The 41,347-nt window shown below is 64.4% G+C and carries 22 protein-coding genes and 9 pseudogenes; 18 read left to right on the top strand and 13 right to left on the bottom strand.

Annotation, left to right across the window (positions count from 1 at the left end):
* Positions 1–229 (top strand): annotated as a pseudogene (locus tag WJW29_RS06375) (transposase); the annotation flags it as partial.
* Positions 230–234: 5 nt separating this feature from the next.
* On the opposite strand, the pseudogene WJW29_RS06370 reads toward WJW29_RS06375, so the two are convergent.
* From WJW29_RS06370 to WJW29_RS06360, 3 pseudogenes are all read right to left on the bottom strand, one after another.
* Positions 235–624, bottom strand: a pseudogene (locus WJW29_RS06370) (serine/threonine protein phosphatase); the annotation flags it as partial.
* A pseudogene (locus WJW29_RS06365) lies at positions 621–2,309 on the bottom strand (bifunctional alpha/beta hydrolase/class I SAM-dependent methyltransferase). The pseudogenes WJW29_RS06365 and WJW29_RS06370, both read right to left, overlap by 4 nt.
* Before the next feature lie 157 nt (positions 2,310–2,466).
* Positions 2,467–3,085, bottom strand: a pseudogene (locus WJW29_RS06360) (CDP-alcohol phosphatidyltransferase family protein).
* Positions 3,086–3,158: 73 nt separating this feature from the next.
* On the opposite strand from WJW29_RS06360, the gene purH reads away from it, so the two are divergent.
* The 5 genes from purH (at position 3,159) to WJW29_RS06335 (ending at position 9,123) form a co-directional block, all read left to right on the top strand.
* Entirely contained in the window at positions 3,159–4,742 is a 1,584-nt protein-coding gene (gene purH, locus WJW29_RS06355; RefSeq protein WP_011257456.1) for a bifunctional phosphoribosylaminoimidazolecarboxamide formyltransferase/IMP cyclohydrolase, read from the top strand.
* Between the two features lie 49 nt (positions 4,743–4,791).
* Positions 4,792–6,027 (top strand): AAA family ATPase, encoded by a 1,236-nt coding sequence (locus tag WJW29_RS06350; RefSeq protein ID WP_011257455.1) that lies wholly within the window; start codon positions 4,792–4,794, stop codon positions 6,025–6,027.
* Positions 6,027–6,641, top strand: coding sequence for a DUF4276 family protein (locus WJW29_RS06345; protein ID WP_011407473.1), 615 nt, complete (start codon positions 6,027–6,029; stop codon positions 6,639–6,641). The genes WJW29_RS06350 and WJW29_RS06345 overlap by 1 nt, the downstream gene beginning before the upstream one ends.
* Positions 6,642–6,661: 20 nt before the next feature.
* Positions 6,662–7,951 (top strand): phosphoribosylamine--glycine ligase, encoded by a 1,290-nt coding sequence (gene purD, locus WJW29_RS06340; protein ID WP_011257454.1) that lies wholly within the window; start codon positions 6,662–6,664, stop codon positions 7,949–7,951.
* Positions 7,952–8,103: 152 nt separating this feature from the next.
* On the top strand, positions 8,104–9,123 hold the full coding sequence (locus tag WJW29_RS06335) for an AAA family ATPase (RefSeq protein ID WP_341898611.1): 1,020 nt from the start codon (positions 8,104–8,106) through the stop codon (positions 9,121–9,123).
* Here WJW29_RS06335 and avrBs3 (WJW29_RS06330) read toward each other — a convergent pair.
* Positions 9,093–12,809 carry a type III secretion system effector avirulence protein AvrBs3 gene (gene avrBs3 / locus WJW29_RS06330; protein WP_011407860.1) on the bottom strand — a complete coding sequence of 1,239 codons (3,717 nt, stop codon included), beginning with the start codon at positions 12,807–12,809 and terminating at the stop codon, positions 9,093–9,095. The genes WJW29_RS06335 and avrBs3 (WJW29_RS06330) overlap by 31 nt on opposite strands.
* On the opposite strand from avrBs3 (WJW29_RS06330), the gene WJW29_RS06325 reads away from it, so the two are divergent.
* From WJW29_RS06325 to WJW29_RS06315, 3 genes and pseudogenes are all read left to right on the top strand, one after another.
* Positions 12,787–13,014, top strand: a complete 228-nt coding sequence (locus tag WJW29_RS06325) for a hypothetical protein (RefSeq protein ID WP_341898609.1) — start codon at positions 12,787–12,789, stop codon at positions 13,012–13,014. The genes avrBs3 (WJW29_RS06330) and WJW29_RS06325 overlap by 23 nt on opposite strands.
* Entirely contained in the window at positions 13,011–13,592 is a 582-nt protein-coding gene (locus WJW29_RS06320; RefSeq protein WP_011407472.1) for a DUF4276 family protein, read from the top strand. Before WJW29_RS06325 ends, WJW29_RS06320 begins: the two co-directional genes overlap by 4 nt.
* Positions 13,593–13,817: 225 nt before the next feature.
* Positions 13,818–14,894: pseudogene (locus tag WJW29_RS06315) on the top strand (YccS/YhfK family membrane protein); the annotation flags it as partial.
* Position 14,895: 1 nt separating this feature from the next.
* Here WJW29_RS06315 and avrBs3 (WJW29_RS06310) read toward each other — a convergent pair.
* Positions 14,896–18,612: a type III secretion system effector avirulence protein AvrBs3 gene (gene avrBs3 / locus WJW29_RS06310; protein ID WP_011407860.1), complete on the bottom strand. Its 3,717-nt coding sequence runs from the start codon at positions 18,610–18,612 to the stop codon at positions 14,896–14,898.
* Here avrBs3 (WJW29_RS06310) and WJW29_RS06305 point away from each other — a divergent pair.
* A pseudogene (locus tag WJW29_RS06305) lies at positions 18,525–19,748 on the top strand (FUSC family protein); the annotation flags it as partial. The gene avrBs3 (WJW29_RS06310) and the pseudogene WJW29_RS06305 overlap by 88 nt on opposite strands.
* Positions 19,749–19,878: 130 nt before the next feature.
* On the opposite strand, the pseudogene WJW29_RS06300 reads toward WJW29_RS06305, so the two are convergent.
* A pseudogene (locus WJW29_RS06300) lies at positions 19,879–21,068 on the bottom strand (MFS transporter).
* A gap of 97 nt (positions 21,069–21,165) precedes the next feature.
* On the opposite strand from WJW29_RS06300, the pseudogene WJW29_RS06295 reads away from it, so the two are divergent.
* The 4 genes and pseudogenes from WJW29_RS06295 to WJW29_RS06280 all read left to right on the top strand — a co-directional run.
* Positions 21,166–22,039 (top strand): annotated as a pseudogene (locus tag WJW29_RS06295) (LysR family transcriptional regulator); the annotation flags it as partial.
* Between the two features lie 100 nt (positions 22,040–22,139).
* Positions 22,140–24,062: an MFS transporter gene (locus WJW29_RS06290; protein WP_011257451.1), complete on the top strand. Its 1,923-nt coding sequence runs from the start codon at positions 22,140–22,142 to the stop codon at positions 24,060–24,062.
* Positions 24,063–24,522: 460 nt separating this feature from the next.
* Positions 24,523–24,903 carry a CD225/dispanin family protein gene (locus WJW29_RS06285; protein ID WP_011257450.1) on the top strand — a complete coding sequence of 127 codons (381 nt, stop codon included), beginning with the start codon at positions 24,523–24,525 and terminating at the stop codon, positions 24,901–24,903.
* 2 nt (positions 24,904–24,905) lie between these two features.
* Positions 24,906–25,313, top strand: coding sequence for a DUF2752 domain-containing protein (locus WJW29_RS06280; protein ID WP_011407466.1), 408 nt, complete (start codon positions 24,906–24,908; stop codon positions 25,311–25,313).
* A 321-nt stretch (positions 25,314–25,634) separates the two neighbouring features.
* Here WJW29_RS06280 and WJW29_RS06275 read toward each other — a convergent pair whose 3' ends face one another.
* The 7 genes and pseudogenes from WJW29_RS06275 to WJW29_RS06245 form a co-directional block, all read right to left on the bottom strand.
* Positions 25,635–26,525: a cobalamin biosynthesis protein gene (locus WJW29_RS06275; protein WP_011257449.1), complete on the bottom strand. Its 891-nt coding sequence runs from the start codon at positions 26,523–26,525 to the stop codon at positions 25,635–25,637.
* A gap of 73 nt (positions 26,526–26,598) precedes the next feature.
* A complete protein-coding gene (gene nudC / locus WJW29_RS06270) occupies positions 26,599–27,489 on the bottom strand; it encodes an NAD(+) diphosphatase (RefSeq protein ID WP_011257448.1) in 891 nt (296 codons plus the stop codon).
* Between the two features lie 306 nt (positions 27,490–27,795).
* Positions 27,796–29,076, bottom strand: a complete 1,281-nt coding sequence (locus WJW29_RS06265; RefSeq protein WP_011407465.1) for a lipase family protein — start codon at positions 29,074–29,076, stop codon at positions 27,796–27,798.
* A 926-nt stretch (positions 29,077–30,002) separates the two neighbouring features.
* Complete coding sequence (gene erpA / locus WJW29_RS06260) at positions 30,003–30,389, bottom strand: iron-sulfur cluster insertion protein ErpA (RefSeq protein WP_011407463.1); 387 nt, start codon at positions 30,387–30,389, stop codon at positions 30,003–30,005.
* 72 nt (positions 30,390–30,461) lie between these two features.
* Positions 30,462–30,683: pseudogene (locus WJW29_RS06255) on the bottom strand (polymer-forming cytoskeletal protein); the annotation flags it as partial.
* A 3-nt stretch (positions 30,684–30,686) separates the two neighbouring features.
* Positions 30,687–34,841 carry a type III secretion system effector avirulence protein AvrBs3 gene (gene avrBs3 / locus WJW29_RS06250; RefSeq protein WP_341898593.1) on the bottom strand — a complete coding sequence of 1,385 codons (4,155 nt, stop codon included), beginning with the start codon at positions 34,839–34,841 and terminating at the stop codon, positions 30,687–30,689.
* Positions 34,842–34,844: 3 nt separating this feature from the next.
* The gene (locus WJW29_RS06245; RefSeq protein WP_011257443.1) at positions 34,845–35,582 is read right to left on the bottom strand and encodes a DUF6776 family protein; all 738 of its coding nucleotides are present in this window, start codon (positions 35,580–35,582) and stop codon (positions 34,845–34,847) included.
* 140 nt (positions 35,583–35,722) lie between these two features.
* On the opposite strand from WJW29_RS06245, the gene WJW29_RS06240 reads away from it, so the two are divergent.
* The 4 genes from WJW29_RS06240 to WJW29_RS06225 all read left to right on the top strand — a co-directional run.
* Positions 35,723–36,349 (top strand): DUF4126 domain-containing protein, encoded by a 627-nt coding sequence (locus tag WJW29_RS06240; protein WP_011407461.1) that lies wholly within the window; start codon positions 35,723–35,725, stop codon positions 36,347–36,349.
* 38 nt (positions 36,350–36,387) lie between these two features.
* Complete coding sequence (locus tag WJW29_RS06235) at positions 36,388–38,358, top strand: EAL domain-containing response regulator (RefSeq protein WP_012446246.1); 1,971 nt, start codon at positions 36,388–36,390, stop codon at positions 38,356–38,358.
* Complete coding sequence (locus WJW29_RS06230) at positions 38,359–40,668, top strand: ATP-binding protein (protein WP_011257440.1); 2,310 nt, start codon at positions 38,359–38,361, stop codon at positions 40,666–40,668. It abuts the gene before it with no gap.
* A gap of 554 nt (positions 40,669–41,222) precedes the next feature.
* On the top strand, positions 41,223–41,347 hold a 125-nt coding region (locus tag WJW29_RS06225; protein ID WP_154583419.1), incomplete at its 3' end, for a transposase.

Raw genomic sequence — 41,347 nt, 5'->3', positions numbered from 1 at the left:
CAACGTGGTGTTGTCCAACCTAAAGCGTTCGCTGGACGGTGCCTAGCACGCCTTCAAATTCGCCAAATACGCCCAGCGCTACCTGGCAGAGACGATGTGGCGGTTCAACCGCCGTTTCGATCTGACCCGGCTGGTGCCMAGCTTGCTGGCCGCCGCAGCCGCCAGCAAGCCGTGGTCCGAGCGGGCCCTGCGTGATGTCACCATGTTCACCGCTGAAAGTGCGTGCTAATCAGGAAAGGGTTTGTGGAAGCCCAATAACACCGCGAACAACCAGCCGAACACGCCATCGGTCTGTGGCCGCACGAAGCTGTAGCGCAAGGGCAATACCACAAAACACCCCACGCAGATCAGCTGCGCGCTGAGCAGGCGCAGCGCATGCGTGTCCAGCTCGCGGCGAGTGCGGCAAACGAAAAGCGACGCTGCGTAAAACAGATCGATCGACCAGTACGGCACGATGGTCCACGGCCAGAACGGCATGCCGTGCGCCCAGCCGAACACCACCGATGGCACCTGCGTTGCCCGCCCGTCCAGCGTATTGGCCAGTCCATAGCTGAGGAAGAAAAACGGCCCCAGCAACGCCAGCCACAGCGCGGCACGGCCGAACGGGCGCGCAGCTGGGCTCATGCGTCGATCCGCTGCGCCATCGACACGGTGAAAATGCCGAACGCATCGATGCGCTGCGCCACCTTGCGAAAGCCCGCTGCCTCAACCAACGCATCCATTTCCTGCTGGCGACGCCGACGCATCACCCAGGCCACACCATCGCGATGGCTGGTCAGCGCACGCGCAATGAATTCCAGCTGCGGATGCCAGGGCTGCCCGGTGTAGAGCAGGTAGCCACCCGGCTGCACTGCTGCTGCAAGACCGGCCAGCGAACGTGCGATCTGGTCGTTGTCGGCAAACAGTTCGTACAGGCCCGATACCACCGCCAACGTCGGTGCCGGCTGTACTGCTGCCAATGCATCGGGGTCGAATGCATCGCCTTGTTCGAAGCGGGCGCTATCGCCTGCGCCCAACGTCTGGATCAGCGCGGTGCCCTGGGTCACGTTGAGCAGGCTGAAATCGCGCAGCATGATCGCATCGGCACGCTGCGCACCGCTGCCCAGCGCTTTGAGCACATAGCGCCCGTGCCCGGCGGCGGCATCCAGCACGCGCACCGGCTTGCCAGCGCCACGCAAGCGTGCCGCCGCATCACGCAGCAACTCGCCCAGATGGCTGCCGCGGATGCGGATGCAGCGCCAACCGATCGCGTTGAGATAATTGCGGTCGATCATGCGGCCCAGCGGCCCGCGACCACGGGCCTGGTTGCGGTAGATGTAATCCAGCGCGCTGCCGGAATCGAAACCGGTCTGCAAACCCAGTGCGATGCCCTCGGAGAGCCTGCCGCCCAGGCGCAGACCGGCGCGTACACCACGCCAGCGCAGATCCTGCAGGCTGTTGCGCTGCGGCGGCCAGGCCAGCCGCTCGGCCTCTTCGAAACTTGGGCCGGCACGGTGCGCATCGCGTAACGCGGCACGCACCGGCGGCTGCGCAAAACGCGCTTGCACAAACTGGCGGATCTGCGTAATCGCAATCGCACGATCGCGCTCGCCCAGGGTGTCGTGGAAAAACCCCGGCAACCAAAGCCGCTGCGTGATCGGCGAGCGCAGGTTTTCGTAGAAGCGGTCCTGCGGGCCGGATGCACCACAGAATCGGCGCCGGAGACCCGCAATTGGGTCGGCACGGTGATGGCCTGCGCATCCTCCACTACACGATCGGCCGCTGCATACCGGCCCAGCAACACACGGACCGAAATCGGGGCGGTGATCAGCGGATCGCGGCGATCGCTTTCCACGCGCGCCGGATCGTGCGTCAACCACTGCGGCTTGACGTAACTATTGACGAAAAAGTTGCCGCGCAGCGCATGCAGTAGCGCCAGCCCGGCGCGTGCGAACGGCACCTACAATGTCACCTTGAACGCGGGCGATGCCAGCACCAAGGCGCGCAGCGGTGGGGCGTAATAGTGCACCCAGGTGGCGGCCACCACCGCGCCCACACTCTGCGCAATGACCACCATGTCCTGCACCGCAATGCCGTGGGTGGCGCCGAGGTGTGCGATAAAGCCGTCCAGATCGCGCACCAGTGCTTCGAAGCCCGGCGCATCGCCGCGCACGCCGGGCGAGCGGCCGTTGCCGCGTGCGTCCCAGGCGAAGAACTGCGCGTCGGGCATGTCGAGTTCTTCGGCCGATGCATCCCCGGCCGAAGTGCTCATGGCCGCGATGCAGCACCACCACCGCCTTGGGCGTGCCGGTAGTCGCGGCATCGTGCAGCGGCCAATGCCGTTAAAACAGCGGCGCACCATCGAAACTGACGAACTCGCGCTCTAGTACTGTGCGCATTGAAGCATCCTGAAAACGTCGAAAGAGGTTGAATCGCAAAGGTCACCCGAGAGCGGCGCGCCCAGCGGCGGCGCTGCGGGATGTACCGCTAGGCGCCTGCGGGCGCCTCGGCCAGGCCGGCCCGCACGCGCCGCCCCACCGTGGCCATGCAGGCCAGACTCAGCACGATGGCCACCCAGGTGACCCCGCGAGCGCCCAGCAGCCCGCTGGCCAGGCCTACGCCCAGCACGCCGATGACGAAGGCGCGGTCGCGCTTGCCCATCGGCCCGTCGTAACGGCGGCTGGCGCCAACCATCAGGCCGAGCACGCCGGCGTATTCGGTGAGCGCGGCCAGCAGCGCGAAGACCCACAGCCAGTGCGCGCTCACACCGGGCACGCCCAGCAGGCTCAAGTACAGCGCCGCATCGGCCACCACATCGCAAAGTTTCGTTGAGGTAGGCGCCCAGCCGCGATTGCTGACCGAACTCGCGCGCCAACATGCCGTCTACCGCATTGAGCGCCATACGCACCAGCATCCACACCGGCAGCAACAGATACAGCAGCGGCCAGCTGGGGCCGCCGCGCAATACCACGGTCGCCACCATCAACGACACCGCCGCCGCAATGAGCCTGACCTGGTTGGCGGTGATGCCGCCACGAGACAGCGCGCCCACCATCGGCCGCAGCAGCGCCTGAAAGCGTCCTGTCAGAGCATGGATCGAGACCATACGGGGTGTTGAGTCCATTCGAGCGCTGGCGCAGCCTACAATATCGGCTGATCCGCAACGACATCCCCCACCGATGGCTTCTGATTTCCTGCCCGTGCGCCGGGCCCTGCTCTCCGTTTCCGACAAGACCGGCCTGATCGATCTGGCCCGCGCGCTGGTGGCGCGCAACGTCGAGCTGCTGTCCACCGGCGGCACCGCCAAGGCGATCCGCGAGGCTGGCCTGCCGGTGAAAGACGTCGCCGAGCTCACCGGCTTCCCGGAAATGATGGACGGCCGCGTCAAGACCCTGCACCCGCTGGTGCACGGCGGCCTGCTGGGACGTGCAGGCATCGATGAAGCAGTGATGGCCGAACACGGCATCGCGCCGATCGACCTGCTGGTGCTGAACCTGTATCCATTCGAATCGGTCACGGTCAAAACCGATTGCACGCTGGCCGACGCGGTGGAAAACATCGACATCGGCGGCCCGGCAATGTTGCGCAGCGCCGCCAAGAATTTCGCGCGCGTGGCTGTGGCCACCGACCCGGCGCAGTACGCCGACCTGCTGGCCGAACTGGAGGCCAACAACGGCCAGCTGTCGGCGGCCAAGCGCTTTGCGCTGTCGGTGGCGGCGTTCAATCGCGTGGCGCAGTACGACGCGGCGATCAGCAACTATCTCTCGGCGGTGGCCGACAGCGCCGAAACCGTGCCCACGCGCAACCCATTCCCGGCCCAGATCAATTCCAACTTCGTCAAGGTGATGGACCTGCGCTACGGCGAAAACCCGCACCAGTCCGGCGCGTTCTACCGCGACCTGTATCCGGTACCAGGCACGCTGGCCACCTTCCAGCAGTTGCAGGGCAAGGAGCTCAGCTACAACAACCTGGCCGATGCCGATGCGGCGTGGGAATGCGTGCGCCAGTTCGATGCGCCGGCCTGCGTGATCGTCAAGCACGCCAACCCCTGCGGCGTGGCGGTAGGCGCGGGCTGCGGCGATGCCTATGAACTGGCCTATGCCACCGACCCCACCAGCGCCTTCGGCGGCATCCTGGCCTTCAACAAAACGCTCGATGCAGCCACTGCCAAAGCCATTCTGGATCGTCAGTTCGTCGAAGTGCTGATCGCGCCCGACTACGACGCCGGCGCGCTGGACTACGCCACCAAGAAGGCCAACGTGCGCGTGCTCAAGATTCCGCACGGTAATGGCCTCAACAACTACGACACCAAGCGGATCGGCTCGGGCCTGCTGATGCAGTCGGCCGACAACCGCGGCATGTCGCTGGGCGAATTGAGCGTGGTCACCCAGCGTGCGCCCAGCGAGGCGGAACTGGGCGATCTGCTGTTCGCCTGGCGCGTGGCCAAGTACGTCAAATCCAACGCCATTGTCTATGCCAAGGACAGCCGCACCATTGGTGTCGGCGCCGGGCAGATGAGCCGCGTGGTCAGCGCCAAGATCGCCGCGCTCAAGGCCGAAGAAGCCAAGCTCACGGTGGTCGGCTCGGTGATGGCGTCCGATGCGTTCTTCCCGTTCCGCGATGGTATCGACGCGGCGGCTTCCGCCGGTATCCAGGCAGTGATTCAACCGGGTGGTTCGATGCGCGATGGCGAAGTGATCGCCGCTGCCGACGAACACGGTATCGCGATGGTGTTCACCGGCGTGCGCCATTTCCGGCATTGATACAGGCATACACGCGCAGGTACTTCATGTTGGAGCGGGAGACGGACTGATGGCAAACGAATTGATCGCGCGGAAAGTGGCGAGAATTGAGTATTTAAAGATACAAAATTTTCGAGCGATTCGTGATCTTGAACTCAGGGATATCACTCCGCTAACGGTCCTTTTGGGGCCTAATGGTAGCGGCAAGTCAACAGTTTTCGATGTGTTTGCATTCTTGGCCGAGTGCTTTGAGCTTGGCTTGCGGCGAGCATGGGACAAACGTGGCAGAGCTAGGGAGCTAAAAACGCGCGGCAGCGAAGGCCCGATTACAATTGAGATTAAGTACCGCGAACCTGGCTATCCATTAATCACTTACCACCTATCGGTGGATGAACGAAACAGTTCCCCAGTAGTCATTGAGGAGTGGCTACAGTGGCGGCGCAGTGAGCGAGGCAGACCATTTCGCTTTCTGGAGTATCGAGAAGGAATTGGCAAAGCCGCTAGTGGCGAGCGTCCTGATGATCAGGACAAACGTATTGACACACCGCTAAAATCCGCAGATCTTTTAGCCGTCAATGCGCTAGGCCAGTTCGCAGAGCACCCGCGAGTTGCAGCGTTACGAGACTTCATTACCGGTTGGTATGTTTCTTACCTGTCAGCAGACAGTTCGCGTGGCCAGCCTGAAGCCGGCCCACAGGACAGACTCAGTAGAACTGGTGACAATCTAGCCAATGTCATCCAATTTCTGGCTGAACAACATCCGAATCGCCTTGAAGACGTATTCTCGGCGCTGAGAGAGCGCATACCAAGAGTTGAACGCGTTCTTGCTGAAACGATGCCTGACGGACGCCTTCTCCTTCAAATCAAGGACGCCCCCTTCAGCCATCCTGTACTTGCTAGATTTGCGTCGGATGGCACGCTGAAAATGCTAGCGTATCTCGTCCTTCTTTATGATCCCGCACCTCCGCCTTTCATTGGCATCGAAGAGCCAGAAAACTTTCTCCATCCAAGACTACTGCCAGAGCTAGCGGAAGAGTGCAGAAAATCTAGTGCCCAGACTCAGTTGCTCGTCACGAGTCACTCCCCATTTTTTCTAAACTCTCTTCGCCCCGAGGAAGTCCGCGTCCTTTGGAGGGATGATCAGGGCTACACGCAGACTCGTCGAGCAGCGGACCTTCTAGGAATACGCGAATTCATAAAACATGGAGCATTACTTGGCCATCTATGGATGGAGGGCCAGCTTGGCGTTGGAGATCCCCTAACCAATCAAGGTGCGCCGGCGAGCCCGCTTCCGGAGAAGACTTGATGGGCGCAAATCATTTAGAAATTCTCGTGGAAGAGCCTTCCATGGAGAATTTTCTACACGCGCTTCTCCCGCGCATGATTCCAGCTGACAAGACGTATGCAATTAAGACCTTCCAAGGAAAATCTGACTTATTAGCTAAGGCCGAAGCGCGCCTAAGGGGATACGCAAACTACATCCCGGAAGACTGGCGGATTATTATCGTAGTTGATAGAGACGAGGATGACTGCAAAGAGCTGCGAAGCAATTTAGAAAAAATTGCAAAAGAATCTGGCCTGATCTCCAAGTCAACTGGAAGCGCCCAATGGAATTTCGTGACACGCATCGTCGTTGAAGAATTAGAAGCTTGGTACTTCGGCGATTGGCAAGCAGTCAAAGCAGTTTTCCCACGCGTAGCCTCGACTGTTGATAAGCAGAAGGCTTATCGGAAACCAGACAGCATCAGGGGCGGCACCTGGGAAGCATTCGAGCGAATCATGAAACGATATGGCTACTTTGCAGAAGGACTACCCAAGATCAATGCAGCGCGACTGATTGGTGCAAAGATCGACCCTGGCCGCAATATATCCGAGAGCTTCAACGCGTTTATAGGCGCTGTGCGCAGTGCGATTGACTGAACAATATTGAGTTATAAATTATGAAAATTCTCGTCATCGGCTCCGGCGGCCGCGAACACGCCCTGGCCTGGAAGATCGCGCAATCGGCGCACGTGAGCGAAGTGTTGGTCGCACCGGGCAATGCCGGCACCGCCACCGAAGCCAAGTGCCACAATGTGGCGGTCAAGGTCAATGATCTGGAAGGCCTGCTCGCGCTGGCGCAGCGCGAAGCCGTTGCGCTCACCGTGGTCGGCCCGGAAGTACCGCTGGTGCTGGGCGTGGTCGACCGCTTCCATGCGGCCGGCCTGCGCATCTTCGGGCCCACCGCCAAGGCCGCGCAGCTGGAAGGCAGCAAGGCCTTCGCCAAGGATTTCCTTGCCCGCCATGGCATTCCCACCGCGTATTACGCGGTGCATACGGACGTGGACGCCGCGCTTGCCTATGTGCGCGAGAAAGGCGCACCGATCGTGGTCAAGGCCGATGGCCTGGCCGCCGGCAAGGGCGTGATCGTGGCAACGACCTTGGCCGAAGCCGAAGACGCGGTGCGCGACATGCTGTCGGGCAATGCGTTCGGCGACGCCGGCGCACGCGTGGTCATCGAAGAATTTCTCGACGGCGAAGAAGCCAGCTTCATCTCGATGGTCGATGGCACCCACGCCTTGCCGATGGCCACCAGCCAGGACCACAAGCGTGTCGGCGACGGCGACACCGGCCCAAACACCGGCGGCATGGGCGCCTATTCGCCGGCCCCGGTCGTCACACCCGAGGTGCATGCGCGGGTAATGCGCGAGGTGGTCGAGCCGACCGTGCAGGGCATGATTGCCGACGGCGTGCCGTTCACCGGGTTTCTCTATGCCGGGCTGATGATCGATGCGCATGGCGCGCCCAAGGTGATCGAATTCAACGTGCGCTTCGGCGACCCGGAAACCCAGCCTGTGATGCTGCGGCTGCAGTCGGACCTGGTCGATCTGCTCAACGCAGCCATCGACGGCAAGCTCGACAGCGCGCAGGCGCAGTGGGATCCGCGCCCGTCGCTGGGGGTGGTCATCGCCGCCAAGCCCTACCCGGAAACCCCGGTCACCGGCGAAGTCATCACCGGCCTGGATGCGGTGCCGGCCAGCGCCAAGGTGTTCCACGCCGGCACGGCGTTGAACGCCGCCGGCGAAGTGGTCAGCGCCGGTGGTCGCGTGCTGTGCGTGGCGGCCTTGGGCGACAGCGTGCACGACGCCCAGCGCACCGCCTACGCCGGCCTGCAGCCGATCCACTGGCCCAGCGCGTTCCAGCGCAGCGATATCGGCTGGCGTGCGATTGCCCGCGAGCGCGACCAGTAAGTGGGAAACCTCTTCACTGAAACAAATTCAACCCTGGCTGATCGACCCTCACCTGGTACCGGCTGGCAGGAGACTACAAGTGGTCCGGATGCGTCGAATAGACCACCATGCATCTGTTTTCATAACAACCAATTACGCGCGGAGCCCGCAGCATGAAGATTGAATCAATCCGGCTAAGGAACTTCAAGGCATTCCGCGATGTGCACTTGAAGGACATGCCTTCGTTTCTCGTCGTCGTTGGCGCCAATGGATCGGGCAAGAGCACGTTGTTCGATGTATTTGGCTTTCTCCATGACTGCCTCAAGGGAAACGTCCGGCAAGCACTGGACAAGCGGGGACGATTCCGGGAGGTTCTCAGCCGCGGGTGTGATCCTACAGTTGATTCCATTCTGATCGAACTCCAATACCGAATGGAAATAACTGGCGTAGAGCGGCTGGTGACCTACTCAATCGAGATTGGCGAAGAGAATGGCGCTCCCATCGTGCAAAGCGAGCTATTACGCTACAAACGTGGGCGCTATGGCAGCCCCTATCATTTCTTGAATTTTTCCAAAGGTGTAGGTTATGCAATCACCAACGAAGAGGACTTCAAGAAACCCGACGAGGAACTGGACAGAGAGAGTCAAAAAGTCGCTCCTGATACGCTAGCGATCAAAGGACTGGGACAATTCGAGCGTTTCAAGGCTGCCAACGCCTTCCGACAATTAATCGAGAACTGGCACGTCTCTGATTTTCACATCAATGCGGCGAGAGGGCGCAAGGAAGCCACCGGTGATTCTGAACACTTGTCGGAAAGCGGCGACAACTTACCGCTAGTTGCTCAATACATGAATGAACGCCATCAGCAAGTATTTCGGCGCATCCTCGACATCATGGCGCGACGCGTTCCCGGAGTGGCCTCAGTTGAACCTAAACTAATGGACGATGGTTATCTGACCCTACGGTTCCAGGACGGTTCGTTCAAGACACCTTTCCTTGACCGATATGTTTCTGACGGCACGATCAAGATGTTCGCCTACTTGGTACTTCTTTACGACCCCTCTCCTCATCCGCTACTTTGCGTCGAAGAACCGGAAAACCAACTTTACCCGCAACTCATGACCGAACTTGCGGAAGAATTCCGCATGTATGCTGCACGTGGTCAGATCGTCCCTCCGACTGAGCCTGACTGAGGCAATAGCTCCATCAACCATGCGAGCTCCTCTTCGTTGAATGCCGGGAAATCATCCGCTGCCCCTGCGAAGGGGGCCGCATCTTGTTCCCACATCACGGTGCTGGACGCTGCCAGGTCGGCAGCGATGGGCGTACCAGGATCCGGGAGGCCGCCCCCGATCCTGGTACGCTGGCGTTTTACCCTCCAGCTGAGGGGCAAATGCAGCGCATCGCGCTGTTCGGGAACGCGCACCTCGAAAGATTGCTGTGCGGAGGGGCCGGTGACAGCACGATCCGATCGGGACCGTTTACGGCTGCTTGCCCGCGTCTGATCTCCCTCGTGCATTGGGCTGGGCGCATCAAGGTCACGCTCCAGCGAATCGGCGAATGCATGCAAAGACGCCTGATCCGGCGTTTGAGCTGAAGTAGGGGACGGTTTGGCCCTTTTCATCCCTGATGCCTGGAGGATACGGTCCCAACGCTGCGAGGCTGGGGGGAGCGTTCCGCAGCGGGCTTCGAGTTCGGTGACGCCCACTCTGCGAAAGAGCTGTACCAACCCGTTCCTGCTCATCCCGAACTGCGTCATGGCGTCATCGAATGCTTGCGCTGGGTGGGAGTGGCTCTGGAAAAAACCAAGCACGCGCACCACGTGCGCGAGGTCGGCAACGCGATGGGACGTGCGTTCGGGAATACGGCGATTGATTCTTCTGATCAATTCCGGCGCGTGCGGCAATCCCTTTTTCACTGCATCCAGGGCAGGACGTCCGCCGAGGCAGGCCAAGGCGACGAGGTGATCGTTGGTCAACGCGGCCAACGCCGGATCAGGGCGAGATAACTGGGCAACAATGCTCTCCAGCGCCTGCTTGCCGCCGCCATTGCTGGCGATGGCCACGACCTGGTCCGGGGTCAGGCCATGGTCCTGGCACAGCACCGGCAACAGCCGTTGCACCGTCTCCAGCGCCTGCTTGCCGCCGCCATGGCTGGCGATGGCCACGACCTGGTCCGGGGTCAGGCCATGGTCCTGGCACAGCACCGGCAACAGCCGCTGCACCGTCTCCAGCGCCTGCTTGCCGCCATCGTGGCTGGCGATGGCCACGACCTGGGCCGGGGTCAGGCCATGGTCCTGGCACAGCACCAGCAACAGCCGCTGCACCGTCTCCAGCGCCTGCTTGCCGCCAATATTGCTGGCGATGGCCACCACTTGGTTCGGGGTCAGGCCATGGTCCTGGCACAGCACCGGCAACAGCCGCTGCACCGTCTCCAGCGCCTGCTTGCCGCCATCGTGGCTGGCGATGGCCACGACCTGGTCCGGGGTCAGGCCATGGTCCTGGCACAGCACCGGCAACAGCCGCTGCACCGTCTCCAGCGCCTGCTTGCTGCCGTCATTGCTGGCAATGGCCACCACCTGGTCCAGGGTCAGGCCATGGTCCTGGCACAGCACCGGCAACAGCCGCTGCAGCGTCTCCAGCGCCTGCTTGCCGCCGTTATTGCTGGCGATGGCCACGACCTGGTCCGGGGTCAGGCCATGGTCCTGGCACAGCACCGGCAACAGCCGCTGCACCGTCTCCAGCGCCTGCTTGCCGCCATCGTGGCTGGCGATGGCCACGACCTGGTCCGGGGTCAGGCCATGGTCCTGGCACAGCACCGGCAACAGCCGCTGCAGCGTCTCCAGCGCCTGCTTGCCGCCGTTATTGCTGGCGATGGCCACGACCTGGTCCGGGGTCAGGCCATGGTCCTGGCACAGCACCGGCAACAGCCGCTGCACCGTCTCCAGCGCCTGCTTGCCGCCAATATTACTGGCGATGGCCATCACCTGCGCCGGGGTCAGGCCATGGGCCTGGCACAGCACCGGCAACAGCCGCTGCACCGTCTCCAGCGCCTGCTTGCCGCCAATATTGCTGGCGATGGCCACCACCTGCGCCAGGGTCAGGCCATGGGCCTGGCACAGCACCGGCAACAGCCGCTGCACCGTCTCCAGCGCCTGCTTGCTGCCGCCATGGCTGGCGATGGCCACCACCTGGTCCGGGGTCAGGCCATGGTCCTGGCACAGCACCGGCAACAGCCGCTGCACCGTCTCCAGCGCCTGCTTGCCGCCACTGCTGGCGATGGCCACCACCTGCGCCGGGGTCAGGCCATGGGCCTGGCACAGCACCGGCAACAGCCGCTGCACCGTCTCCAGCGCCTGCTTGCCGCCATCGTGGCTGGCGATGGCCACCACCTGGTCCGGGGTCAGGCCATGGGCCTGGCACAGCACCGGCAACAGCCGCTGCACCGTCTCCAGCGCCTGCTTGCCGCCGCCATTGCTGGCGATGGCCACGACCTGGTCCGGGGTCAGGCCATGGGCCTGGCACAGCACCGGCAACAGCCGCTGCACCGTCTCCAGCGCCTGCTTGCCGCCATTGCTGGCGATGGCCACCACCTGGTCCGGGGTCAGGCCATGGTCCTGGCACAGCACCGGCAACAGCCGTTGCACCGTCTCCAGCGCCTGCTTGCCGCCGCCATTGCTGGCGATGGCCACCGCCTGCGCCGGGGTCAGGCCATGGTCCTGGCACAGCACCGGCAACAGCCGCTGCACCGTCTCCAGCGCCTGCTTGCCGCCATCGTGGCTGGCGATGGCCACGACCTGGTCCGGGGTCAGGCCATGGTCCTGGCACAGCACCGGCAACAGCCGCTGCACCGTCTCCAGCGCCTGCTTGCCGCCATCGTGGCTGGCGATGGCCACGACCTGGTCCGGGGTCAGGCCATGGTCCTGGCACAGCACCGGCAACAGCCGCTGCACCGTCTCCAGCGCCTGATTGCCGCCATCGTGGCTGGCGATGGCCACCACTTGTGCCGGGGTCAGGTTCAGGGGGGCACCCGTCAGTGCATTGCGCCATGCATGCACTGCCTTCACTGCGGTCACGCCGCCACGTTTTGCAATCTTGAGAAGTTGGCCTGTGTCCAACTGTAACGGCGGACCTCTCAACTCCCCCGCCTCCGTGAGCAAGGCCTCCAGGGCGCGTGCGCCGGACCACTGTTTGCCGACGCCAACGATGTCTTCGTGTGTCGCCTCTGGCAACGCCCTGATTATGTCCTGATACGTGACAGCAACGGTCCCTAACGCTGCCGGGTGTTGGCTGAGCGCAACGATGTGCGCGTGTGTAAACCCATGACCCACCAGTGCCTCGTGGTGCCGCGCCACTGTCGAACGCACCTTCGGTTTGATCTTCTCTTGCTGCTGCTGACTGTAGCCGAGCGTGCGTAGATCCACCTGCGCGGCCGGCGAAGCGTCGGAGGGTTGCGCCGCACGCCGTCGCGGGGCCGGCTTGGCGCGCGGCGGCCGCGCGGCAGTGACAGCGACACGCACGGTGGGTGGCGGGTCATCGGCTGCACGCAGACCCGATTGCGCCTCATCCCATTCTGCTGGGGCAGCCGCTGTATGCGGCGTGCCGACGGCAGGCATCGAATCAAGAAGCGATGTATCAAGAAGCGACGGATCGAACTGACGGAGCAGATCGCTGAAGCTGCCCGCCGAGAACGCAGGCGAGGGCGCAGGGGGAGATGGCAGCCGGGTCCGGGACATCGTCCGCCGAGCGGGCAAGCCATCCAGGGGGCCGCCAGCAGGCGGAGCCCCCCCCCGATCTGCAGTCGGCTGAACCCTATCCGGTTGGGGTCCGGGCAGAAGCTCGCGGGCAGGACTTGGCGTGCGCGAACGAATGGGATCCATCGGTCAGGTGCTGGTATCTACTCACTCGCCTGATTTCCTGAATTCTGCCGAGCTCGACGAGGCGTGCTGGCTGGTAAAGCGAAATGGGTGCACCGAAGTTCATCGCGCGCGCGATAACCAACAAATTTCCAGCTATGTCAAGGAGGGCGACCAACTTGGTTATCTGTGGAAACAGGGATTCTTCGACGGAGTCGATCCGCAATGAGGGAACTTGTATTTCTTCTGGAGGAGCATTCCGCTCGAGCCATGTTGGAAAGCTTACTACCTCGGATCTTGTCAAATGACATCCAATATCGGCTTATCGCTTTCGAAGGCAAGCAAGACTTGGAAAAACAACTAGAACGTCGTATCCGCGGTTATCAGAATTCATTAGCTCGATTCGTCATACTGAGAGATCTGGACAGCCATCCCGACTGTCGAGCGGTCAAAAAAAATCTACTGGGAATTTGCAGACTTTCTGGAAAGATTCAATTCTGCCTTGTGAGAATCGCGTGCACCGAGCTTGAGACTTTCTACCTCGCAGACCTCGCGGCGGTCGGCATGGCTCTACAGATGAGCAGGCTTGCCTCTCACCAGAACAATCGCAAGTTCCGATCCCCAGATGCTATTGGCAATCCAAGTAAAGAGCTTAAGTTAATAACAGGTAACCGGTATCAAAAGGTGGCTGGCTCGCGGGAGATCGGAAAGTACCTTCAATTGGACAATGCTCGCTCTGCAAGCTTTCGCAACCTGGTGACGGGCGTCAGACGAATGGAAACGGAACTGCTGGCTATTCCGGTATGAAAATAGGCCGTCATTTGATAGGTGCCGTCTCCAAACTGCGACCGATCCACAGAGCCAGCACCTTCCATCGCAGCGACATCGGCTGGCCCGCGAGCGCTCCGCAAAAGCCTGAGCATGTGCGGAGCACGGCGGCGAGCCGCCCTACCGACAAAAAACTAGCCCCCACCCACGCCAGCGGCGCGTGGCTGCGGCAATAATGCCCGGGCACCCTCCCCTGTAGAGACTGTGGCCACTCCCTCCTTCGAAACCCGCTTAAGCCGCCTGTGGGCCCATGAAAAAGCCAGCTATGGTCTGCGTGTGTTCATCGCGCTGGCGGTGGCGATGGGCGTGTGCTGGCACTGGCAGCAACTCACCGCGGTACCGGCGCTGTTCCTCGGCGCGATCGCCAGCGCCATCGCCGAGACCGACGACAACTGGCTGGGCCGCATCAAATCGGTACTGCTCTCGCTGCTGTGTTTTGCCGCCGCTGCGACTGCGGTGGTGCTGCTGTTTCCGTATCCGCTGCCGTTCGTGATCGGCATGGCGTTGGCGACTTTTTCGTTGACCCTGCTCGGCGCACTGGGCGAGCGCTATGCCTCCATCTCGCAGGCCACGGTGGCCTTGTCGATCTACGCCATGATCGGCATGGACCAGCACGGCAGCCACCATCCGTCGATCGCCTGGCACGGCGCGGCGCTGCTGCTGATCGGGGCCACCTGGTACGGCGTGCTGTCGATCCTGTGGACCATCCTGTTCGCCAATCGTCCGGTCCGCGAGCGGCTGTCGCGGCTGTTTTTCGAGTTGGGCCGCTACCTCAAGCTCAAGGCCGATCTGTTCGAACCGGTGCGGCAGAGCGACCTGCATGTACGCCGGCTGGCGTTGGCCGAGCAGAACGCCAAGGTGGTCGGCGCGCTCAATGCGGCCAAGACCGCGATCATGAGCCGCTTCGGCCGCTCGGGGCGGCCGGGCGTGCAATCCGGCCTGTATTTCCGGCTGTATTACATGGCGCAGGAATTCCATGAGCGCGCCAGTTCCTCGCACTATCCGTACGAAGCCCTGACCGACGCGTTCTTCCACAGCGATGTGCTGTATCGCTGCCAGCGCCTGCTCGCGTTGCAAGGCAAGGCGTGCGCGGCACTGGGCGAGGCGATCCGCCTGCGCCATCCGTTCGATTATGGCGACAACAGCCGCCTGGCCACCGAAGACCTGCGCCAATCGCTGGATTATCTGCACGCACGTGCCGACCCCGCATTGACGCGGCTGCTCGGCGCGCTGGAGTTGCTGGTGACCAACCTGCAGAGCATCGAGCGCAGGTTGTCGGAAGTCAGATCGTCCCTCCGACTGAGCCTGACTGAGGCAATAGCTCCATCAACCATGCGAGCTCCTCTTCGTTGAATGCCGGGAAATCATCCGCTGCCCCTGCGAAGGGGGCCGCATCTTGTTCCCACATCACGGTGCTGGACGCTGCCAGGTCGGCAGCGATGGGCGTACCAGGATCCGGGAGGCCGCCCCCGATCCTGGTACGCTGGCGTTTTACCCTCCAGCTGAGGGGCAAATGCAGCGCATCGCGCTGTTCGGGAACGCGCACCTCGAAAGATTGCTGTGCGGAGGGGCCGGTGACAGCACGATCCGATCGGGACCGTTTACGGCTGCTTGCCCGCGTCTGATCTCCCTCGTGCATTGGGCTGGGCGCATCAAGGTCACGCTCCAGCGAATCGGCGAATGCATGCAAAGACGCCTGATCCGGCGTTTGAGCTGAAGTAGGGGACGGTTTGGCCCTTTTCATCCCTGATGCCTGGAGGATACGGTCCCAACGCTGCGAGGCTGGGGGGAGCGTTCCGCAGCGGGCTTCGAGTTCGGTGACGCCCACTCTGCGAAAGAGCTGTACCAACCCGTTCCTGCTCATCCCGAACTGCGTCATGGCGTCATCGAATGCTTGCGCTGGGTGGGAGTGGCTCTGGAAAAAACCAAGCACGCGCACCACGTGCGCGAGGTCGGCAACGCGATGGGACGTGCGTTCGGGAATACGGCGATTGATTCTTCTGATCAATTCCGGCGCGTGCGGCAATCCCTTTTTCACTGCATCCAGGGCAGGACGTCCGCCGAGGCAGGCCAAGGCGACGAGGTGATCGTTGGTCAACGCGGCCAACGCCGGATCAGGGCGAGATAACTGGGCAACAATGCTCTCCAGCGCCTGCTTGCCGCCGCCATTGCTGGCGATGGCCACGACCTGGTCCGGGGTCAGGCCATGGTCCTGGCACAGCACCGGCAACAGCCGTTGCACCGTCTCCAGCGCCTGCTTGCCGCCGCCATGGCTGGCGATGGCCACGACCTGGTCCGGGGTCAGGCCATGGTCCTGGCACAGCACCGGCAACAGCCGCTGCACCGTCTCCAGCGCCTGCTTGCCGCCATCGTGGCTGGCGATGGCCACGACCTGGGCCGGGGTCAGGCCATGGTCCTGGCACAGCACCAGCAACAGCCGCTGCACCGTCTCCAGCGCCTGCTTGCCGCCAATATTGCTGGCGATGGCCACCACTTGGTTCGGGGTCAGGCCATGGTCCTGGCACAGCACCGGCAACAGCCGCTGCACCGTCTCCAGCGCCTGCTTGCCGCCATCGTGGCTGGCGATGGCCACGACCTGGTCCGGGGTCAGGCCATGGTCCTGGCACAGCACCGGCAACAGCCGCTGCACCGTCTCCAGCGCCTGCTTGCTGCCGTCATTGCTGGCAATGGCCACCACCTGGTCCAGGGTCAGGCCATGGTCCTGGCACAGCACCGGCAACAGCCGCTGCAGCGTCTCCAGCGCCTGCTTGCCGCCGTTATTGCTGGCGATGGCCACGACCTGGTCCGGGGTCAGGCCATGGTCCTGGCACAGCACCGGCAACAGCCGCTGCACCGTCTCCAGCGCCTGCTTGCCGCCATCGTGGCTGGCGATGGCCACGACCTGGTCCGGGGTCAGGCCATGGTCCTGGCACAGCACCGGCAACAGCCGCTGCAGCGTCTCCAGCGCCTGCTTGCCGCCGTTATTGCTGGCGATGGCCACGACCTGGTCCGGGGTCAGGCCATGGTCCTGGCACAGCACCGGCAACAGCCGCTGCACCGTCTCCAGCGCCTGCTTGCCGCCAATATTACTGGCGATGGCCATCACCTGCGCCGGGGTCAGGCCATGGGCCTGGCACAGCACCGGCAACAGCCGCTGCACCGTCTCCAGCGCCTGCTTGCCGCCAATATTGCTGGCGATGGCCACCACCTGCGCCAGGGTCAGGCCATGGGCCTGGCACAGCACCGGCAACAGCCGCTGCACCGTCTCCAGCGCCTGCTTGCTGCCGCCATGGCTGGCGATGGCCACCACCTGGTCCGGGGTCAGGCCATGGTCCTGGCACAGCACCGGCAACAGCCGCTGCACCGTCTCCAGCGCCTGCTTGCCGCCACTGCTGGCGATGGCCACCACCTGCGCCGGGGTCAGGCCATGGGCCTGGCACAGCACCGGCAACAGCCGCTGCACCGTCTCCAGCGCCTGCTTGCCGCCATCGTGGCTGGCGATGGCCACCACCTGGTCCGGGGTCAGGCCATGGGCCTGGCACAGCACCGGCAACAGCCGCTGCACCGTCTCCAGCGCCTGCTTGCCGCCGCCATTGCTGGCGATGGCCACGACCTGGTCCGGGGTCAGGCCATGGGCCTGGCACAGCACCGGCAACAGCCGCTGCACCGTCTCCAGCGCCTGCTTGCCGCCATTGCTGGCGATGGCCACCACCTGGTCCGGGGTCAGGCCATGGTCCTGGCACAGCACCGGCAACAGCCGTTGCACCGTCTCCAGCGCCTGCTTGCCGCCGCCATTGCTGGCGATGGCCACCGCCTGCGCCGGGGTCAGGCCATGGTCCTGGCACAGCACCGGCAACAGCCGCTGCACCGTCTCCAGCGCCTGCTTGCCGCCATCGTGGCTGGCGATGGCCACGACCTGGTCCGGGGTCAGGCCATGGTCCTGGCACAGCACCGGCAACAGCCGCTGCACCGTCTCCAGCGCCTGCTTGCCGCCATCGTGGCTGGCGATGGCCACGACCTGGTCCGGGGTCAGGCCATGGTCCTGGCACAGCACCGGCAACAGCCGCTGCACCGTCTCCAGCGCCTGATTGCCGCCATCGTGGCTGGCGATGGCCACCACTTGTGCCGGGGTCAGGTTCAGGGGGGCACCCGTCAGTGCATTGCGCCATGCATGCACTGCCTTCACTGCGGTCACGCCGCCACGTTTTGCAATCTTGAGAAGTTGGCCTGTGTCCAACTGTAACGGCGGACCTCTCAACTCCCCCGCCTCCGTGAGCAAGGCCTCCAGGGCGCGTGCGCCGGACCACTGTTTGCCGACGCCAACGATGTCTTCGTGTGTCGCCTCTGGCAACGCCCTGATTATGTCCTGATACGTGACAGCAACGGTCCCTAACGCTGCCGGGTGTTGGCTGAGCGCAACGATGTGCGCGTGTGTAAACCCATGACCCACCAGTGCCTCGTGGTGCCGCGCCACTGTCGAACGCACCTTCGGTTTGATCTTCTCTTGCTGCTGCTGACTGTAGCCGAGCGTGCGTAGATCCACCTGCGCGGCCGGCGAAGCGTCGGAGGGTTGCGCCGCACGCCGTCGCGGGGCCGGCTTGGCGCGCGGCGGCCGCGCGGCAGTGACAGCGACACGCACGGTGGGTGGCGGGTCATCGGCTGCACGCAGACCCGATTGCGCCTCATCCCATTCTGCTGGGGCAGCCGCTGTATGCGGCGTGCCGACGGCAGGCATCGAATCAAGAAGCGATGTATCAAGAAGCGACGGATCGAACTGACGGAGCAGATCGCTGAAGCTGCCCGCCGAGAACGCAGGCGAGGGCGCAGGGGGAGATGGCAGCCGGGTCCGGGACATCGTCCGCCGAGCGGGCAAGCCATCCAGGGGGCCGCCAGCAGGCGGAGCCCCCCCCCGATCTGCAGTCGGCTGAACCCTATCCGGTTGGGGTCCGGGCAGAAGCTCGCGGGCAGGACTTGGCGTGCGCGAACGAATGGGATCCATCGGCGCAATCCGATTCCACCAGCGACAACCTCGACACCCGGCTGCGCGATTCCTCGCCGCATACCTTGCGCGAAATGGGCGCCCGGCTGGTGCAGCAACTCACGCCCGGCTCGGTGCTGTTCCGCCACGGCCTGCGCATGGCCATCGCGCTGCTGGTCGGCTACGCCATCATGCAATCCATCCATGCCGACAACGGGTACTGGATCCTGCTCACCACTGCGTTCGTCTGCCGGCCCAATTACGGTGCCACGCGCTTGCGGCTGGTGCAGCGCATCGCCGGCACCTTGATCGGCCTGGTCGCCACCTGGGCGCTGATGCAACTATTTCCCGGTACCGAAGTGCAATTGCTGCTAGCGTTGGCCGCTGCACTGGTGTTCTTCATCACCCGTACCGATCGCTACATGCTGGCCACCGCCGGCATCACGGTGATGGCGCTGTTCTGCTTCAACCTGCTCGGCAATGGCTTCGTGCTGATCTGGCCGCGTCTGATCGACACGCTGATCGGCTGCGCGATCGCCGCCGCTGCCTCGTTCCTGATCCTGCCGGACTGGCAGGGCCGCCGTCTCAACCAGGTGATGGCCACGGTGCTGACCAGTTGCGCGCGTTATCTCACCCAGGTGCTGGAGCAATACGCCAGCGGCATGCGCGACGATCTGCCCTACCGCATCGCGCGCCGCGACATGCACAACGCCGATGCCGCATTGTCGGTGGCGTTATCCAACATGCTGCGCGAACCCGGCCGTTATCGGCGCAATCTGGATGCGGGGTTTCGCTTCCTGGCGCTGTCCAACACCTTGCTCGGCTATCTGTCGGCACTGGGCGCGCATCGCGCCGCGCTGGAGGGCGAACACGACGCCGCCATCGCGCAGGCCGGCGAGTACCTGCAGCGCGCGCTGAGCGAGATCGCCAGCGCCGTTGGCCAACGCCAGCCGCTGCCGGTGCACGACGAAAGCGAAGAACTCGCCACCGCCGAAGCGCTGGAACAACACGCCGTGCAGTTGCCACCCAAACAACGCCTGGTGCGCGACCAGCTGGCGTTGACGCTGCGCCTGCTGCCCAAACTGCGTGCTGCAGCGTTGGCGGTGACCACGGCACCGGCGGAGAATCCGCCGCGTGTGGCGATCCACAAAGCCTAGCGCCTTGTTGTCGGCAGGCGCGGGGGCCGCGCTGACGATGCGGTATCCATGCGCAATGCGATGCCGAGTGCTGCAATCCCGGGCAAGCGCCATACCGGTTGAAGCGTCCCGTCGCTTTCCTCAGCCACGCTCACTTCCACTGCTTGCGCGCCACGCTCAGCGCCACCCAACCCAGCGCTGCTGCAGCAAGCACGGCGCCGACGATCACCACACCCATCCAGCCGGCCTGCGCATACGCTGCCGTGCCCAGGGTCGAGCCCACCGCACCACCGATGAAGTAGCAAGTGATGTAAGCGGAGGTGATGCGATTGCGCGCAGTCGGATTGCGCTGATAGATCACGCTTTGATTGGCGATATGCACGCCCTGCACCGCGATATCCAGCAGCACGCCGACGATCAGCAGTGCGATCGAGTGCGGCGCAAACGCCAGCAGGCCCCACGACAGCAGCAACATCACCAGCCCGCCGCAGCTCACGCGGTCGCCATGACCGTGATCGGACCAATGCCCGGAGCGATTGGCGGCCAGCGCACCGGCCGCACCGATCAGGCCGAACAAGCCGATCACCGCCGTGCCATAGCCATAGCTCGGCCCGGACAACAGAAACGCCAGCGTGGTCCAGAACATGCTGAAGCCGGCAAAGATCAGCCCGCCCAGTACCGAGCGCGAACGCAGCACCGCATCGTCGCGCAGCAGCCTCAGCACCGAGGCCACCAACTGCGGGTACGCCAGTTGCGCATTGACCGGATGGCGCGGCAACCCGCGCCACAACAACCCGGCGGTGAGCAATAACGCACCCGAGGCGATCCAGTACACCGTATGCCAGCCACCGACACCGGCGAGCACGCCGGCCACGGCGCGCGCCAGCAGGATGCCCAGCAACAACCCGCTCATCACCGTGCCGATCACCCGGCCACGCTCGTTGGGCGCGGCCAGCGTGGCGGCAAATGGCACCAGGATCTGCACAGCCACCGAGCTGGCGCCGGTCACGATCGTGCCGACCAGCAACATCGCAAAACTGTGCGAACTGGCTCTGACCAGCAGGCCGAGCGCGCTGAGCACGAACAAGCCCACGATCAGGCCGCGCCGCTCCAGCCGGTCGCCCAGTGGCACCCCAGCAACAGCAACCCCGCCGCATAAGCCAGCTGCGCGGCCGTGACCACCGCACCGGCGCTGCGCACCTGGATACCGAACGCCTGTGCCAGCGTTTCCAGCAAGGGCTGCGCGTAATAGTTGCTCGCCACCGCCAGCCCGGTGGCGGCGGCCATCAGCAGCACCGGGCGGCGTGGCAAGGGCGGGTGGGTGCTGGGCTCGGTATGCATGGCAATTGCCTGGTCAAGGAATGTGCGCAGTGTGGGCAGCCGGCCGGCATCTTTCCAATGCATTGTTTTCACCACAGCCATCGTCTTGCGAGATTGCATGCCGACCTTGCGCCAACTGGAATTGGCCGTGGCCGTGGCCGAAGAAGGTGGCTTCACCGCAGCCGCACGCCGCCGCAATACCGTGCAATCGGCACTCAGCCACCAGGTCGCCAAGATCGAAGAGACCTTCGGCGCGTGTCTGTTCGAACGTGGCACCCGCCAGGTGCGGCCCACCACCGCCGACGAGGTATTCCTGCACAACGCCCGCCAGACCCTGCGCGCGGCCGAGCGCCTGCACGAGGAAATGGCGCAAGCCCTGGGCACCGTGCGCGGGCGGCTCGCATTGGCGCAGATCTCCTCGCTCACCACCGTGCAGCTGCCGGGGTGACTGCATCAGTTCCGCAGCGCGCATGCGCGTGTGGACGTGCACCTGTGCACCGCCATGCGCGAGGCCTTGCTGCACGATCTGGGCGAAGGCCGGGCTGGATGTCGCTCTGGTCGGCGTGGGTCCACAGGTCGCGGTGCCGGCGCAGCGCCTGCTGCTGCATGAAGAGGCGCTGGCCTTGATCGTGGCCCCCGGCCACCGCTTTGCCACGCGCAAACGGGTGGCACTGGCCGAGCTGGACGATGAACCGATGACCGGGCTGATTGCCGGTGCCGGCGTGCGCGGCATCCTCGATGCTGCCTTTGCCCAGGCCGGCCTGCGGCAGCGCCAGCATTACGAAGTGACCCATGCCGATCTGGTGCGCGAACTGGTCGCTGCCGACCTGGGTGTGGGCATCATCCCGCAGACCATGGCCGGCGCCATGCGCGGCGTGATCACGTTCGCGTTGAAAGAGCGTTACCGGTGTCTGACCTACGCGGTGTGGCGGCCCGACCCCAGCCCGGCCGCGCGCGCCTTCGTCGCCTTGCTGCGTGCCCAGCTGGCCCGCACCCCAAGGCGCCGGCACGTCTGGCCCGCTGAACGCAGCCGCCATCCACCAGCACGCCGTGGAAGCCTGCTAGGCTGCGCGCGTTCGCAAAGGAATCTGCATGTCCGGTCACAGTCAGTTCGCCCTGCTCAGGCAGCGCCGCTTCTTGCCGTTCTTCGCTGTCCAGGCGCTGGGCGCGTTCAACGACAACGTCTATCGGCAGGCCATCATCGGCCTGTTGTTCTATATCGGCATCGATGCCGCGCAGCGCACGCTGTACACGAACCTGGCGCCGGCAGTGTTCATCCTGCCGTACTTCCTGTTCTCCGCGCTGGCCGGGCAGATCGCCGAGAAGCTGGAAAAACAGAAGCTCATCGTGATCACCACCACGATGGAGATCGCGATCATGTCGCTGGCTGCCGTCGGCTTCATCACCGGGAACATGGTGATCCTGCTGATTGCGCTGTTCTGCACCGGCCTGCAGTCCACGCTGTTCGGGCCGGTCAAATATTCGATCCTGCCATCGGTGCTGAAACCGGAAGAGCTCACCGGCGGGAATGGCCTGGTCGAGATGGGCACATCGATCTCGATCCTGTGCGGCATGATCTTCGGCGGGCTGATCTTCCAGATCGCCGGCAGCCATGGTCCGGAAGCGGCGGCCACTGCGGTGATCGCAATTGCGGTCACCGGCAACCTGGTGGCGCGGCTGGTGCCGCGCGTCGATGCCGGCGCGCCCGAGCTGACGATCAACTGGAATCCCATCCCCGAATCGCGCGCCATCATGCGCCTGACCCGGCGCACGCTGGCGGTGCGCAACTCGGTGTTGGGCGTGTCGTGGTTCTGGTTCATCGGCACCGTGTTGACCGCGCAGCTGCCCACCTATGCGCAGCTCAACCTGGGCGGTCAGCAGGACCTGTACGTCTTTGCGCTGGCGCTGTTTTCGATCGGCACCGGCGTGGGCTCGCTACTGTGCGAACGCCTGTCCGGGCGCACCGTGGAGATCGGCCTGGTGCCGCTGGGCGCGTTCGGCATCAGCGCATTCCTGCTCGATCTTTATTTCGCCCGACCTGACGCGGCGCCGGTCACCGGCTTGTTGATCGGCCAGTTCGTGCAGCAGCCAGGTAGCGTGCGGCTGATCGTGGATCTGGTCGGCATCGGCCTGTTTACTGGCCTGTTCGTGGTGCCGTTGTTTGCGCTGATCCAGAGCCGCACGCCCAAGGCCGAGCTGTCGCGCGTGATCGCCGGGCTCAATATCCAGAACTCGCTGTTCATCGTTGCCGCTGCCGTGATCGGCATCGTGCTGCAGTTGCCGCAAGTGGTGCTGTTCGGTGTGCGGATTCCACTGCCGGGCCTGAGCATTCCGCAGGTATTGCTGGCGCTGGCAATCGCCAACACGCTGGTGGCGCTGTGGATCTTCACCTTGGTGCCCGAGTTCCTGATGCGCTTCCTCAGCTGGGTGCTGGTGAGCGTGTTGTACCGCCTGCGCGCGCGCAATATCGACGCGCACGTGCCCGATGAGGGCGCAGCGCTGCTGGTGTGCAACCACGTCAGCTACATGGACGCGTTGATCCTGTTGGCGGTCATTCCGCGCCCGGTGCGCTTTGTCATGTACTACAAGATCTTTCGCGTCCCGGTGATGCGCTGGATCTTCCGCACTGCCAAGGCCATCCCGATTGCCGGCGCACGCGAAGACCCCGCATTGATGCAACAAGCCTTCGACCGTATCGATGCCGCGTTGGCCGATGGCGAGCTGGTGTTCATCTTCCCGGAAGGCGCGCTGACCAAGGATGGCGAGATCGCGCCCTTCAGATCCGGCGTGGAAAAGATTCTGCGACGCCGCAGCGTGCCGGTGATCCCGATGGCGCTGCGCGGCATGTGGTCGAGCATGTGGAGCCGGCGCGACACGCGCCTGGGCCGAATGCGGGTACCGCGGCGAATGCGCGCGCAGATCGAAGTGGTGGCAGGTGAAGCGATTGCCGGCGATCAAACCAGTGCCGAACTCTTGGAACAACAGGTGCGCGCACTGCGTCAGGATCAGTCCTGAGCCCGGCAAGTGCAGGCTTTGCCTCCATGGCGCGCCGCGAGTAGCCTGTGCGCCAGTGCACGCTTTGCCGCCACGCCCGCCAAACGGACGCGGCCGGTCGTACCAGCGGGACGTCCTTGTGCTCAACATCATCGCGCCTGAGGTGCCTGCCGTGATCGGCGGGCGTCGCTCATTGCAACGGCTGGCGGTCATGCCGGCAGCGATGCGCATGGCGATGCGCGCGATGACTGCGTGGGCGCGGGGGTGCAGGTCGCTTGCGCGAGCAAACATCCAGCATGACGCCGCGCTGCCCACGTCCACAGATGCCGACACCTGGCTTGCCGCTCACGCGCATGCCAACGTCCGCTTCAGCACCATCCGGCCAGTGCCGGCGCGCGCCGCCGCTGCGCAGCAGGGCGCTCGATAACCCATCCCACTCACCCATCAGTTCGCTGTTGTTTACCACCCAAGGAACTTCACCATGAGTGCCATCCCACCGCCGATCCATCCGCAGCCTTCCGTCGGTCCGCCGCCTGTCCAGCCAATCCGGAATCATCTGGCCTGGTCCATCACGATGACGGTTCTTTGCCTTGTGATTTGCTGCTCATGCTGGACCATTCCAGGCATCATCACGGGCATCGTCGCAATCATCTTCGCTGCGAAGGTGAATCCTTTGCTCAACGCAGGAGATATTCCTGCAGCGATCAAGGCGTCGAGCACTGCAAAGATACTGGCATGGGTGACCACTTGCATCTTCGTGCTCGGACTGCTCCTTTGGATTGTCTCGATCGCCAGCGTTGGCGTCGGTGGTTACAAGGTACGCATTATCAAGATGCAGCAGCAGATTGAGCATTCGAGATAAGCGTGTCCAAACGCCTGCTACAGCTTTCGCTCGCACCGGCTGCCTTGGCAGCTGGTGCGGGCGTGTGGATTTTTTGGAAGTTTGATCCAAACCTTCCGGGAAACCCATTCCCACCGTGCATCTTTCACGCGTTGACGGGCTTCTACTGCGCTGGGTGCGGCATGACTCGTGCCCTGCATGCGCTGGCACACGGCGACTTAGTCACAGCCACCAGAATGAACGCGTTTGCAGTCGGGCTCTTGTTGCTTCTCCCATGGGCGGTGCTGTGGCATCTCGGATGGCAGCCCAGGCGTTTAATGCCATTGGCCAGACTCTTTGGTTCTCCCTGGCTCTGGGGAACTTTATTGCCAGGCTTTTGGATAGCGCGAAATTTGCCTTGGTTTCCATTTACCTGGCTTGCTCCGGGTTGAGGCTACTTCCGCTGAAACAGGGCGGTCTCAAGAGTCAAGTGCAACACCTCGAGAGACCTGCTGTTAGCGCAACTGATGGACGGACAGCCCAGCAGGCCATTGATTGTGCAAAAGTTACGTGAGCCAGTGTTTTGAGAGAAAACGCGGGTCTGCAGTGGAGAAAAGTGGCTCTCTGAAAAAGCGTCTGGCGCTACTGAAGTCTTGGCAGGCAATCGAGCTGCCAAATCGCATTACAGCGATTGGCATAGGTTGCATGCAACACCATCACGCCTGACATCTGATCGGTGCTGCTTCAACGTTCCGGCACAGACCGAACAGGCACTAACGCACCCACCCAGCAATCACCAGCAACGCCAGCACCACCAACCACAGCAGCAGCACGCGCCAGATCAGGCTCATTGCGTCGCGCACTTCCGGCAGGCGGCGCCAGACGGGTACCAGCCCCGAATCGGTGTAGTCGTGCGCTTCTTCGCGCAGCTCTGCGCTGACGCTGGCACGCGCCACAGCACCGAGAAAATGCGGTTCCAGCAACCAGCGGTTGCCATGCGCTTCGCGCCAGGCGCGGAACACGGTGTCGAAATTGCCCACCAGCGCCATCGACATCGTCATCAGCTGCGCCACCGGCCATTCCAGCACCGCCAGCAGCCAACGTGCGCCGGCCAGATTGCGGGGCGGCAGCAAGACCGCCAGCGGGCTCTCTACCGCTAATGCAGTCAGCCGGTACAACACCGCGCCGAACGGCCCCAGCAGCAGAAACCACCACAGCACCGCAAACCAGCGCCGCAGGCCATTGACCACCACCGCTTCCACCAGCGACGGCGCGTCTTCATGCATGCTGCCGCCGGCGGCCTGCAGGTGTGAAATCGCCTCGCGCCGCGCGTGCGGCTCGTCGGCATCGATCACCGCTTCCACATCGCGATCCAGATCGCGCGGGCCCCAGGTCCAGGCCAGCACCGCCACGCCGAACAGCAAGTCCAGAAAGCCGTGCCAGACATCGTCCAGCAGCCACTGCACCAGCAATACCAGCAACGCCGGCAGCACAGCCAGCAGCACGCCACAGCGGCCTTGCCACGCACCGCGCCCGGCCGCGTAACTGTCCAGCCGACGCAACCATTGTCCGAACCAGGCGAAAGTGCGGAGCCTGGCCACCTGCGTCGGCACCAGATGGCCCAGCGTGAGTGCGACGACGACGGCTACCAGGGTGGTGAACATGGGTGGGCCTCCTCAGCCGAGTCTAGCCGAGGGGACGCAAGCACCGCTGCAACGCTGCAACAACCTCCCAGGCTCAGCCATGCGTGCGATGCCAGTGCTCAATCAACGCACGTGCAATGGAGATGCGCGGCGGCAACCCGATGTCGGCCTCGCCGGCCAGCGCAGCGCTGACTTCGGCATGGCTGACCCAACGCGCGTCCTCCAGCTCACTGGTGACCTGCGGCACCTCGGTCGCTGGGGCACGTGCGGTGAAGCCCAGCATCAGCGCGCCCGGGAAGGGCCACGGCTGCGCGCCCAGATAGCGGCAGTCCTGCACATGCACGCGGGTTTCTTCGAACACCTCCCGCGCTACGGTCTGCTCCAGCGACTCACCCGGTTCAACAAACCCGGCAATCACCGAATAACGGCCCGGCGCCCAACTGGCCTGACGGCCGAGCAGCAAGCGCGCGCCATCGCTCACCGCCACGATAATGGCCGGATCCACGCGCGGGTAATGCTCGGTCTGGCAGTGCGTGCAGTGCGCGATGAAGCCAGCGCGCCGGAACGCGATCGCACCGCCACAGACGCCGCAAAAGCGCGTGCGCGATTGCCAGTGCAACATGGCGCGTGCATAGGCGAAGGCGGTAGCGATCTCGGCTGGCCAGTCGGCAGCGGCCTGGCGCAGATCGATCCGCTGCGGCGCCTGCACCGGGACAATGTCGGCCGGCAGACAAAACCAGCCCACTGCATCGCGCAGACCCAGGAAGATCGCAACCTCCAGCCCGTCTCCCAGTTTGGCGCCATCCAGCAACAACGGCTGGCCATTGGCATCGGCCAGCGCCGCGCCCTTGGCGTCGATCAACAGCACACGGCCGTGTGGCCACAGACGCGCCAGGGCGTCGGGATCGTCACGCAACACATCGCCGCGATCAAGCGGCGCGTGGGTGAAGGCAACATCGGACGGTGAAAAAAGAGACCCTGACATCGGCGCAAGCCTGCCGATAATCGGCAGCGCCTGCAACCATCGTACGCACTCTACCGAGCGTGCTTGCGTTGCGTATTCAGACGCGGGCGCCGCCCGCGCTGGCCACCGGCTTGGAACGTGGTTCACGCAAGGTCGCGCGGCCCCATCACGGGACCGCGCGCAGGTGCGGCCATGTCGGCAAACGCACGTTAGCCAATGGTCATGGCAGTGCACTGCACCGGTTGCAGTGAAGAACCATGCAGGTGCGGGCTTGGGATACGCCCACACCTGCAAACCCTTCGGCGGGGTCAAGCAACGACCGCTGTATCAGCGCTGCTTGTCCAACAGCTGATCCCGCACCACCACGATGCACGATTCTTTCGTCAACATATGGGCGAAGGCCGAGTTGTCGCTGGCGTTGCCGGTGCCGGTATCCACCAACGCCACCTGGTTGCTGCCGCGCTGCTGGAAGCTGGCGATCGCGGTCTGCGCATTCTTGAGCGGGACAGTGGCATCGTTGGACGAACCGCACAGCAAGGTCGGGGTTTGCGGCGCCCACTCCAGCAGATTGTTGCGCGCCAGATCCTGGCGGAACGGGTTGGCCGGGTTGCTGGGGAAGTCGCTGTAGAAGCCAGGCTGGAAATACGACTTGACTTTATCGATGCTTGGCAAGGTGTCGTTAAGAAACATATCGGTCAGGCTTTGCTTGCCCGGGAACAAGGGCTCCACTTTGGCAGCCCACGGATCCTGAAACACCTGTCCGGGCTCCAGATAGATGTTCTTGTAGGTGTGCTGCATCGCGACGATGGCATAGCTTCCCAGAAGGATACCGAACGTGTTTTCGCCGACCGCATTGCTGCCGCTCCAGCTATCCAGGAATGTTTGCTCTAGCGCATACGGCCCGGAGATCGGAGCGCTGGCCACCAGATGGAATTCCTTGGACAGATGCGCTTCTATCTCGCGCTGGGTGGCCATTGCAGTGTGGCCGCCCTGCGAATAACCCGACAGCATGACCTTGCCCGAAAGCGGCGTCTTCAAATGCTGCAAAACGCTGCGCGCCGCGCGCATCGCATCGATGGTCGCACTCGCCTCGCTCGCGCTGTGCAAGTACGGATGATACGCATAATTGGATTTACCAAGCCCCAGATAATCGCTGCCGACGACGACATACCCCTGGCTGGCGAGCCGCGTAACCAACGGGTCGTCGCCCTTCGCATCGCGGATCTCCTTGGCCTGCTCCTGAGCGCGCAACGCTTCGGTCGGATGCCCCCAGCCCAATAACGGATACGGCCCGCTACACCGCTCGCCACCCGGAATCAGCAGCACGCCAGATGCGGTGGCCGGTTCGCCCTCGACACCGATGGTTGCATAGGTGAATTCGGCAACCCTGACATTACATTTGGCCTGCTCAGGCTGCGAGCCAGAGGCAGGCTGCGAGCCAGAGGCAAGCATTGCGCTGATCGCATCGCGGGTATAGCTGGTCAGGAAATTGCTGGTGAGCAAGGTGCCGCGCGCGGGTGCTGCCTGCGCGCTGGGTGCGAGCACTGCGCTGGCGATACCCAACATGGCCGCCAGGCCAAACGCTGATCGGGAGTTGATGTGCAACATTGAGGTGATGCTCTCTTGTGGAAGGACGGAACGGGCAGGAGACACTCACGCGACGCAAGATCGGCATCGGCTGCCCGATCGAACGTGCGGGAGAACTTAGGAGTAGTCACGGCACCACCGTTTGAAATCGACGCAAGACATGGCATGCGCGGTCGGCACAGCATCGCGCCCGGCCGAGGTGCATCAGCATGGACGAGCGGCAAGGCCTGGACAAAACGCGCATCTCGTGACGCCAGCGGTGAGCACGCATGTAGTATGCGTCATATCGACCTACGCACCACCGCCCATTCACGAAGCCGGCGCGCGCGCCGCGAACGCTGCAACGCACAGACATTAGTGGCGCGTTAAACGCACGCAGCGGTGGCGCGCGTTGCGCGCACAACTCAAGCAATCAGAGGCGTATCAGGCGCTCGATAGGCAGCGACGCGCTGCATTCCTTCCATCATGTAGAACATGACTACGGCGCTGCGCGTGGCGCAGGCCATCTTCCTCAACTGTGCGCATGGACCGCTGCCTGCACGACTCTTGCATATCGCACGCTGTCATCGCAATGAAGGATTGCCGCGGTAATGATCGACAGTTGAAGTGCTCAAACGCATGTCTGAGCAGTGGTGGTCATTGGCGTAACGCGCAGGCCGCGTCGGCAGCGTCATCGCGAGGGTCGTCCGCCTAGCTGCAGCGACCAAACGAGCGATACATCACCAGCAGCACACGCAGCAAGCACGGCGCAGCGAGTGCCCTAATGCAAACACCTCCCCCTGCTCGCCGCCCAGCCTCATCGGCACGCCTTCAACACTTACCAGGGCGCAGCGCGCGGACCTCTACCGCGCTCGATCTCACGCGCAAGAATCGAGCTTTCATCGCAACAGCGGCCATGCCGGAACACGGGTGATTCGCCAGCGATCGGCACGCATCCACACAGGCGGTTAAACGCTGAAGCTGCTCCCGCACCCACACGTGGTTTTCGCATTGGGATTGCGGATCACGAACTGCGCGCCGGTCAGGCTTTCGGTGTAATCCACCTCGGCGCCCATCAGGTATTGCAGGCTCAGCGGATCCACCAGCAGCGTCACGCCATCGGTAACCACGGCAAGGTCGTCCTCGGCACGGTTCTCGTCGAACTCGAAACCGTACTGGAAGCCGGAACACCCGCCGCCCTGGATATACACACGCAATGCCAGGTCGGCATTGCCTTCTTCCTGGATCAGCTCGCGCACCTTGGCAGCGGCGGCCACGGAAAAGTGCAGTGGCCGGTCGATGGACTGGTAGTCCGGTGCCGGGGCGGCGGTGGGAAGGGAAACGAGCGTACTCATGCCGTCAGCATGGGGGCCAGACGTTCCCACTTCAAGCCATGGCTGCGGGGGCGTTCACCGCGCACGCTCTAGTCAGACGTCGGCGATTTCAGCCTGTAGCGCAGTGAACGGCTCGGCACGGCTGGTTTCCGGCGCCGGTGACGCCGCGGTTGCCGCTGCAGTGGCAGCGTGAATCAGCCGCCCGGTGAGTTGCGCACCGACACTCATTTCCACTACCTGGTAATGCACATTGCCCTGCACGCGCGCATTGGCGGCCAGTTCGACCCGCTGGGCCGCATGCACATCGCCGGTCAGCTATCAGATCGTCCCTCCGACTGAGCCTGATTGAGGCAATAGCTCCATCAACCATGCGAGCTCCTCTTCGTTGAATGCCGGGAAATCATCCGCTGCCCCTGCGAAGGGGGCCGCATCTTGTTCCCACATCACGGTGCTGGACGCTGCCAGGTCGGCAGCGATGGGCGTACCAGGATCCGGGAGGCCGCCCCCGATCCTGGTACGCGGGCGTTTTACCCTCCAGCTGAGGGGCAAATGCAGCGTATCGTGCTGTTCGGGAACGCGCACCTCGAAAGATTGCTGTGCGGAGGGGTCGGTGACAGCACGATCCGATCGGGACCGTTTACGGCTGCTTGCCCGCGTCTGATCTCCCTCGTGCATTGGGCTGGGCGCATCAAGGTCACGCTCCAGCGAATCGGCGAATGCATGCAAAGACGCCTGATCCGGCGTTTGAGCTGAAGTAGGGGACGGTTTGGCCCTTTTCATCCCTGATGCCTGGAGGATACGGTCCCAACGCTGCGAGGCTGGGGGGAGCGTTCCGTAGCGGGCTTCGAATTCGGTGACGCCCACTCTGCGAAAGAGCTGTACCAACCCGTGCCTGCTCATCCCGAACTGCGTCATGGCGTCATCGAATGCTTGCGCTGGGTGGGAGTGGCTCTGGAAAAAACCAAGCACGCGAACCACGTGCGCGAGGTCGGCAACGCGATGGGACGTGCGTTCGGGAATGCGGCGATTGATTCTTCTGATCAATTCTGGCGCGTGCGGCAATCCCTTTTTCACTGCATCCAGGGCAGGACGCCCGCCGAGGCAGGCCAAGGCGACGAGGTGGTCGTTGGTCAACGCGGCCAACGCCGGATCAGGGCAAGATAACTGGGCAACAATGCTCTCCAGCGCCTGCTTGCCGCCGCCATTGCTGGCGATGGCCACCACTTGGTCCGGGGTCAGGCCATGGTCCTGGCACAGCACCGGCAACAGCCGCTGCACCGTCTTCAGCGCCTGCTTGCCGCCGCCATTGCTGGCGATGGCCACCACCTGGTCCGGGGTCAGGCCATGGTCCTGGCACAGCACCGGCAACAGCCGCTGCACCGTCTCCAGCGCCTGCTTGCCGCCATCGTGGCTGGCGATGGCCACCACCTGGTCCGGGGTCAGGCCATGGTCCTGGCACAACACCGGCAACAGCCGCTGCACCGTCTCCAGCGCCTGCTTGCCGCCATCGTGGCTGGCGATGGCCACCACTTGGGCCGGGGTCAGGCCATGGTCCTGGCACAGCACCGGCAACAGCCGCTGCACCGTCTCCAGCGCCTGCTTGCCGCCATCGTGGCTGGCGATGGCCACGACCTGGTCCGGGGTCAGGCCATGGTCCTGGCACAGCACCGGCAACAGCCGTTGCACCGTCTCCAGCGCCTGCTTGCCGCCGCCATTGCTGGCGATGGCCACGACCTGGTCCGGGGTCAGGCCATGGTCCTGGCACAGCACCGGCAACAGCCGCTGCACCGTCTCCAGCGCCTGCTTGCCGCCATCGTGGCTGGCGATGGCCACCACTTGGTCCGGGGTCAGGCCATGGTCCTGGCACAGCACCGGCAACAGCCGCTGCAGCGTCTCCAGCGCCTGCTTGCCGCCGTTATTGTTGGCGATGGCCACGACCTGGTCCGGGGTCAGGCCATGGTCCTGGCACAGCACCGGCAACAGCCGCTGCACCGTCTCCAGCGCCTGCTTGCCGCCATCGTGGCTGGCGATGGCCACGACTTGGTCCGGGGTCAGGCCATGGTCCTGGCACAGCACCGGCAACAGCCGCTGCACCGTCTCCAGCGCCTGCTTGCCGCCACTATTGCTGGCGATGGCCACCACCTGGGCCGGGGTCAGGCCATGGTCCTGGCACAGCACCGGCAACAGCCGCTGCACCGTCTCCAGCGCCTGCTTGCCGCCACTATTGCTGGCGATGGCCACCACCTGGTCCGGGGTCAGGCCATGGTCCTGGCACAGCACCGGCAACAGCCGCTGCACCGTCTCCAGCGCCTGCTTGCCGCCACTATTGCTGGCGATGGCCACCACCTGGTCCGGGGTCAGGCCATGGTCCTGGCACAGCACCGGCAACAGCCGCTGCACCGTCTCCAGCGCCTGCTTGCCGCCATCGTGGCTGGCGATGGCCACGACCTGGTCCGGGGTCAGGCCATGGTCCTGGCACAGCACCGGCAACAGCCGCTGCACCGTCTCCAGCGCCTGCTTGCCGCCAATATTGCTGGCGATGGCCACGACCTGGGCCGGGGTCAGGCCATGGTCCTGGCACAGCACCGGCAACAGCCGCTGCACCGTCTCCAGCGCCTGCTTGCCGCCATCGTGGCTGGCGATGGCCACGACCTGGTCCGGGGTCAGGCCATGGTCCTGGCACAGCACCGGCAACAGCCGCTGCACCGTCTCCAGTGCCTGCTTGCCGCCGTTATTGTTGGCGATGGCCATCACTTGGGTCGGGGTCAGGCCATGGTCCTGGCACAGCACCGGCAACAGCCGCTGCACCGTCTCCAGCGCCTGCTTGCCGCCAATATTGCTGGCGATGGCCACGACCTGGTCCGGGGTCAGGCCATGGTCCTGGCACAGCACCGGCAACAGCCGCTGCACCGTCTCCAGCGCCTGCTTGCCGCCGTTATTGTTGGCGATGGCCATCACCTGGTCCGGGGTCAGGCCATGGTCCTGGCACAGCACCGGCAACAGCCGCTGCACCGTCTCCAGCGCCTGCTTGCCGCCGTTATTGTTGGCGATGGCCATCACCTGGTCCGGGGTCAGGCCATGGTCCTGGCACAGCACCGGCAACAGCCGCTGCACCGTCTCCAGCGCCTGCTTGCCGCCAATATTGCTGGCGATGGCCACGACCTGGGCCGGGGTCAGGCCATGGTCCTGGCACAGCACCGGCAACAGCCGTTGCACCGTCTCCAGCGCCTGCTTGCCGCCGCCATGGCTGGCGATGGCCACGACCTGGTCCGGGGTCAGGCCATGGGCCTGGCACAGCACCGGTAACAGCCGCTGCACCGTCTCCAGCGCCTGCTTGCCGCCAATATTGCTGGCGATGGCCACCACTTGGTCCGGGGTCAGGTTCAGGGGGGCACCCGTCAGTGCATTGCGCCATGCATGCACTGCCTCCACTGCGGTCACGCCGCCACGTTTTGCAATCTTGAGAAGTTGGCCTGTGTCCAACTGTAACGGCGGACCTCTCAACTCCCCCGCCTTCGTGAGCAAGGCCTCCAGGGCGCGTGCGCCGGACCACTGTTTGCCGACGCCAACGATGTCTTCGTGTGTCGCCTCTGGCAACGCCCTGATTATGTCCTGATACGTGACAGCAACGGTCCCTAACGCTGCCGGGTGTTGGCTGAGCGCAACGATGTGCGCGTGTGTAAACCCATGGCCCACCAGTGCCTCGTGGTGCTGCGCCACTGTCGAACGCACCTTCGGTTTGATCTTCTCTTGCTGCTGCTGACTGTAGCCGAGCGTGCGTAGATCCACCTGCGCGGCCGGCGAAGCGTCGGAGGGTTGCGCCGCACGCCGCCGCGGGGCCGGCTTGGCGCGCGGCGGCCGCGCGGCAGTGACAGCGACACGCACGGTGGGTGGCGGGTCATCGGCTGCACGCAGACCCGATTGCACCTCATCGCACTCTGCTGGGGCAGCCGCTGTATGCGGCGTGCCGACGGCAGGCATCGAATCAAGAAGCGATGTATCAAGAAGCGACGGATCGAACTGACGGAGCAGATCGCTGAAGCTGCCCGCCGAGAACGCAGGCGAGGGCGCAGGGGGAGATGGCAGCCGGGTCCGGGACATCGTCCGCCGAGCGGGCAAGCCATCCAGGGGGCCGCCAGCAGGCGGAGCCCCCCCCCCCCGATCTGCAGTCGGCTGAACCCTATCCGGTTGGGGTCCGGGCAGAAGCTCGCGGGCAGGACTTGGCGTGCGCGAACGAATGGGATCCATGCCGTTGATGATCACAACCGGGGCGCGCACTTCGCCTTCGATGCTGCCCTGCTCGGCCACCGTCAAGGTGGCGCTGGTGCCTTCTTCGGCAATCACCTTGCCCAGGATGCGACCTTCCACATACAGGCCTCCGCTGAACAGCAGGTCGCCGCGGATGACCACCTGCGGCCCGATCAAGGTATCGACAACGGTCTGCGCACCACGGTTGGACTTATTCCCGAACATGAGCTACTCCCCCGCGCCATTGCCGGCGACTTTCCAATCGAATGTCTGATTGACCGGCGCCCCATCGCCGCTCAGAGCGATGTTGACACGTTGCGGGGTGAAATCCTTCGGCAGGATCACGCTGCCGTCCAGCTGCTGGAAATAGCGGAACGAGTACGGTTGCCCGGCAGCATTGGGCTTTTGGTGCAGCTCGTTCCAGCTCACCGTCACCAACTTGCCGGCGCGCACGCCTTCCACTACAAAACGCAGCTGGCCCTGGCTGATCGCGCCACGGTTGAGGTTCTGGGTGAGCACCACGCTGTAATTCCAGGTACCGCCGGCCTCGGCAGTGAACTGCACCGAGTGCGCATTGAGCCCCTTGCGCTGCGCGGTGGAGCCCACCAGGCGCTCATAGAAAGCCACGTCGGCACGCAGTGCGGCGATCTGCTCATCGCGCTCGGCCAGCGAAGCCTGCACTTCGATATTGGCCGCGCGGCTGATCTTGTCCGACATCGCCAGGTTGACCTGGCGCTGCTGCAACTGCTCGATCTGCCGCCGCTGCTGGGCTTGGCTGCGTTGCGCCTGCTGCAGCGCTGCCTCGGCTTCCACCAGGCGGGGGGCGGCGGTGCGCGTGGCCATCCACCACACCCCGCCCAGCGAGGCCAACCATACGACGGCGACCACCAAGCACAGCCAGCGGCCACTGGAACGGCCACCGCCGGAATCACGTTGGACGATCTGCACGCGTGCGGCTGGTCTCATGGGCATCGGATCCGGACGCGCCGGCGCAATCATGGGCGGGGTAGTGTGCCAGAGCCCCGACAATCGTCGCGCTGGCGCTGGACCGGCGGTTATCCCAAAGTTCTGCCATAGTTGTGCAATTGTTTGCGAGGAACCACGCCATGAGCGACGCGCATCTGTTCGTGATCGGCATTCTGCTGGCCTGGCTGGCTGGCATCCGGGTCTATCTCACCGTGTTCGGCGTCGGCCTGGCCGGCCTGCTGGGCTGGATCGACCTGCCGCCGGCGCTGCATCCGGCGCAGTCGTGGTGGGTCCTGGACACGTCCGGCGCGCTGGCAGTGGCCGAATTCTTCGCCGACAAGATTCCGGGCGTGGATTCGGGCTGGGACCTGCTGCAGACCCTGGCACGCGTGCCGGCAGGCGCCTTCCTGGCCGCAGCCACGCTCTCACCGGACGGCGATCTGGGCGCCGGCGCCCTGGCGGCCGGCGCTGGCGTTGCGCTCACCAGCCACACGCTCAAGGCTGGAACCCGCGCATTGCTCAACACCTCACCCGAACCAGCGAGCAACTGGGTCGCCTCGCTGGCCGAGGACACCGTCGTCACCACGGCGTTGGCACTGGCGCTGGCGCAGCCATGGCTGGCATTGAGTGTTGCAGTGGGCTCCAGCCTGCTGGCTGCGCTGGTGGTGTGGTGGGTCTGGCGCTTGCTGTGGCGGGGCATGCGTCGGCTGGTCGCGCCGATGCACTCTAGTGCCACGCCGGCTGCACGCAACTCCCCGCTATCGTGAAGTTCATCGCATAATCACAGCGACTGCAGGGAGTATCGATGGCCGCTCGAGATCCGGTTGTTTCCACCACACTTGACGACACCGCCACGCGTAATCGTCCACTGCGCGCCGAGACCCCGCCGGCCGATCACTGGCGTCGCTGGGCCGACGAGGCTGCCGCGACCTCTGACGATGTCGCGCCGGTGAGCGCGACCATCATTCCTGCGCCTGCCGTTGCAGCTGCGCTACGGTCGGCTGCCCCCGTGGCCGCGCCGCGCGCGGCAGCCGCGGTCGGCAGGGCGCGTGCCGCATCGGCATCGGCGCCCACCGCGCCGCCAACCTCCACCGCTGCGCCACGCGACGGCGACGACAACGTCGCGGCCGATGCGCCGTATCGCGTGCTCATCGTCGAAGACGATCGCTCGCAGGCCTTGTTCGCGCAAAGTGTGCTGCACGGCGCTGGCATGCATGCGCAGGTCGAAATGACCCCCGCCAGCGTGCCGCAGGCGATCCAGGACTATCACCCGGATCTGATCCTGATGGACCTGCACATGCCCGAGCTGGACGGCATCCGCCTGACCACGCTGATCCGTCAGCAGCCCGGTCAGCAGCTACTGCCGATCGTGTTCCTGACCGGCGACCCGGACCCGGAGCGGCAGTTCGAAGTGCTCGACAGCGGCGCCGACGACTTCCTCACCAAGCCGATCCGCCCGCGCCATCTGATCGCCGCGGTGTCCAACCGCATCCGTCGCGCACGCCAGCAGGCACTGCAGCAGGTCGGCGAACAGATCAGCGTGCGTAGCAACCCGGAAACCGGCCTGCCCACGCACGGCCATGTGATGAACCTGCTGGCCGATGCGCTGGAGCGCAAGCAGTCCGGCGGCCTGTTCTTCATCGAGATCGCCAGCGCGCTCGACCTGCGCGAACGCTACGGCTACGCCGCCTACGAGCGGTTGATGACCCAGGCCGGGCACCGCCTGGCCAGCGCCGCCCAGCCCTACCCGCTGGCGCGTTTGAACGACAACAGCTTCCTGCTGCTGGCCGTGGGCATGCCCGAAGCCAGCCTGGAACAGCAGGCGCTAGAAATCCGTCAACGCTTGTCCGCCAACGCCTTCCAGGTGCGCGAAGAAGAGTCCGTGCACGTGCGCTGCGCCGTCGGCGTGGCACCGCTGGGCCTGGGCTTCGACGACACCGGCAGCGCGCTGGAAGCGGTCGAACGCACTGCGCTGCAGGCACGCCTGCGCAGCGACGGCGTGCAGACCTATCTGGCACCCAGCCAGGCAGAACAGCAGGAACAACTGCGGCTGGTCGAAGGCCAACTCGAACTGGCGTATCAACCGATCGTGGCCGTGGCCGGCGGCGACACCGCGCAGTACCAGGTGCTGCTGCGGCTGCCCCAGGCCGACGGTACCCTGCTGTCGGCGGGCCAGGTCATTCCTGCCACCGAAGCGGCCGGGCGCATCGCCGATCTGGACCAGCAGGTCATGGACCACGCATTGGGCTTGCTGCACTTGTACCAGCACGCCAGCCCGCCGCTGCGTCTGTTCGTGTCGCAATCACCGCGCACGCTGGCCCGCGACGCCTTCGCTGATTGGCTGCTCAAGGCACTGCCCGAACGCGGCGTGGCCGGGCAATCGTTGATCGTGGATCTACGCCTGGACGATGCGCTGATCCATGCCGTCACCGTGCAGCAGTTCTGCGCCAAGTTGATGCCGGCCGGCGTGCAGTTCTGCCTCAGCCAATTCGAACCCGGCGACGAAGCCAACGCGCTGCTGGCCCAGTTGCCGCTGAGCTTCGTGCGCATGGCCAACCGCTTCGCCGATGCCCACGGAAACGCCGCGGTGCGCGACGAATTGCGCGACGTGGTCGACATCGCCCATCAGCGCGGCCTTTTGATCATCGGCCAACGCATCGAAGATCCTCAGGCAGCGGCTGCGATGTGGATGAGCGGCGTGGATTTCATCCAGGGCAACCTGGTGCAGACGGTCGGCAAGGAACTGGACTTCGATTTCACGAGCGCGGTGCTCTGAGTGACAGCGCAGACAGGAGGCCTCCGCGCCTGGTGTATCGCGGCAACGCTGGCGGCGCTCACGGCAGCGTTAGCGGCATGTCTGCAGTGGTCTTCGCTGCAAGGCCCCTGGCGCGCGATCACCGCGGTGGCGGCAGTCCTGGCAGTGGTGTGCGGCATTTGCGCCGCGGCTGCCGCCTACCGTGCCGCACCTGCGCAGCACGCCTTGGCGCAGCGCCTGGAAGAGGCTGAGCGGGCCCGCGAACGCTTGCAGCAGGAACTGCAGCGCCACGGCGAACTCGAACAGGAACTATTGCGCGCCAAACAGGCTGCCGAAGCCGCCATGCTGGCCAAGGGCGAATTCCTGGCCACCATGAGCCACGAGATCCGCACCCCGCTTAACGGCATCATTCCGATGCTGGAGCTGATCTCCAGCGGCCAGCTCAGCCTGGACCAGCGCGACATGCTGCAGACCGCCACCAGTAGTTCGCTGCAGCTGCTGCGCATCGTCGACGACATCCTCGATTACTCCAAGCTCGAGGCCAACAAGCTCGAACTGGAAATCACCACCTTCAACCTGCGCGAACTGCTCGACGGCGTCGTGCAACTGCTACAGCGCACCGCCGAAGGTCGCCAGCTGCGCCTGAGCCTGGATATCGAACCGTCGGTGCGCCTGCTGGTGCGCGGCGACCCGATCCGCCTGCGCCAGGTGCTGGGCAATCTGATCGGCAACGCCATCAAGTTCACCGAACGCGGCAGCGTCGACATCCAGCTGCGTCGCCTGGGCGAAACGCGCGCCCAACATCTGCTGCGTTTCCAGGTGCGCGACACCGGGATCGGCATCGCCCCGGACCAGCAGACGCGCCTGTTTCGCTCCTTCGCACAAGCCGACGCCTCCACCACGCGGCTGTATGGCGGCACCGGGTTGGGCCTGGCGATCTGCAAACGCATCATCGATCTGATGGGCGGCCGCATCGGCGTGGAATCCGAACCCGGACGCGGCTCAACCTTCTGGTTCGAAATTCCGCTGCTCAAGGTCATCGGCGACCTGCAGCAGGCCACCCGCGCCGACGCTGTGCGCGTAATGGTGATCAGCTCCGATGCACGCCTGTCGCAACGCCTCAAGCGTCTGCTCGACAGCTGGGGCGTGTCGCATGTGCTGATGGAAACCACCCAGGAAGCGCTCGAACGCGTGCGCCGCCACAGCGACACCGAAGGCTTCCGCTGCGTCATCGCCGACCACGACACCTTGCGTTATAGCGCGCGCGCCGTGCACCGCGCGCTCGCGCGCCCGGAAAATGCCAATAGCGCGCGGCTGATCTGGCTGTACGGCGAAGAGCCGGTGCCGGCCGAACTGCGGGATCACGCCACCCTGGTGCCGCGCCAGAGCCCGGACGAAACCCTGCGCCCCCTGGTGTTGCCGCCCGATCCCAAGCCCGTCCCCACCGCCACGCTGGCCTCGGCGATGATCCCCGAGCCGTTGCCGCCACCAATGGCCAACGCGCGCGAAGTGCGCATCCTGCTGGTCGAAGACAACCCGGTGAACCTGCTGGTCGCGCAGAAGCTGCTGGCCGTGCTCGGCTTCGAGGCCGACACCGCCACCGATGGCGAAACCGCGCTGACCAGAATGGAATCCATCCGCTACGACATGGTGTTCATGGATTGCCAGATGCCGGTGCTGGACGGCTATGCCGCCACCCGCCGCTGGCGCGCCATGGAAACCGAAAGCGGAAGCCGCCCGCTCCCGATCGTGGCGATGACCGCCAACGCGATGGCCTGCGACCACGAACGCTGCCTGGCCGCCGGCATGGACGACTATCTTTCCAAGCCGGTCGCACGTGAACAGCTCGACGCCTGCCTGCAGCGCTGGCTGCCGCGTCAGGCGCTGCTGCCCGGCCCAAGCACTGCCGGCCAGTTCACACACGATCCCGAAAGCGCCAGCGCCGGGGCGCAGGCATGCGCATTGCCGATCCTGGACAACAGCGTCATCGACGAGCTGTACGAAGTAGCCGGCGCGGACACCATCACCATCCTGCAGCTGTTCCTGGAAGACGCCCCGCCCATCATCGAACAATTGGAAGCGGCCGCAGCCAATCGCGACAGCATGCAACTGCGCGACCTCGCACATACTCTCAAATCCTCCAGCGCCAACGTCGGCGCCCAGGCCGTGTCCAACGCGGCACGGCGCATCGAACTAGCCGCCCGCACCGGCACCATCGAACGCCCCTCGGCCATGGTCGCCCTGGTGATCGCCGAATACGCGCGCGCGCGCCTCGCCCTGCTAGGCCAGGTCGCCCGCCTGCAAGCCGCTGCCAGTACGCCAAACCCGTAATCGAATAAGCGCTTTCGAAGCAGCGGTACAAGTCTGGGGCCATCACCGGCACCGAACTGCCATGGGATGGCCATCCCGACCGCGAACGCTCTCGGGCAGAGCGGCTCTGGCCACGAACGCTACTCGGTCGTAGTTGCCCTGACAGCTTGGTGAGCGCGCCCAGGATGGCCCCCGCATCCGGCGCAAGTCGTCGCCCTGCCAGGCCAGGTGGCGCGCGTGCAGGTTGCCACCGACATGCCTGGAGTGTCTCGAGCAAGCATCATCAGGCAGGCGCTGACAGCGATCTACCGAGCATCTGCGAATCGTCAACGCAATGCTCAAATCTCTCTGATGCGCAATGCCCTTTCACGCGGAAGGACACGCAAGCCTCTCGTGTCCCGGGAGAACACAAGAGCCCCTCTCCTGCGAGAGAGGGGTTGGCGTGAGCGACGTCCCCCCGATTTTGAGTAGCACCTCAGCTTGGAGTCCAATTCCCTACCCCGAGGAGATGGGACGTGAAGAAGCGCTTTTCCGAAGAGCAGATCATCGGCTTCCTGCGCGAAGCCGAGGCCGGCATGCCGATCAAGGACCTGTGCCGACGGCATGGCTTCAGTGAGGCGTCCTACTACCTGTGGCGCAGCAAGTTCGGCGGCATGAGCGTGCCCGATGCCAAGCGGCTCAAGGACCTGGAGGCCGAGAA

The organism is Xanthomonas sp. JL1, assembly GCF_038405005.1.
The sequence above is the reverse complement of the archived record's forward strand: the minus strand, read 5'-3'. Positions and strand labels throughout refer to the sequence as shown.

What these genes read in the sequence shown, in the direction of transcription:
- purH (WP_011257456.1), top strand. Translation starts at nt 3,159, where the DNA reads ATGGCTTCTGATTTCCTGCCCGTGCGCCGGGCCCTGCTCTCCGTTTCC.
- WJW29_RS06350 (WP_011257455.1), top strand. Translation starts at nt 4,792, where the DNA reads ATGGCAAACGAATTGATCGCGCGGAAAGTGGCGAGAATTGAGTATTTA.
- WJW29_RS06345 (WP_011407473.1), top strand. Translation starts at nt 6,027, where the DNA reads ATGGGCGCAAATCATTTAGAAATTCTCGTGGAAGAGCCTTCCATGGAG.
- purD (WP_011257454.1), top strand. Translation starts at nt 6,662, where the DNA reads ATGAAAATTCTCGTCATCGGCTCCGGCGGCCGCGAACACGCCCTGGCC.
- WJW29_RS06335 (WP_341898611.1), top strand. Translation starts at nt 8,104, where the DNA reads ATGAAGATTGAATCAATCCGGCTAAGGAACTTCAAGGCATTCCGCGAT.
- avrBs3 (WP_011407860.1), bottom strand. Translation starts at nt 12,809, where the DNA reads ATGGATCCCATTCGTTCGCGCACGCCAAGTCCTGCCCGCGAGCTTCTG.
- WJW29_RS06320 (WP_011407472.1), top strand. Translation starts at nt 13,011, where the DNA reads ATGAGGGAACTTGTATTTCTTCTGGAGGAGCATTCCGCTCGAGCCATG.
- avrBs3 (WP_011407860.1), bottom strand. Translation starts at nt 18,612, where the DNA reads ATGGATCCCATTCGTTCGCGCACGCCAAGTCCTGCCCGCGAGCTTCTG.
- WJW29_RS06290 (WP_011257451.1), top strand. Translation starts at nt 22,140, where the DNA reads ATGTCCGGTCACAGTCAGTTCGCCCTGCTCAGGCAGCGCCGCTTCTTG.
- WJW29_RS06285 (WP_011257450.1), top strand. Translation starts at nt 24,523, where the DNA reads ATGAGTGCCATCCCACCGCCGATCCATCCGCAGCCTTCCGTCGGTCCG.
- WJW29_RS06275 (WP_011257449.1), bottom strand. Translation starts at nt 26,525, where the DNA reads ATGTTCACCACCCTGGTAGCCGTCGTCGTCGCACTCACGCTGGGCCAT.
- nudC (WP_011257448.1), bottom strand. Translation starts at nt 27,489, where the DNA reads ATGTCAGGGTCTCTTTTTTCACCGTCCGATGTTGCCTTCACCCACGCG.
- WJW29_RS06265 (WP_011407465.1), bottom strand. Translation starts at nt 29,076, where the DNA reads ATGTTGCACATCAACTCCCGATCAGCGTTTGGCCTGGCGGCCATGTTG.
- erpA (WP_011407463.1), bottom strand. Translation starts at nt 30,389, where the DNA reads ATGAGTACGCTCGTTTCCCTTCCCACCGCCGCCCCGGCACCGGACTAC.
- avrBs3 (WP_341898593.1), bottom strand. Translation starts at nt 34,841, where the DNA reads ATGTTCGGGAATAAGTCCAACCGTGGTGCGCAGACCGTTGTCGATACC.
- WJW29_RS06245 (WP_011257443.1), bottom strand. Translation starts at nt 35,582, where the DNA reads ATGAGACCAGCCGCACGCGTGCAGATCGTCCAACGTGATTCCGGCGGT.
- WJW29_RS06240 (WP_011407461.1), top strand. Translation starts at nt 35,723, where the DNA reads ATGAGCGACGCGCATCTGTTCGTGATCGGCATTCTGCTGGCCTGGCTG.
- WJW29_RS06235 (WP_012446246.1), top strand. Translation starts at nt 36,388, where the DNA reads ATGGCCGCTCGAGATCCGGTTGTTTCCACCACACTTGACGACACCGCC.